45 protein-coding genes and 3 pseudogenes (2 of these 48 running past the window's edge) are annotated in these 57,671 nt (G+C 64.6%); 26 read left to right on the forward strand and 22 right to left on the reverse strand.

Features of this window, described 5'->3' with window-relative positions:
• A pseudogene (gene tssM, locus HU763_RS10575) lies at nucleotides 1–678 on the forward strand (type VI secretion system membrane subunit TssM) (its annotated part extends 1,611 nt beyond the left edge of the window); the annotation flags it as partial.
• Here the strand turns inward: tssM and HU763_RS24900 are convergent.
• Nucleotides 679–912: pseudogene (locus HU763_RS24900) on the reverse strand (FAD-binding protein); the annotation flags it as partial.
• Nucleotides 913–1,045: 133 nt separating this feature from the next.
• Between HU763_RS24900 and HU763_RS10590 the strand changes: the two are divergent.
• Nucleotides 1,046–1,123 (forward strand): annotated as a pseudogene (locus HU763_RS10590) (IclR family transcriptional regulator); the annotation flags it as partial.
• A gap of 111 nt (nucleotides 1,124–1,234) precedes the next feature.
• Here HU763_RS10590 and HU763_RS10595 read toward each other — a convergent pair.
• Entirely contained in the window at nucleotides 1,235–3,088 is a 1,854-nt protein-coding gene (locus HU763_RS10595) for an ABC transporter ATP-binding protein (protein ID WP_186684715.1), read from the reverse strand.
• A gap of 377 nt (nucleotides 3,089–3,465) precedes the next feature.
• Between HU763_RS10595 and katG the strand changes: the two genes are divergently transcribed.
• The 12 genes from katG (at nucleotide 3,466) to HU763_RS10655 (ending at nucleotide 27,537) form a co-directional block, all read left to right on the forward strand.
• Nucleotides 3,466–5,724 carry a catalase/peroxidase HPI gene (gene katG / locus HU763_RS10600; RefSeq protein ID WP_186684716.1) on the forward strand — a complete coding sequence of 753 codons (2,259 nt, stop codon included), beginning with the start codon at nucleotides 3,466–3,468 and terminating at the stop codon, nucleotides 5,722–5,724.
• Between the two features lie 113 nt (nucleotides 5,725–5,837).
• Nucleotides 5,838–7,166, forward strand: a complete 1,329-nt coding sequence (pssA, locus tag HU763_RS10605) for a CDP-diacylglycerol--serine O-phosphatidyltransferase (protein WP_186684717.1) — start codon at nucleotides 5,838–5,840, stop codon at nucleotides 7,164–7,166.
• 114 nt (nucleotides 7,167–7,280) lie between these two features.
• A complete protein-coding gene (locus HU763_RS10610; RefSeq protein WP_186684718.1) occupies nucleotides 7,281–9,830 on the forward strand; it encodes a bifunctional diguanylate cyclase/phosphodiesterase in 2,550 nt (849 codons plus the stop codon).
• A gap of 111 nt (nucleotides 9,831–9,941) precedes the next feature.
• The gene (locus tag HU763_RS10615; protein ID WP_186684719.1) at nucleotides 9,942–10,724 is read left to right on the forward strand and encodes an efflux RND transporter periplasmic adaptor subunit; all 783 of its coding nucleotides are present in this window, start codon (nucleotides 9,942–9,944) and stop codon (nucleotides 10,722–10,724) included.
• Nucleotides 10,721–12,040 (forward strand): efflux RND transporter periplasmic adaptor subunit, encoded by a 1,320-nt coding sequence (locus HU763_RS10620; protein WP_186684720.1) that lies wholly within the window; start codon nucleotides 10,721–10,723, stop codon nucleotides 12,038–12,040. The genes HU763_RS10615 and HU763_RS10620 overlap by 4 nt, the downstream gene beginning before the upstream one ends.
• Entirely contained in the window at nucleotides 12,037–14,133 is a 2,097-nt protein-coding gene (locus tag HU763_RS10625) for a site-2 protease family protein (RefSeq protein ID WP_186684721.1), read from the forward strand. Before HU763_RS10620 ends, HU763_RS10625 begins: the two co-directional genes overlap by 4 nt.
• A gap of 23 nt (nucleotides 14,134–14,156) precedes the next feature.
• Nucleotides 14,157–14,957, forward strand: coding sequence for an aspartyl/asparaginyl beta-hydroxylase domain-containing protein (locus HU763_RS10630; protein ID WP_186684722.1), 801 nt, complete (start codon nucleotides 14,157–14,159; stop codon nucleotides 14,955–14,957).
• The gene (locus tag HU763_RS10635; RefSeq protein WP_186684723.1) at nucleotides 14,945–15,943 is read left to right on the forward strand and encodes a sulfotransferase family protein; all 999 of its coding nucleotides are present in this window, start codon (nucleotides 14,945–14,947) and stop codon (nucleotides 15,941–15,943) included. Before HU763_RS10630 ends, HU763_RS10635 begins: the two co-directional genes overlap by 13 nt.
• Nucleotides 15,944–16,097: 154 nt before the next feature.
• Nucleotides 16,098–16,601, forward strand: a complete 504-nt coding sequence (locus HU763_RS10640; RefSeq protein ID WP_186684724.1) for a GNAT family N-acetyltransferase — start codon at nucleotides 16,098–16,100, stop codon at nucleotides 16,599–16,601.
• A gap of 66 nt (nucleotides 16,602–16,667) precedes the next feature.
• A complete protein-coding gene (locus tag HU763_RS10645; RefSeq protein ID WP_186684725.1) occupies nucleotides 16,668–17,258 on the forward strand; it encodes a phage tail protein in 591 nt (196 codons plus the stop codon).
• Nucleotides 17,259–17,470: 212 nt separating this feature from the next.
• Nucleotides 17,471–25,972: an Ig-like domain-containing protein gene (locus HU763_RS10650; protein ID WP_217884033.1), complete on the forward strand. Its 8,502-nt coding sequence runs from the start codon at nucleotides 17,471–17,473 to the stop codon at nucleotides 25,970–25,972.
• A 68-nt stretch (nucleotides 25,973–26,040) separates the two neighbouring features.
• Nucleotides 26,041–27,537 (forward strand): TolC family protein, encoded by a 1,497-nt coding sequence (locus HU763_RS10655; RefSeq protein ID WP_186684728.1) that lies wholly within the window; start codon nucleotides 26,041–26,043, stop codon nucleotides 27,535–27,537.
• Between the two features lie 6 nt (nucleotides 27,538–27,543).
• Here HU763_RS10655 and cysC read toward each other — a convergent pair whose 3' ends face one another.
• The 3 genes from cysC to HU763_RS10670 all read right to left on the reverse strand — a co-directional run bounded on the left by cysC (nucleotide 27,544) and on the right by HU763_RS10670 (nucleotide 31,201).
• Complete coding sequence (cysC, locus tag HU763_RS10660) at nucleotides 27,544–28,155, reverse strand: adenylyl-sulfate kinase (RefSeq protein ID WP_170030304.1); 612 nt, start codon at nucleotides 28,153–28,155, stop codon at nucleotides 27,544–27,546.
• 418 nt (nucleotides 28,156–28,573) lie between these two features.
• Nucleotides 28,574–29,947 (reverse strand): nucleotide 5'-monophosphate nucleosidase PpnN, encoded by a 1,374-nt coding sequence (gene ppnN, locus HU763_RS10665; RefSeq protein ID WP_186684730.1) that lies wholly within the window; start codon nucleotides 29,945–29,947, stop codon nucleotides 28,574–28,576.
• Nucleotides 29,948–30,139: 192 nt separating this feature from the next.
• A complete protein-coding gene (locus HU763_RS10670) occupies nucleotides 30,140–31,201 on the reverse strand; it encodes a YeiH family protein (protein ID WP_186684732.1) in 1,062 nt (353 codons plus the stop codon).
• Nucleotides 31,202–31,312: 111 nt separating this feature from the next.
• Between HU763_RS10670 and HU763_RS10675 the strand changes: the two genes are divergently transcribed.
• Nucleotides 31,313–32,200 (forward strand): LysR family transcriptional regulator, encoded by an 888-nt coding sequence (locus tag HU763_RS10675; RefSeq protein WP_186684734.1) that lies wholly within the window; start codon nucleotides 31,313–31,315, stop codon nucleotides 32,198–32,200.
• Nucleotides 32,201–32,211: 11 nt separating this feature from the next.
• Here HU763_RS10675 and pncB read toward each other — a convergent pair whose 3' ends face one another.
• Nucleotides 32,212–33,411, reverse strand: a complete 1,200-nt coding sequence (pncB, locus tag HU763_RS10680; RefSeq protein WP_186684736.1) for a nicotinate phosphoribosyltransferase — start codon at nucleotides 33,409–33,411, stop codon at nucleotides 32,212–32,214.
• Nucleotides 33,408–34,058 carry an isochorismatase family protein gene (locus tag HU763_RS10685; protein ID WP_186684738.1) on the reverse strand — a complete coding sequence of 217 codons (651 nt, stop codon included), beginning with the start codon at nucleotides 34,056–34,058 and terminating at the stop codon, nucleotides 33,408–33,410. The genes pncB and HU763_RS10685 overlap by 4 nt, the downstream gene beginning before the upstream one ends.
• A 139-nt stretch (nucleotides 34,059–34,197) precedes the next feature.
• Between HU763_RS10685 and HU763_RS10690 the strand changes: the two genes are divergently transcribed.
• On the forward strand, nucleotides 34,198–34,902 hold the full coding sequence (locus HU763_RS10690) for an NUDIX hydrolase (RefSeq protein WP_186684741.1): 705 nt from the start codon (nucleotides 34,198–34,200) through the stop codon (nucleotides 34,900–34,902).
• A gap of 46 nt (nucleotides 34,903–34,948) precedes the next feature.
• On the opposite strand, the gene HU763_RS10695 is transcribed toward HU763_RS10690, so the two are convergent.
• Together HU763_RS10695 and HU763_RS10700 are read right to left on the reverse strand one after the other, a co-directional pair.
• A complete protein-coding gene (locus HU763_RS10695; protein ID WP_186684743.1) occupies nucleotides 34,949–36,361 on the reverse strand; it encodes a purine-cytosine permease family protein in 1,413 nt (470 codons plus the stop codon).
• 388 nt (nucleotides 36,362–36,749) lie between these two features.
• Complete coding sequence (locus tag HU763_RS10700) at nucleotides 36,750–37,202, reverse strand: Lrp/AsnC family transcriptional regulator (protein WP_170030296.1); 453 nt, start codon at nucleotides 37,200–37,202, stop codon at nucleotides 36,750–36,752.
• Nucleotides 37,203–37,315: 113 nt separating this feature from the next.
• On the opposite strand from HU763_RS10700, the gene HU763_RS10705 reads away from it, so the two are divergent.
• Both HU763_RS10705 and HU763_RS10710 read left to right on the forward strand, forming a co-directional pair.
• Complete coding sequence (locus tag HU763_RS10705) at nucleotides 37,316–37,930, forward strand: LysE family translocator (RefSeq protein WP_186684745.1); 615 nt, start codon at nucleotides 37,316–37,318, stop codon at nucleotides 37,928–37,930.
• 70 nt (nucleotides 37,931–38,000) lie between these two features.
• Nucleotides 38,001–38,633 (forward strand): LysE family translocator, encoded by a 633-nt coding sequence (locus HU763_RS10710; RefSeq protein ID WP_170030294.1) that lies wholly within the window; start codon nucleotides 38,001–38,003, stop codon nucleotides 38,631–38,633.
• 42 nt (nucleotides 38,634–38,675) lie between these two features.
• On the opposite strand, the gene HU763_RS10715 is transcribed toward HU763_RS10710, so the two are convergent.
• From HU763_RS10715 to HU763_RS10755, 9 genes are all read right to left on the reverse strand, one after another.
• Entirely contained in the window at nucleotides 38,676–39,239 is a 564-nt protein-coding gene (locus HU763_RS10715) for an NUDIX hydrolase (RefSeq protein WP_186684747.1), read from the reverse strand.
• Nucleotides 39,240–39,241: 2 nt separating this feature from the next.
• A complete protein-coding gene (locus HU763_RS10720; protein WP_186684749.1) occupies nucleotides 39,242–39,994 on the reverse strand; it encodes a GntR family transcriptional regulator in 753 nt (250 codons plus the stop codon).
• A gap of 90 nt (nucleotides 39,995–40,084) precedes the next feature.
• Entirely contained in the window at nucleotides 40,085–40,474 is a 390-nt protein-coding gene (locus HU763_RS10725; protein WP_186684751.1) for a carboxymuconolactone decarboxylase family protein, read from the reverse strand.
• 140 nt (nucleotides 40,475–40,614) lie between these two features.
• Nucleotides 40,615–41,100 (reverse strand): flavin reductase family protein, encoded by a 486-nt coding sequence (locus HU763_RS10730; protein ID WP_186684753.1) that lies wholly within the window; start codon nucleotides 41,098–41,100, stop codon nucleotides 40,615–40,617.
• Between the two features lie 13 nt (nucleotides 41,101–41,113).
• Nucleotides 41,114–42,595 carry an aldehyde dehydrogenase gene (locus HU763_RS10735; RefSeq protein WP_186684755.1) on the reverse strand — a complete coding sequence of 494 codons (1,482 nt, stop codon included), beginning with the start codon at nucleotides 42,593–42,595 and terminating at the stop codon, nucleotides 41,114–41,116.
• Nucleotides 42,592–43,425, reverse strand: a complete 834-nt coding sequence (locus tag HU763_RS10740; protein WP_186684757.1) for an alpha/beta fold hydrolase — start codon at nucleotides 43,423–43,425, stop codon at nucleotides 42,592–42,594. The genes HU763_RS10735 and HU763_RS10740 overlap by 4 nt, the downstream gene beginning before the upstream one ends.
• Nucleotides 43,426–43,488: 63 nt before the next feature.
• Nucleotides 43,489–44,085, reverse strand: a complete 597-nt coding sequence (locus HU763_RS10745) for an amino acid synthesis family protein (RefSeq protein WP_186684759.1) — start codon at nucleotides 44,083–44,085, stop codon at nucleotides 43,489–43,491.
• Between the two features lie 280 nt (nucleotides 44,086–44,365).
• A complete protein-coding gene (locus HU763_RS10750) occupies nucleotides 44,366–45,406 on the reverse strand; it encodes an LLM class flavin-dependent oxidoreductase (protein ID WP_186684761.1) in 1,041 nt (346 codons plus the stop codon).
• An 84-nt stretch (nucleotides 45,407–45,490) separates the two neighbouring features.
• On the reverse strand, nucleotides 45,491–45,976 hold the full coding sequence (locus HU763_RS10755) for a flavin reductase family protein (RefSeq protein WP_186684763.1): 486 nt from the start codon (nucleotides 45,974–45,976) through the stop codon (nucleotides 45,491–45,493).
• Between the two features lie 319 nt (nucleotides 45,977–46,295).
• On the opposite strand from HU763_RS10755, the gene HU763_RS10760 reads away from it, so the two are divergent.
• Nucleotides 46,296–47,702, forward strand: coding sequence for a purine-cytosine permease family protein (locus tag HU763_RS10760; protein WP_186684765.1), 1,407 nt, complete (start codon nucleotides 46,296–46,298; stop codon nucleotides 47,700–47,702).
• A gap of 55 nt (nucleotides 47,703–47,757) precedes the next feature.
• On the opposite strand, the gene HU763_RS10765 is transcribed toward HU763_RS10760, so the two are convergent.
• Nucleotides 47,758–48,705 (reverse strand): AraC family transcriptional regulator, encoded by a 948-nt coding sequence (locus tag HU763_RS10765; protein ID WP_186684767.1) that lies wholly within the window; start codon nucleotides 48,703–48,705, stop codon nucleotides 47,758–47,760.
• A 102-nt stretch (nucleotides 48,706–48,807) separates the two neighbouring features.
• On the opposite strand from HU763_RS10765, the gene HU763_RS10770 reads away from it, so the two are divergent.
• The 5 genes from HU763_RS10770 to HU763_RS10790 are packed head-to-tail and all read left to right on the forward strand — an operon-like array spanning nucleotide 48,808 to nucleotide 53,247.
• Nucleotides 48,808–49,368 carry a carboxymuconolactone decarboxylase family protein gene (locus tag HU763_RS10770; protein WP_186684768.1) on the forward strand — a complete coding sequence of 187 codons (561 nt, stop codon included), beginning with the start codon at nucleotides 48,808–48,810 and terminating at the stop codon, nucleotides 49,366–49,368.
• Between the two features lie 49 nt (nucleotides 49,369–49,417).
• A complete protein-coding gene (locus HU763_RS10775) occupies nucleotides 49,418–50,482 on the forward strand; it encodes an acyl-CoA dehydrogenase family protein (protein WP_186684769.1) in 1,065 nt (354 codons plus the stop codon).
• The gene (locus HU763_RS10780; RefSeq protein WP_186684770.1) at nucleotides 50,479–51,300 is read left to right on the forward strand and encodes an ABC transporter ATP-binding protein; all 822 of its coding nucleotides are present in this window, start codon (nucleotides 50,479–50,481) and stop codon (nucleotides 51,298–51,300) included. The genes HU763_RS10775 and HU763_RS10780 overlap by 4 nt, the downstream gene beginning before the upstream one ends.
• Nucleotides 51,287–52,492, forward strand: coding sequence for an ABC transporter substrate-binding protein (locus tag HU763_RS10785; RefSeq protein WP_186684771.1), 1,206 nt, complete (start codon nucleotides 51,287–51,289; stop codon nucleotides 52,490–52,492). The genes HU763_RS10780 and HU763_RS10785 overlap by 14 nt, the downstream gene beginning before the upstream one ends.
• Nucleotides 52,492–53,247: an ABC transporter permease gene (locus HU763_RS10790; RefSeq protein ID WP_186684772.1), complete on the forward strand. Its 756-nt coding sequence runs from the start codon at nucleotides 52,492–52,494 to the stop codon at nucleotides 53,245–53,247. The genes HU763_RS10785 and HU763_RS10790 overlap by 1 nt, the downstream gene beginning before the upstream one ends.
• A 48-nt stretch (nucleotides 53,248–53,295) precedes the next feature.
• Here HU763_RS10790 and HU763_RS10795 read toward each other — a convergent pair whose 3' ends face one another.
• Together HU763_RS10795 and argC are read right to left on the reverse strand one after the other, a co-directional pair.
• Nucleotides 53,296–53,982: a GNAT family N-acetyltransferase gene (locus tag HU763_RS10795; RefSeq protein ID WP_186684773.1), complete on the reverse strand. Its 687-nt coding sequence runs from the start codon at nucleotides 53,980–53,982 to the stop codon at nucleotides 53,296–53,298.
• Nucleotides 53,983–54,061: 79 nt separating this feature from the next.
• Complete coding sequence (gene argC / locus HU763_RS10800; RefSeq protein ID WP_186684774.1) at nucleotides 54,062–55,003, reverse strand: N-acetyl-gamma-glutamyl-phosphate reductase; 942 nt, start codon at nucleotides 55,001–55,003, stop codon at nucleotides 54,062–54,064.
• Nucleotides 55,004–55,115: 112 nt separating this feature from the next.
• Between argC and HU763_RS10805 the strand changes: the two genes are divergently transcribed.
• Nucleotides 55,116–55,997, forward strand: coding sequence for a LysR family transcriptional regulator (locus tag HU763_RS10805; RefSeq protein WP_186684775.1), 882 nt, complete (start codon nucleotides 55,116–55,118; stop codon nucleotides 55,995–55,997).
• Nucleotides 55,998–56,295: 298 nt separating this feature from the next.
• Entirely contained in the window at nucleotides 56,296–56,514 is a 219-nt protein-coding gene (locus HU763_RS10810) for a hypothetical protein (RefSeq protein WP_186684776.1), read from the forward strand.
• A gap of 33 nt (nucleotides 56,515–56,547) precedes the next feature.
• Here the strand turns inward: HU763_RS10810 and HU763_RS10815 are convergent, their stop codons facing one another.
• Nucleotides 56,548–57,671 carry the 3' portion of a mechanosensitive ion channel family protein gene (locus HU763_RS10815; protein ID WP_186684777.1) on the reverse strand. Its footprint extends 1 nt past the window's final position, so 1,124 of the gene's 1,125 nt are visible here — the last part of the coding sequence; its start codon straddles the right edge of the window (only 2 of its three bases are visible, at nucleotides 57,670–57,671); it ends in the stop codon at nucleotides 56,548–56,550.

Here is a 57,671-nt window from a genome sequence, read left to right on the forward strand (position 1 = left end):
CGATACCCCTTCGTGGTGAGGGCACCTGACGCTTCCCTGGAGGATTTCGAAGCGTTCTTCGGGCCAAAGGGGCGGCTGCAGCAATTCCATGACCAGTACCTGAAGCTGTTCCTCGATGACAACCTCGAAGCCCTGCGAGCCGGGCAGCAGCAGTCGCTGATCCGCAGCGATGTGCTCGAACAGCTGGCGCTGGCGAATCGCATCCGCGAAACGTTCTTCGATCAACGCGGAAACCTGAGCGTGCAGTTCAGCATCGAGCCATTGGGGCTGAGCGCCAACCAGCGTACGAGCCTGCTGGACCTGGACGGTCAGTTGATCGCCTACACCCACGGTCCGAGTCAAATCACCGGTATCGTCTGGCCCAATACCCTGGGGCAGCAGGTGCGCAGCAACCTGACCTTGCTCAGGCAAAACGGCAACAGCAGTAGCCTGGGTTACCACGGCCCGTGGTCGCTGTTCCGCCTGCTCAGCCGCGGCTCGCTCAATGGGCGCACTGCCACCAGCGTGGATCTCAGCTTCCGGACCGGTGATGGGGTGATGCGCTATCGGCTGAACGCGGAAAAAGCCTTCAATCCCATTACCCAGCAACCATTCAAAGGCTTCCAGTTACCACGAGGTCTGCTACAGCAGCCAGTGAACGTAGCGCAGGCGGGAGGGCCGGATGGGCAGGCTTTATGATCAGGAGCCGACCCGTTCGTCTTGCGCCTGCAAGCCGCTCAAGGCTCTACCAGCCAGGTAGCCAAAGGTCATGCCCGGCCCGAGCGTGATGCCGCCACTCGGGTAGTACCCGCCCGTCACGCTGCCCATGTCATTACCCACCGCATACAGCCCGAGTACCGGCTGGGCCGCGTGGTCCAACGCGCGGGCCGAGGCGTCTGTACGCAGCCCGGCAAAGGTGCCCAGGCTGCCCGGGACCAGCTTGGTCGGCGTGTTGGGGTTGGACGGGATCTGGTCATCCAGCTCCAGGGCCGGCGCCTGCGCTTGGGGCTGAGCAGGAATTCTGCAAGCTTCTGCGCCAGCTCCGGCTGGTCGTTGCTGGCCGTGCGCATTCTGCCTGGACCGCAGTGAAGGGCCATACCCGATTCGTACCTTCACCGGGGATATCGGCGGCCGTGTGGCGTTAGAGGCGAGCGGATCAACCCGTTCGTCCCGGTGCTGCGCCGGCCTTCGCAGGTGTTTGGTTAGGCTGCGGATCCAGCATAGGGTGCCATCCACCGCGCCACCTGCCTTGCGCCTATTCCACCGCCTCGGCCACGCCTTGGTCCTCACCCAGGAAGCCGCCGCTCTGGTGCTGCCACAAGCGTGCATACGTCCCGTTTTTCGCCAGCAACTGCGCATGGGTACCTTGCTCGATGATGCGCCCTTCATCCATGACGATCAGCCGGTCCATGGCGGCAATGGTCGACAACCGGTGGGCGATGGCGATGACGGTCTTGCCCTGCATCATTTCATCCAGGCTTTCCTGGATGGCCACTTCGACTTCCGAATCCAGCGCGCTGGTGGCTTCGTCCAGCAACAGGATCGGCGCGTTCTTCAGCATCACCCGGGCAATGGCGATGCGCTGGCGCTGGCCGCCGGACAGCTTGATGCCGCGCTCGCCCACCAGGGTGTCGTAACCGCTGTGGCCCTGGCGGTCGCTGAGCTGGCTGATGAAACCATCGGCCTGTGCGTTGACTGCGGCGGCGCGGATCTGCGCCTCGCTCGCATCGGGGCGGCCATAGGCGATGTTGTCGCGAATCGAGCGGTGCAGCAGCGAGGTGTCCTGGGTGACCATGCCGATGGCGCTGCGCAGGCTGTCCTGGGTGACCCGGGCGATGTTCTGCCCGTCGATGCGGATTTCGCCACTGTCCACGTCGTAGAAGCGCAGCAGCAGGTTGATCAGCGTGGATTTGCCGGCACCCGAGCGGCCGACCAGCCCGACCTTCTCGCCAGGCTGGATGTGCAGGCTCAGGTCGTTCAGTACCTGGCGCTCGCCGTTGTAGTTGAAGCTGACCTTGTCGAAGGTCACCGCGCCGCCGCGGGTCACCAGTTCGCCGGCATCCGGCGCGTCCTGCACCTTGGGGCCGCGGGTCAGGGTGGCCATGCCGTCCTGCACGGTGCCGATGTTCTCGAACAGCGAGGTCATCTGCCACATGATCCAGTGCGACATGCCGTTGATGCGCAAGGCCATGGCGGTGATCGCCGCCACCGCGCCGGTGCCGACCTGGCCCTGGTGCCACAGCCACAGGGCATAGCCGCCTGCGCCGAGGATCAGCCCCACCACCAGTGCCTGGTTGACGATCTCGAACTGGCTGACCAGGCGCATCTGGCGAAAGCCGGTGTGCTTGAAATCCTCCATGGCGGCGCGCGCGAAGTGCGATTCCCGTTTCGAATGCGAGAACAGCTTGACCGTGGTGATGTTGGTGTAGGCGTCCGACACCCGCCCGGTCATCGACGATCGCGCATGGGCCTGTTCCTCCCCGACCTTACCCAGGCGCGGTACGAAATACAGCATGGCCAGCCCGAACAGCAGCACCCAGGCAATGAACGGCAACATCAGCTTCAGGGCAAAGCCACCGGCCAGGGCGATGATCGCGATGAAATACACGCCGATGCCGGGCAGGATCTCGATGACGGTAAACAGCACTTCACGCACCGCCAGCGCCGTCTGCATCACCTTGGTGGTGACCCGGCCGGAGAACTCGTCGGAAAAGAACGACAGGCTCTGGCGCAGCATCAGCCGGTGGAAATCCCAGCGCAGGCGCAACGGCAAATTGATCGCCAGGACCTGGTGCTGGACCATCGTGCGCAGTGCCACCAGCCCGACGCTGGTCACCAGGACGATGCCGATCCCCCACAGTACGTGGCTTTCCTGGGGGCTTGCGGCATCACCGGCCTGCCAGGCCGCAAGCAGGTCGACCACCTGGCCGAGGAAGGCGAACAGCCAGGCTTCGTAGACTGACACCGCGGCGCTGAGCAAGGCCAGTGCCAGAATGTAGCCGCGCGCGCCGCGGGTGCAGGCCCACATGAAGCGCAGCAGGCCCACCGGTGGCGGTGGTACCTCGTCGGGGGGGAAGGGGTCGAGCCATCGTTCAAAAATACGCAGCATGCTTGTCTCCGGAAATCAGCTTTGCCCTGGCCGCTAACCATACAGAACACGCAGCGCTCCGTGGGTTCGAGTTGCCAGGGCGGCTCCTTGTGGCCCGGAGCCGGCGAACCTGCAAGCTGACAGAGCCAGCCTATCAGCCCCTAACAGTCACTCTATTAGATCTCTGCCCAGGCTCGGCTAGTCTTTTCTCTGGCTTCGCCAATTGCGCGAGCGGGCGCTGTGTCAGCACTTGCGTGCAAGACCGCCGGCGCTTGCCGTGGCAGTTTCGCAGGCCCTCGTACAGACCTGATGAGGGGTAGCACGGGCGCACGCGCCCGGCTGAAAGAACACCTGGCACAGACCGGAAATCTGGATAAACGACCCGAAGGTACACGCAGATGTCGAACGCATCGAAATGCCCGTTCCATCAAACCGCAGGTGGCGGCACCAGCAACCGTGACTGGTGGCCTGACCAGCTCAACCTGAGAATTCTCCACCAGCATTCCTCCAAGTCCGACCCGATGGACCCGGGTTTCGATTACGCCAAGGCGTTCAAGAGCCTCGACTTCCAGGCCCTGAAAAAAGACCTGACCGCCTTGATGACCGACTCCCAGGACTGGTGGCCCGCCGACTTCGGCCATTATGGGCCGCTGTTCATCCGCATGGCCTGGCACAGTGCGGGCACCTACCGCATCGGCGATGGCCGGGGTGGTGCAGGTTCGGGCCAGCAGCGCTTCGCCCCACTCAACAGCTGGCCGGACAACGTCAGCCTGGACAAGGCCCGGCGCCTGCTGTGGCCGATCAAGCAGAAATACGGCAACAAGATCTCCTGGGCCGACCTGATCGTGCTCACCGGCAACGTCGCCCTCGAGTCCATGGGCTTCAAGACCTTCGGCTTTTCCGGCGGCCGCGCCGATGTGTGGGAGCCGGATGAAGATGTGTACTGGGGGGCGGAAAAGGTCTGGCTGGGGGGCGACCTTCGTTATGGCAAGGAACAGGTCAAGGCCCAACCGCCGGGCCAGGGTGACCTGGTCGCCGAACCAGCGAAGCACCCAGAGGAGCAAAGCCGCGCGCTGAGTGGCGAACGCAACCTGGAAAACCCGTTGGCCGCGGTGCAGATGGGCCTGATCTATGTGAACCCGGAAGGCCCGGACGGTAACCCCGACCCGGTGGCTTCGGGCCGCGATATCCGCGAAACCTTCGGTCGCATGGCCATGAACGATGAAGAAACTGTGGCCCTGATTGCCGGCGGCCACGCCTTCGGCAAGACCCACGGTGCCGGCCCTGCCGACAACGTCGGCCCCGAGCCGGAGGCAGCAGGCCTGGAACTGCAGGGGTTGGGCTGGGCCAACAAGTTCGGCAGCGGCAAGGGTGGCGATACCATCACCAGCGGCCTGGAAGTCACCTGGACTTCGACCCCCACCCAGTGGAGCAACGAATACCTCAACAACCTGTTCAACTTCGACTGGGAGCTGACCAAGAGCCCGGCAGGCGCGCACCAGTGGCGGCCAAAAGACGGCAAAGGGGCAGGCACCGTGCCCGATGCCCACGACCCGGCCAAGCGCCACGCGCCGTCCATGCTCACCTCCGACCTGGCGCTGCGCTTCGACCCGATCTACGAGCCGATCGCCCGTCGCTTCAAGGACAACCCCGACCAGCTGGCGGACGCGTTCGCCCGCGCCTGGTACAAGCTGATCCACCGTGACATGGGGCCGCTGGCACGCTACCTGGGCCCGGAAATGCCCAACGAAGAGCTGCTGTGGCAAGACCCGATTCCCAAAGTCGACCACCCGCTGGTGGGCGAGCAGGACATTGCTGCGCTGAAGGCCAAGGTGCTGGCGGCGGGCCTGAGCGTTGGCGAGCTGGTGGCCACCGCGTGGGCGGCGGCATCGACCTTCCGCGGTTCGGACAAGCGTGGCGGGGCCAACGGTGGTCGCCTGCGCCTGGCACCGCAGAAGGACTGGCCGGCGAACCAGGGCACCGGCAAGGTGCTGGCGGCGCTGGAGAAAATCCAGGCCGAGTTCAATGCCGGTGGCAAGAAAATCTCCCTGGCCGACCTGATCGTCCTCGCCGGCGCTGCCGCAGTGGAAAAGGCTGCCAGGGATGCCGGGCACGACGTCAGTGTGGCCTTCCGCCCGGGGCGTGCCGATGCCTCGCAGGCGCAGACCGACGTCGAGTCGTTCGCGGTGCTGGAGCCGCTGGCCGATGGCTTCCGTAACTTCACCAAGGCCCGCTACAGCGTCAAGGCCGAAAAACTGTTGCTGGACAAGGCCCAACTGCTGACCCTCACGGCCCCTGAACTGACCGTGCTGATCGGCGGCCTGCGCGTGCTCGGTGCCAACCATGGCGGCAACCAGCAGGGCGTATTCACCGACAAGGTTGGCACCCTGAGCAACGATTTCTTCCGCAACCTGCTCGACATGAGCGTGGAATGGAAGCCGACCTCGGCCGACAACGAGGCGTTCGAAGGCCGTGACCGCAAGACCGGGCAAGTGAAATGGAGCGCCAGCCGGGTCGATCTGGTGTTTGGCTCGCATGCCCAGTTGCGGGCGTTGAGCGAGGTGTATGGCAGCAGTGATGGCGCCGACAAGTTCGTCAGGGACTTCGTGGCCGCCTGGGAGAAGGTCATGGAACTGGACCGCTTCGACTTGCAGTAACGGCGTTGCGGTGGGGGGCGCCTGGCGCCCTCTACCGCGTCGGGGCTGGACCATTCTGATGTTCCTGTGCAAGCTGATACGCGACAGTGATTGCACAGAGAAGGTGATCGTCAGTGACCCCCGAAACCCTGCTGGCAGGCTTGCCAGGCTACGCCATGACGCCCGAGTCGATCCAGGTACTGCCCGATGCCAAGGCTTACCGCGCCTGCCTGCTCGAGCAGATCCGCACCGCGACCCGACGCATCGTCATCGTCGCGCTGTACCTGCAGCAGGACGAGGCTGGCCAGGAAGTGCTGGATGCGTTGTACCAGGCCAAGGCTGCACGGCCGGGCCTGGAGATCATCATCGTGGTCGACTGGTTCCGCGCCCGGCGCGGCCTGCTGGGGGCCGGCCGCCAGCCGGGTAACGCCGCCTGGTATCAGGCCCAGCGCCAGCAGCACGGGCTGGATATCGTGATCCATGGCGTGCCGGTGCAGACCCGCGAGCTGTTCGGGGTGCTGCACCTGAAGGGCAGCATCATCGACGACTGCGTGATCTACACCGGCGCCAGCCTGAACAACGTCTACCTGCACCGCTTCGACCGCTACCGCCTGGACCGTTACCACCTGTTCCACGCGCCAGCGCTGGCCGATGCCATGGTCGACCTGGTCCGGCGCCTGCTGCACCACACCGCCACGCCACGCCTGGACCTGCCGGCGCCGCCTGCCACCCGCAGCCTGCGCGGTGATATCCGGCGCTTGCGTGCGCGCCTGCGGCGCATGAAGTACGAGGCGCCGGCCGACGGGGCGGGGCAAGGCCTGCGGGTCATTCCGCTGCTCGGCGTAGGCCGTGGCAACCCGCTGAACCGGGCGTTGTGCGCCTTGCTGGCGGCGGCGCGTACCCAGGTCATCATCAGCACGCCGTATTTCAACCCGCCACGGGTATTGATGCGTGAGCTCGATGCTGCGCTGGAGCGGGGCGTGCGGGTGGAACTGATTGTCGGCGACCGTACGGCCAACGACTTCTATATCGCACCTGGCGAACCGTTCAGTGCCAGTGGTGCCTTGCCGTACCTGTATGAAGACAACCTGCGGACATTTGCCCGGCGCCGGCAGGCCGCGATTGCCAGTGGCCAGTTGCAGGTGCGCATCTGGAATGATCCCGGGCATACCTTCCATGCCAAGGGGGTGTGGGTCGACCAACGCTATTCGATGCTGACCGGTAATAACCTGAACCCACGCGGTTTCAACCTGGACCTGGAGAACGGTCTGCTGATCGATGACCCGCAAGGCCAATGGCAGGCGCCTCGGGAGGCCGAGTTGGGCGAACTGCGTCGGCATGCGCCGCGGATCGACCCGGCGCAGGCGCTGGGCGTCAAGGCCGAGCACCCGAAGGAAGTACGCAAGTTGCTGCGTCGGCTACGCTTTAGCCGGTTGGAGCCGTTGATCAAACGGGTACTTTGAGGTTCGTTCGAGTCTGCAGGGCTGCAGGGGTTGGTCGCCCGGTCGTCGGCCGGATCGATCGGTGCCAATCGCTGGCAGTCCATTCTCTGGAGTCCGGCAAAAGGCGCCCACTGAATGGATGCAACCTTCGGCAGTAATTCGTCACGCAGTCAGGTGGTTCGGCAGTTGACGCTGGTCTTTTCCAGCCTGCTGTTGCTGATATTGCTACTGGGCCTGGTTTCCTTGTACCGCATCGCCGAGTCCCTTGACGCGCGCGAGCGAACACAGAGCCGTTTTCACGCCGAGTCGGCACTCACTCAATTGCACAAGAGCGAACGCAACTACCTGGTTTCGTATGCCGTGTGGCAGGCCGCCTACGAGCACCTGGCGGGCCGTGTGGACCGGCACTGGGCCTACGACGAGGATAACCTGGGCGAGACGCTCTACAGCACCGACGGCTATGAAGGCGTGTTCGTCCTGGATGATGACGGCACCCCCTACGCGATGCTTGAAGGGCGCCTCAGCGAACAGGGCTTCGAAGACTACAGCGGCAGCCGCGCCCAGGTTCTGCAACGGGCTCGGCAGGCGATGACGCAGGAGGACCAGGCTGCCTCCGGCTACCTGGTGTTCAACGGCCAACCGGCGCTGTTCACCGCAGCAGTCATCCGCCCGCCGTCGGCGCGGCCCTCCCTGCCGAATGCTGGCGCAGTACTGGTCTTCGTGCGGTTACTCAAGCCGAAGGTGCTCGGGCAACTGGGCCGCTCTGCGGGGCTGTCAGGCTTTGCCGTCGTGGCCGCGCCTCAGCTGCAGGCAGACCAGGGGCGTTTGCCGCTGGAGGACAGCGGCTACGCGCTGACCTGGCAGATCGAACAGCCCGGGACCGACCTGCTCGAGACGGTATTGTTGCCCCTGGCCCTGGCATTACTGATCATCGCCCTGGTCATGGCCCTGTGCGCTCGCTACGCCATGCGCGCCAGTACCAGCATGGACCGCAGCCACTACGCGCTGGCCACCTCGAAAGCCGCCCTGCAAGCCAGTGAAGCGCGCTTCAAGGCGGTGGCCGAAGCCGCCTCGGACTGGATCTGGGAAACCGATGCGCAGCAGAACCTGACCTATCTCTCACCGCGTTTCACCGAACTGACCGGGCACCCCCTGGAGCGCTGGCTGCAACGCCCCATCAGCGATCTGTTCGACTGCGCTACCGGGCAGGTCGAGACCTGGCTGCACGGCCTGGCGGGCAGCGAGTCGACGGGCAGCCTGCGTTGCCAGTACCGCGATCTTCACGAGCAACGGCGAGAGTGCCGGGTTGCCGCCAAGGCCATTATCGAACACAAGGTTTGCCAGGGTTTCCGCGGTACCTGCACGGACATCACCGACGAAGTAGCTGCCCATGCGCAGGTCCAGCACCTGTCGTTACACGATGCGCTCACCGGCCTGCCCAATCGCAACAAACTGTTCCGCTTTCTCGAGGATGCCGGGGTAGGTGAGCTGGCCTTGCTGATGCTCGACCTGGACAATTTCAAGCCGATCAATGACAGCCTCGGCCACCCGGCCGGGGACGCCGTGCTGATTGAAGTGGCGCGTCGGCTAGGGCAGGTGACCCGCGACACCGACCTGGTGGCACGCCTGGGCGGTGACGAGTTCGTCATCGTCCTGGCCCGGCCAGGCAAACATGATGAAATGGACCGCTTCTGCGCGCGGGTCATCGAAAACCTCAAGCGCCCGATCACCCTCGAACAACACAAGGTACAGGTTGGGGTCAGCCTCGGGGTGGTGTTGTCCGCAGAGTACTCTGGTTCGCCCAGCGACCTGATCCGTTATGCCGATGTCGCCTTGTACAGCGCAAAACAGGCCGGCAAGCATACCTGGCGCTACTTCTCGGCACAGTTGAACTCAGCATTGCTGGAAAAGCGCGAGCTGGAGCGTGAACTGCGCGAGGGCATCGCCCGAGGTGAACTGCGCTTGCATTTCCAGCCGCGCTACAAGGTGGACGGGGTGACGGTGGCGTCAGCCGAGGCGCTGGTGCGCTGGCAACACCCACGGCTCGGCTTGCTGCGGCCAGACCGCTTCATTGCCCTGGCCGAGGAGTCCGACCTGATCGTGCAACTGGGCAACTGGGTGCTCCAGGAGGCTTGCACGCTGGCGCGTGGCTGGCCGCTGGACATCCTGGTCTCGGTCAACATGTCGCCAGCGCAGTTCAGCCGCAGCGACGTGGTGCGGGACGTGGCTGAAGCGCTCCGGCACACGGGCCTGCCTGCCCATCGCCTGGAGCTGGAGATTACCGAGAACGTCATGCTCAATGACGTGGAAGGTGCTCTGCAGACCATGAATGCATTGAAGGAGCTGGGGGTACGTCTGAACATGGATGACTTCGGCACGGGCTACTCTTCCCTGGGCTATTTGCGCACCTACCCGTTCGACAGCATCAAGATCGACAAGCGCTTCGTCCAGTCGTTGGGCACCAGCAGCAGTGATCGCAGCGTGGTGCAAGCTATCATCAACTTGGGCAACGCGATGGGCATGACCGTCACCGCCGAGGGCGTTGAGACCGCAGAACAGCTGGCCTTGCTTTGTGACGACCAGTGCCATGAGGTGCAGGGTTACCTGCTTAGTCGGCCGGTGGAAAACCGGGCGCTGATGCAGCTGATGACTGCTGGCGAGGGGGTAGACCCTGATGGAGCCTGATGGCTGCGCTCGCTTGACTTGGGCTGCAGGTCGGCGCCGGATACGGTGATATATCCGTGCCATCATCTTTGTCGTACACTCCGGCCACCGAGTTCACAAGGAGTGTGCACCATGCGTCCTGCCATCCGCCTGGCCCTGGCCTTGGCTGTGTTGCAGTTGCCATTGGCGGTTGCCAGTGAAGCACCAGGCGACCCATTGCTGGACACGCCAGCGCGCAGCGATGCAGGCACTGGGCAAAACGCCCGTGGCGTGCTGCGCGCCCGCGATCACGCAGTGCTGGCCAGTGAACTGGCCGGGCGCATCGTCGAGATGCCCTTTGCAGAGGGCGAAGATTTCACCAAGGGCAGTACCCTGGCGCGCTTCGATTGTGCTGCTTACCAGGCCCAGCTCAACGCTGCCCAGGCGGCGGTACGCGCCTCACGTGAGGAACTCGAGCACAATCGGCAACTGGCCGCCCTCAAGTCGGTCGGCCGGTACGAGGTCTCCCTGGCTGAAGCCAGGCAGGCCCAAGCCCAGGCCGAAGCGCAGGTGTACCAGGTTCAGGTCAGGCGCTGCGTGGTCAGCGCTCCGTTCGATGGGCGTGTGGTGCAACGCCGTGCCCAGCCACACGAAAGCGTACCCAGCGGCGCGCCGCTGCTGGAAGTGGTGGACAACCGCTCGCTGGAGATCCAGCTGCTGGTGCCATCGAACTGGCTCGCACGCCTCAAGCCCGGCCAACCCTTCCAGTTCACCCCGGATGAAACCGGTCGACCGCTGCAGGCACAGGTCAAGCGCGTGGGGGCGCGGATCGATGAAGGCAGCCAGACCCTGCTGCTGATTGGCGAATTGCCGCGAGACGCCCAAGGGCTGTTGGCGGGCATGAGTGGTACGGCCATTTTTTCGGAACAACCATGACGGCCGCGGCCAACGGCATGGCTGAGCATGCCTTCGCCCGGTTTCTGGGGTTGGAACGGCAGGCCCGCCAGGCTGCCAGCAGCGAGCAGTTGGCCTATGCCATGGTCAACGATGGCCAGGCACTGTTCGGTTTTCGCCACGCCGCGCTGTTGATCGAAGGCAAGGTCCAGGCACTGACCGGTATCAGCGTGGTGGAAAGCAATGCCCCGTTCGTGGCCTTTGTCGAGCGCGCCGCAAGGCAGCTGCAGGCTGCCGGTGCTGCTGATGCCGCCGCAGCGGTCAACCCGGCGATACTCGATGCGCATGTGCGCGACGACTGGCAGGCTTTGTCTGCTGCGCAGGCTTTCTGGCTGCCGTTGCACAGCCGTGAGGGACAAACCTTCGGTGGCTTGTGGCTGGCACGCGATAACCCTTTCAACGCTGCCGAGCAGGCCCTGCTGGTGCACCTGGCAGAAACCTACGGCCATGCCTGGCAGGCTTTGCGCCCAGCGCGCCCCTGGCGCCTGCGCTGGCCACGACGGCGCCTGCTGGCGCTTCTGGCGGTGGCCGTGGTGGTGCTGTGCATACCGGTACGTCAGTCGGTGCTGGCGCCCGCCGAGGTGGTGCCGCGCGGTGGCCAGGTGGTGGCCGCGCCGCTGGACGGGGTGATTGCCGAGTTCCGGGTCAAACCCAACCAGACGGTGACCGCCGGTGAGCTGCTGGTGCGTTTCGACGATACCTCGCTCAAGGCGCAGGCGGATGTCGCCGAGCGTACCTTGGGGGTTGCCGAGGCCGAGCTCAAAGCCAGCACTCAGCGCGCATTCTCCGATGCTGACTCCAGTGCGCGCCTCGACCTGCTGGCTGCACGGGTGGAGCAGAAGCGCGCCGAGCTCGACTACGCACGCCAGTTGCTGGCGCGCAGCGAAGTGCGCGCCGAGCGGGATGGCATTGCCGTGTTCGCCGATGCCCAGCGCTGGACCGGCAAGCCGGTGCAGACCGGCGAGCGCCTGCTGCAACTGGCCGATCCCGTCAAGGCCGAGCTGCGCATGGAGTTGCCGGTGGGCGACGCCATTGCCCTGCAACCGGGGGCCGAGGTGGCGCTGTTCCTGGACAGCGATCCATTGCACCGGCACCCCGCGCAGCTCGAGCGTGCCGCCTACGAAGCCCAGGCTACCGCTGCCGGGCAGTTGGCCTACCGGTTGGATGCGGCGTTCGTCGAGGCGCCGCCACGCATCGGCCTGCGCGGCACCGCCAAGCTGTATGGCGAGCGTGCGCCGCTGGCCTATTACCTGCTGCGCCGTCCGCTGGCGGCCGTGCGCCAAGGGTTGGGCTGGTGATGCTGCCCGCCCTGCGAGCCGACCTGCAACTGTCGCCGGCGGCCCCGGCGCTGGACGGTTCAGCGCAATGGACCTTGGCCGACCCGCTGCGCGGTCGTTATTTCAAGCTCGGCGCAGCCGCGGTGCGCTTGTTGCACCACTGGGGCCTGGGCGATCCGCAGCAGGTACTGGCGGCGGCCAATGCCGAACCAGGCGCGCGACTGCAAGCCGACGAGCTGGACACCCTGCGAGGGTTCCTTGCTCAACATGACCTGCTGAGCGCGCAGGATGCCGACCAGCGTCAAAGCTACGCCAGCAAAGCCGCGGCCACCCGGCAGAGCGTCTGGAAGAAGGCGCTGCACCAGTACTTGTTCTTCCGTATCCCGTTGTGGCGTCCGGACGCTTTCCTCAATCGCACTTGGCCAGTGCTCGAACGCCATGCCGGCTGGCTGTTGCGCTTTGGTCTGCCCGCGTTGCTGGTACTCGGCCTATTCCTGATGGCCCGCGACTGGTCGCGTTTCATCGCCACCTTCCCGCACCTGTTCAGCCTGGGCGGCATGCTTGTCTTCGGCCTGGCCCTGGCCTTTGCCAAGCTTTGCCACGAGTTCGGCCATGCCTATATGGCCAAGCGGGCCGGCTGTCGGGTGCAGAGCATGGGGTTGGCCTTCATGGTGATGCTGCCGATGTTCTATACCGACGTCAGTGATGCCTGGCGGGTAAATGATCGGCGCTCGCGGCTGCTGATCGATGCCGGGGGCATCTTCGCCGAACTGGTCCTGGCGGTGCTGGCCCTGCTGGCCTGGTCGCTGCTGCCTGATGGACCGCTGCGCACGGCAGCGTTCATGCTCGCCAGCGCCACCTGGATCACTACCTTGCTGGTCAACCTCAACCCGTTCATGCGGTTCGACGGTTATTTCCTGGTCAGTGACCTGTGGGGCGTCGAGAACCTGCAGCAACGCGCCTTCGCCCTGTGCCGCTGGCGCCTGCGCGAGGCGCTGTTCGGCTACGGCGACGCAAAACCCGAGCCTTGGCCCGAAGGCATGCAAAAGCGCCTGCTGGTGTGGGGTTATGGTGCCTGGTTGTGGCGTGCAGTGCTGTTCTTCGGTATCGCCCTGGCGGTGTACCACCTGTTTTTCAAGCTGCTGGGCATTTTCCTGATGCTGGTCGAACTGGCGTGGTTCATCGGCCTGCCAGTGTGCAAGGAGCTGCAGCAGTGGTGGCAGCGGCGCGGCCAGGCCCAGCCGCACAAGGCCTTGCGCAGTGGCCTTGGGTTGTTGCTGCTGCTGGCGCTGCTGGTAGTGCCGTGGCGCGGAGCGGTGGAAGTGCCGGCAATGCTTGAAGCGTCCCGCGTGAGTGCCTTGCACGCCCCGCTGGCGGCGCGCGTGAAGCGTTTGCTGGTGCAGGATGGCCAACAGGTCAGCCAGGGCCAATTGCTGCTGGAGCTGGAATCGCCCGACCTGGATTCGCGCCAGGCGATCGTTCGCCGTGAAATCCAGATTCTCCAGTTGTTGCTGCGCCGGCAGTCCGGGCGCAGTGCCACCGCCGGCGACGCGGGTGTGCTCGAGCAGCAACTGGCCGAGGCGGTGGCGGAGTTCCGTGGCCTGGCTGCACAGCGTCAACGACTGCTGCTGCGCGCCCCTTACGACGGGGTGGTGCGCGACCTGGCGGCCGGGCTGGCGGCCGGGCAATGGCTGGATACCGCCCAAGCCCTGGGGCGTATCGTCGAGCCCGGGGTGCGTTTGCGTGGTTACCTGGCCGAGGCCGAGTTGTGGCGAGTGGCGGCGGGCATCGAAGGCCGTTTCATTGCCGATGACCCATTGCGTACAGCAGTGCCAGTGCGCCTGGAACAGGTAGATGCCACCGGGGCGACTTACCTGGAACTGGAAGCCTTGGCCTCTGATCGCCACGGACCGATTGCCGTGCGCCGCGACAACCAACAGCGTGCGGAACCGCTGCACGCGCAATACGGTGTATGGCTGAGCCCAATGACAGCAACCGCCGACGTTGTCCAGCCGCTGCGTGGAGTGGTGGTGCTCGATGGCGCCCGCGAGTCGTTGCTGGGGGCAGCCTGGCGCCGGTTGGCAGCGCTGGGCGTGCGTGAGAGTGGTTTCTAGACTGTTCAGCTGAAGGAGCGCCCATGCCCGAACTGCTTTTGCCGCTTTGTGCTCGCCTCGACCTGGCCGTCGACCTGCCGGCAGTGCTGGCGGCATTGCAACGGGTAGCCAGCGATGCCTGGCAGCCGCACTTCAACAGCGGCTACCATCAGGGCGACTGGAGCGGCGTGGCCCTGGTGGCCGCTGAAGATGCCGTTGTGCCGCTCGCTCCCGGGCAGGGCGCAGCCCTGCGGTTGCCCTGGTGGCAGGCAGAAGCGGCCTGGCAGGCCTTGCTCGCGCCGTTTGCCAGTTCGCTGCGCGCTGCTCGTCTGCTGCGCCTGGGAGCGGGCGCGCGAATCCATGAGCACCGTGACCCGGACCTGGGCCGGCCAGGCGGCTGCCTGCGCTTGCATATCCCGTTGCTGAGCCCTGCTGGCGTGGAATTTCTGGTCGATGGCCTGCAGATACCCATGCGCCCAGGCGAGTGCTGGTTCATCGACCTGTCACGACCACACCGGGTAGACAATCCGGGGCCTGGTGAGCGTATTCACCTGGTGCTCGATTGCCTGCCTGACCCGTGGCTGGCAAGCCTGATCGAAAACGGCCGTGCACAGACCCCAAGCTTGTGCCTGGGCAGGGCAGGGCAGGCCTTCGAGCATTTTCGCCAACACGTGGCGCAAGACCCGGCACTGGCCGCTCGCCTGCAGGCTCATGAACAGCCCCAGGCCTTCGTGGCTGAGGCCATCAGCCTGGGCGCAGCCCTGGGGCTGGCGTTTTCCGAGGCAGAAGTGCTCAGCGCCATGCGCTTGGGCCGGCAAGCATGGAGCGAGCAATGGCGAGCCTGAATTCCACAGCTGATTTCCATGGTTGGCTGCCCATCCGCCTGTGGCGCAGGGACGGCGACTGGCGGGTAGACTGGTGCTGGTTCGGTGCGCGTCACCTGAGCAAGCCGTTTTTCCGGGATGAGGTCGACCTGGCCCTGCGCCTGCCGTTCAACCAGGCGCTACGCCGCGACAGCGATATTCAGGCGCTGCTTGACTGGCACGCACGCAGCCCGGGCCTGGCACCATCGGCCTTGCTGTTCCACGCTTCGCGTTGTGGCTCGACCCTGGTGGCGCAGTTGTTGGCCAGCCAGACGCACAACATCGTGCTGTCCGAGCCACCCCCACTGGACGGTCTGTTACGCGCACCGTTGCAGGATGCCGCTGCCGCAGCCTGGCAGGACGCGGCGCTACAAGCGTTGTTGTCCGCCTACGGCCAGCGCCGACGGGGCGATGAGCGCCAGTTGCTGGTCAAGCTCGATGCCTGGAACGTGTTCGAGGCTCCCGTGCTGGCGGTGTTGTACCCGCAGGTGCCACGGCTGTTCCTGTACCGCGACCCGCTGGAGATTGTCGCCTCGCAGTTGCGCCAGGCAGGCATGCAACGGGTCCCGGGCCTGCTTGGGCCGTCGGCTTTCGATGTGCTGTTGCCGCAGGCCGGAGCCATGGGCGTGGTGGAATACACCTGCAGGATGGTCGGCGAAATCCTCAGTGCCGGGCTGGCGTTGTGCCGACAGCATGGCGGTATTGCGGTCAACTACAACGAATTACCCGATGCGACCTGGGGCCGGCTTGGTCCGCTGCTAGGGCTGGCACCCGGCGTTGAGCAAACCTTGCGCGAGGTGGCAGCCTTCGATGCCAAGCAACCGGCGATGAACTTCAGCGCCGACAGCCAGCGCAAACGCCAGGAGGCCAGCGAAGAGGTGCGCGAGGGGGTGCGCCGATGGGCCATGGAGCCGTACAACGCCCTGGAAGACCTGCGCTTGAGCCAGGCGCAGGCGCAGGCCTGGTGAACCCTCGAACAACTGTTTGATAAAAATGCATGGCGGCCCTGCCGTAATGGTGGCGATTTGCCGCGGTATTCGGCTACGCTACTTCCGATGTGCAGGGTAATCCACAGGATGTGCGCGCCTCCCCGGGGGCTGACTATTGCAAGGAAGCGACACCATGGCCAGTTCCGAAGTACACCTGCGCCCCATCACCGACGCCGACCAGGCGTTCCTGCGTACCCTCTATGGCACCACCCGGGCTGGCGAAATGGCCATGCTGCCATGGGATCAGGCCGCCATCGATACGTTTCTCGACCAACAGTTCCAGGCCCAGCACGCCCATTACCAGACTCACTTTGCCGACGCCGGTTTCTCGATCATCGAAACCGCGGGTGAAGCGATCGGCCGCGCCTACCTGCTGTGGACCGACAGCCATCTGCAAATCATCGACACTGCCTTGATGCCCGCCTGGCGAGGCCGGGGCATCGGCACCGGGTTGATCCGACAGTGGTTGGCACAGGCCGATCGACAGGGCCTCAGCGTCGGCCTGCACGTGACCTTGGACAATCCGGCGCTGCGCCTGTACCAGCGCAACGGTTTCGAAGTGGTTGGCGACAACGGCCTGTATCTGCAGATGCGCCGGACGGCGCTCGCAGTTTTTCACGTCGACAGGCCTGCCTGACGATGCGCGTCATATTCCGCGGGGCTGTGTGGCCCGCTCTATAGCGTAGTCATAGGAGATCGGAAAATGAGTGAGCCATTCCTCGGTGAGATCAGGATGTTTGCGGGCAATTTCGCGCCGCGTGGCTGGGCACAGTGCCAAGGGCAGCTGTTGAGCATCTCGCAGAACAGCGCACTGTTCGCCATCCTGGGCACCACCTACGGCGGTAACGGCCAGACCACGTTCGGCCTGCCTGACCTGCGCGGCCGCATGCCCGTTGGCGTGGGTACCGGGCCCGGCTTGCCGACCGTGGACCAGGGTGAAATGGCCGGGGCCAACCAGGTCAGCCTGCTGCCGCAGAACCTGCCGGCCATCGCGGTGGCGATTCCTGCCAGCAAAGCCAGTGTCGCCATCCCGGCGGTGGTCACCAATGCCAACCTCGCCGAGCCTACCACCGCCAGCGTGCTGGCCACACCTTACGACACCACTGGTTCGGGAGCGGCAGCGAGCATCTACTCCGATGCCGCCGCCAGCACCACCCTGAAACCGTTCGATGCCAACATTCCGCCAATGAACGTGGTGGCGGGCGGCAGTTCGATACCTGTTTCGGTACAAGCACCTTACCTGGGCATGAACTTCATCATCGCCCTGGAAGGCATCTTCCCGGCCCGTAACTGATCCAGGACGGAGCAGCATCGCGGGGCTGTCTGGTGCCCTGCGATGCTTCGGGGACGATTACAAGCAGCGCCGCTACACGGGCACAACGACAGGAACAACCAGCCGCAAGGCTGAATGAGGTCGACATGGCTTTCTGGAAACGCAACCGTTCGCACGCACAACCCACCGTTTCCGTAAACCGTCCGAGCCTCATCCAGGCGTTGGAACCGCGCATGATGTTTGACGCCTCGGTGGCCGTGGTCGCCGACCAGGGCGCCCAGGCCGTGGCAGCCGCAACGGCCAAGGACCCCAGCGTGGCCAGCGATGCCAGCAGCACGCAGGACACTGCAGCTGCGCACGACGCCGCGCCCGCCACTGCGCCGGCCACCACGGCTGCGGGCAGCCACGAAGTGGTGTTCGTCGACTCTGCCGTCAGTGACTACCAGAAACTGATTGCCGGCCTTCCTGCTGGCGTCGAGGTGGTGGTGCTGGAGAACGGCAAGGATGGTTTCAGGCAGATTGCCGATTACCTCGATGGCCGTAGCGACGTCACCAGCATCGATATCATCAGCCACGGTGACAGTGGCTATGTCTACCTGGCTGGCAATGCCGTGTGGACCAACCAGTTGGCCAGCCATGCCAGCGACCTGGCGCGTATCGGCGCCAGCCTGGCGGACGGCGGCGACATTCGTTTCTTCGCCTGTAACACAGGCGCGGGCAGCGATGGCCAGCTGTTCGTTGACGAAGTGGCGCGGTTCACCGGCGCCGACGTTGGCGCCTCAGCGAATTCAACCGGCAATCGCGCCGGCGAGGACTGGCAGCTGGAGACCGTCTCTGGGGTGCTGGCGACAGATACGGGCGTGCAGCGCGGGGACCTGTCGGCGTTCACCACTTCGCTGGCGACCATTACCGTTACCGACACCGATGCATCTTCCACGGCACTCAATGGCAAAGTGTCGCTGGCCGAGGCCATCCAGGCCGCCAACACGGATGCTTCGGTGGATGGCTCCAGCGCTGGCAGCGGCAGCGATATCATTGTCTTCCACCAATCGCTGAAAGGGCAGACCATCCGCTGGTCCACGGCTTCAGCGCTATTGGTCACCAGCAACGTCACCATCAACGGCGACGTCGATGGTGACGGCCAGGGCGATATCATCCTCAGCGGCGACGTCAACAACAATGGCTCGCGCGACTCACTGGAATCGTCGGGCCTGCAGAGCAACACCAACGGTGCACTGACCGTGCGCAATCTGGATTTCCGCTATTTCTCCGGCAACTTGACCGGCGGCGCAATCCGGGCCAACTCGGGCTCGATCACGGTCGAGGACTCGAACTTCCAGGACAATGCCGGTGCTGTGATCAACTCGGCGACCACGGTAGGCTCCACGGTGATCGTGCGCAACACGACCATTCACGACAACGATGGCAGTATCGTCAACGCTACGGGCATGTCGTCACTGGTCCGCCTGGGTGGGGCCAACAACCACGTGCTGGAAAACGTGGCGATCTACGACAACATCGGCGAATACGGTGCCACTGGCGTCGTCTCCGCCGGTGCAGTGATCGTGCTGAACAATACCGGCGGCTCGGTGAGCATCGTCAACAGCACCATCGCCAACAACACCTTCAGCACCAGTACCGGCACCATCAGCTCGGCTGGCCTTGGTTGGTCGCCGGGCAGCGCTGGCACGGTGACGGTGCAGAACAGCATCCTCACCGGCAACACCGTCAATGGCGTTGCGCTGGATGCGGCCACCAACAACGGCGCCGGTGGCGGCTATACCAGCACCACCAACCTGATCGGCGTTTCGGTCGACTTCGTCAATGCTGCAGGCGGCGACTACCGCCTGGCGTCCACCGCCAGCAACGCCATCGACCAGGGCACTGCTGCCGGTGCCACGCTCACCGACCTGCGCGGCTTTGTCCGGCCGCGTGGCGCCGGGGTGGACATCGGTGCCTACGAGGTGCTGTATGCCGCGCCCCCCGTGGTCGACCTGGACACCAGTAGCGGCGGTAACGACAGTACGGTGAACTTCACCGGCACACCGGTGGCGATCGTACCCAACCTCAGCCTCACCCAGACCGACGGCGACACCCAGGTGAGCGGCGCCACCCTGACCCTGAGCGGTGTGGTGGATGTCGGCAACGAAACCCTGTCGCTGAGTGCCGGGCAGATTGCCAGCGCAGCCAGCTTCGGCATCACGGTCAGCGGGTCGGGCAGCACGGTGCTGACGTTGAGCGGTGTCGCCACCCTGGCGCAATACCGCGCGGTGCTCGCCGCGGTGGCCTACGGCAACGCGGCCGTGGCCTACACCAGCGGTACCCGTAGCGTGGCGGTCAGCGTCAACGATGACATGGGCAGTACCAGCCGCACAGCCTCGGTAGTGGTGCAGCCACTCAACAGCGTGCCGGTGATCGGCAACCTCAATGGTGACGGCGTCACCTTCACCCAAGGCAGCGGCGCGGTGCTGATCGACAGCGGTGGCAATGCCACGGTCAGCGACAGCGATTCCGCCGATTTTGCCGGTGGCAACCTGACCGTTGCGATCAGCGCCAATGGCGTGGCCAGCGAAGATCTGCTGGGGCTACGCAACCAGGGCACTGGCGCCGGGCAGATCGGCGTCAGTGGCAGCACGGTGAGCTATGGCGGGGTCACCATCGGCAGCCTGTCTGGCGGTAGCGGTGGGGCCAACCTGGTGGTCACGTTCAACGCCAATGCCAACGCGGCGGCGGTGCAGGCGCTGGTGCGCAACCTCACCTACGAAAACAGCAATGCCGGCAACGCCATCGCCCAGGCCAGCCGTACCCTGAGCATCACCCTCAATGACGGTGACGGTGGCACGTCCGCTGCAGCTTCGGTACAGGTGGCGATCCAGGAAACCATTGCCCCGACCGCCACGATCAGCATCAGCGACACGGCCTTGAAAATTGGCGATACGGCCACGGTGACCATTACCTTCAGCGAGGCAGTGAGCGGCCTGACCCTCGCCGACCTGAGCGTGGCCAACGGTAGCCTGAGCGGTCTCGCCAGCTCAGATGGCGGTATCACCTGGACCGCGACCCTGACGCCGACCAGCAATGTCACTGATACCAGCAACCTGATCACCCTGGACAATACCGGGGTCAGCGACCTCGCCGGCAATGCCGGCAGCGGCACCACCGATTCGAACAACTATGCCATCGATACCGTGCGCCCGACCGCCACCATCGTGGTAGCCGACAGCGCCTTGCGGGCCGGCGAGACGTCGCTGGTCACCATCACCTTCAGCGAGGCGGTAAGCGGTTTCACCGTTGCCGACCTGAGCGTGGCCAACGGTAGCCTGAGCGGCCTCGCCAGCGCCGATGGTGGTATCACCTGGACCGCTACCCTGACCCCGGGCAGCAACGTCAGTGATACCAGCAACCTGATTACCCTGGATAACACCGGGGTGACCGACATGGCGGGCAATAGCGGCAGCGGCACTACCAGCTCCAACAACTACGCCATCGACACCCAGCGCCCGACCGCGACCATCGTGGTGGCTGACAGCGCCCTGCGCATCGGCGAGACCACCACGGTGACCATCACCTTCAGCGAGGCGGTAAGCGGTTTTACCCTTGCCGACCTCAGCGTGGCCAACGGCGCGTTGAGCGGGCTCGCCAGCGCGGACGGCGGCATCACCTGGACCGCCACCCTGACGCCGGACAGCAGCGTCAGTGATACCAGCAACCTGATCACCCTGGATAACACCGGGGTGACCGACGCGGCTGGCAACAGCGGCAGCGGCACCACCAGTTCCAACAACTACGCCATCGACACTCAGCGCCCGACCGCGACCATCGTGGTGGCTGACAGCACCCTGCGCATCGGCGAGACCACCACGGTGACCATCACCTTCAACGAGGCGGTAAGCGCGTTTACCCTTGCCGACCTGAGCGTGGCCAACGCTAGCCTGAGCGGTCTCGCCAGCGCCGACGGTGGTATCACCTGGACCGCGACCCTGACCCCGAGCAGCAATGTCAGTGATGCCAGCAACCTAATCACGCTCGACAATACCGGGGTAATCGACCTGGCGGGCAATGTCGGCAGCGGCACGACAGACTCGAACAACTACGCCATCGACACCCAGCGCCCGACTGCTGTGATTACGGTCGCCGACACCACCCTCACGGTCGGCGAGACCACCACGGTCACCATCACCTTCAATGAAGCAGTGACCGGCTTGAGCACCGCCGACCTGACGGTGGCCAATGGCTCCCTCGGCGGGCTCAGCAGCGTCGATGGCGGCATCACCTGGACTGCCACCCTGACGCCTGCCAGCGGTATCAGCGACACCAGCAACCTCATCACCCTGGACAATACCGGTGTCGCCGACCTGGCCGGCAACGCGGGGGTGGGCAGCACTCAGTCAACCAACTACATCGTCAACACCGTGGCCCCGACCGCCACTGTCGTGGTAGCCGACAACGCGCTACGCGTGGGCGAGACCACGGTGGTCACCATCACCTTCAGCGAGGCAGTGAGTGGTTTCGACAACAGCGACCTGAGCGTGAGTAACGGCAGCTTGAGTGCCGTGAGCAGCAGCGACGGCGGCATCACCTGGACGGCGACCTTCACCCCGGCCGCCAACGTCGAGGACGCCAGCAACCTCATCACCCTGGACAACAGCGGTGTGGTTGGTGCTGTCTCCGGCAACGCCGGGGTCGGCACCACCGACTCCAACAACTATGCCATCGACACCCAGCGCCCGACGGCCAGCATCGTGGTTGCCGATAGCCAACTGGGCATCGGCCAGACCAGCCTGGTGACCATCACCTTCAGCGAAGCGGTGAGCGGCTTCACGACAGCCGACCTGACGGTGGCCAATGGCACCCTCAGCGGGCTGAGCAGCGCCGATGGTGGCGTCACCTGGACCGCGACGCTGACGCCGGCCAGCGGTGTCACCGACACCAGCAACCTCATCACGCTCGACAATACCGGGGTAATCGACGCGGCGGGCAATGTCGGCAGCGGCACGACAGACTCGAACAACTACGCCATCGACAGCCAGCGCCCGACTGCGACCATCGTGCTGGCCGACAGCGCGCTGCGTGCTGGCGAGACGACCCAGGTCACCATCACCTTCAGCGAAGCGGTGAACGGCCTCGACCTGGCCGACCTCACCGCCCAGAACGGCACCCTGGCCAACCTGGCCAGCAGCGACGGTGGCATCACCTGGACGGCGACCTTTACCCCGGCGGTGGCGGTGCAGGATGCCAGCAACGTCATCAGCCTGAACAACAGCGGCATCGCCGACCTGGCCGGCAACGTCGGCACTGGCACCACCCAGTCGGCCAACTACACGGTCAACACCGTGCTGCCCACTGCCACCATCGTGGTGGCCGATAGCGCCCTGCGTGCCGGCGAGACGAGCCTGGTGACCATCACCTTCAGCGAGGCGGTCAGCGGCTTCGACAACAGCGACCTGAGCGTGAGCAACGGCAGCTTGAGTGCCGTGAGCAGCAGCGATGGCGGCGTGACCTGGACGGCGACCTTCACCCCGGCGGTCAACGTCGAGGACGCCAGCAACCTGATCACCCTGGACAACAGCGGAGTGGTCGGCGCCTCCGGCAACGCCGGGGTCGGTACCACCGACTCCAACAACTATGCCATTGACACCCAGCGCCCGACCGCCAGCATCGTGGTTGCCGATAGCCAGCTGGGCATCGGCCAGACCAGCCTGGTGACGATCACCTTCAGCGAAGCGGTGAGCGGCTTCACGCTTGCCGATCTGACGGTGGCCAATGGCACCCTCGGCGGGCTGAGCAGCGTCGATGGCGGCGTTACCTGGACCGCGACCCTGACGCCAACCAGCGGGATCACCGACACCAGCAACCTGATCAGCCTGGACAACAGCGGCGTGGCCGACGCAGCAGGCAATGCTGGCAGCGGCAGTACCGCTTCGAACAACTACAGCATCGATAGCCAGCGCCCGACTGCGACTATCGTGCTGGCCGACAGCGCGCTGCGTGCTGGCGAGACGACCCAGGTCACCATCACCTTCAGCGAAGCGGTGAACGGCCTCGACCTGGCCGACCTCACCGCCCAGAACGGCACCCTGGCCAACCTGGCCAGCAGCGACGGTGGCATCACCTGGACGGCGACCTTTACCCCGGCGGTGGCGGTGCAGGATGCCAGCAACGTCATCAGCCTGAACAACAGCGGCATCGCCGACCTGGCCGGCAACGTCGGCACCGGCACCACCCAGTCGGCCAACTACACGGTCAACACCGTGCTGCCCAGCGCCACCATCGTGGTCGCCGACAGCGCCCTGCGTGCCGGCGAGACGAGCCTGGTGACCATCACCTTCAGCGAGGCGGTCAGCGGCTTCGACAACAGCGACCTGAGCGTGAGCAACGGCAGCTTGAGTGCCATGAGCAGCAGCGATGGCGGCGTGACCTGGACGGCGACCTTCACCCCGGCGGCCAACGTCGAAGACGCCAGCAACCTGATCACCCTGGACAACAGCGGAGTGGTCGGCGCCTCCGGCAACGCCGGGGTCGGCACCACCGACTCCAACAACTACGCCATCGATACCCAGCGCCCGACGGCCAGCATCGTGGTTGCCGATAGCCAGCTGGGCGCCGGCCAGACCAGCCTGGTGACCATCACTTTCAACGAGGCGGTAAGCGGCCTGTCCCTGGCCCAGCTCCAGGCCGATAACGGCGTGCTGAGCGGCCTGGCCAGCAGCGATGGCGGTATCACCTGGACGGCCATCTTGACGCCGACCACCGGCAGCCAGAGCAACGGCAACCGGGTGTACCTGGACACCGGCCTGGTCACCGACGCCCAAGGCAACCACGGCGACAGCACGGCGCAGTCCAACGCCTATCTCGTCGATACCCGTGCGCCGAGCGTGACCAGCGTTGGCGGGCCGGTTGCTGGCGTGACCTACAATGCCGGCGATGCGTTGGTGTTCGTGGTCAATGCCAGCGAGGCGGTCGAGGTCAATGGCTCTCCGCGGCTGCTGCTGGAGGTGGGCGGGCGCACGGTCTACGCCGAGCTGGTGGCCGGTGCGGGCACGGCGACCCTGGTGTTCCAGTACATCGTCCAGGCCGGCGACAACGACAGCGACGGCATCAGCGTGACGGGCCTGGCGGCCAACGGTGCGAGCTTGAACGATGCACTGGGCAATGCCATGAACCTCACCTTGAACAACATTGCCGATATGCGCCAGGTACTGGTCGACACCCAGGCACCGGCCGCGCTTGCCATCGTCACCCTCGACCCATCGCCAAGCAATGCGCAGAGCGTGCGCTTTACCGTGACCTTCAGCGAACGCGTCAATGGCGTGGACCTGAGCGACTTCAGCCTGGCCAGCAGCGGTTCCGCCAGCGGTACGTTGAGCGGGCTGCGCCAGCTCGGCGAAGGTGTCTACGAAATCACCGTCAGTGGCGTGAGCGGCACCGGCACCTTGGGCCTGAACCTCAAGGCCAGCGGTACCGGCATCAGCGACGTCGCCGGCAACCTGCTCAGTGGCGGCCTGGTGGGCGCCGCCTACAGCATCGATCGCGATGCGCCCACGGTAAGCAGTGTCGGCGTGCCGGCCGCGGTCGCCTACAACGCCGGTGATGTGCTGACCTTCGTGGTCAATACCAGCGAAGCGGTCATCGTCGATGGCGTTCCACAGCTGGCCCTGGATATCGGTGGGCGTACGGTGTTTGCCGACTTCGTCGCCGGATCGGCGACCACCACGCTGGTGTTCCAGTACCGCATCCAGGCCGGCGACAACGATGCCGATGGCGTGCAGGTACTGGGCCTTTCGGCCAATGGTGCGAGCCTGCATGATGCGCTCGGCAATGCGCTGAATCCGGGGCTCAATGCGGTGGGGGACAGCGCCGGGGTGACGGTCGACACACGTCTGCCAAGCGTCGAGTCGATCGTTCCGGTTCCGCTTTCCACGCCTGGCAGCCAAGCGTTCACGGTCACCTTCAGCGAGGAGGTCAGGGGTGTCGACCTGGCTGATTTCCAGCTGCTCGCGACCGGCAGTGCCACCGGCACCTTGCAATCGCTGGTGCGTATCGACGGCCACACCTGGCAAATCAATGTCGCTGCAGTGGCGGGTAGTGGCACGCTGGCACTGGCACTGAAAGCCGATGGCACCGGCATCAGCGACATTGCCGGGAATGCCTTGGTGGGCGGTTTCAGCGGCCAGGGCCAGCCATTGCCGTCCAGCGATGGCGACCCGGAGTACCGTGCCTATCCGCCTGCAAAACCGGGCCTTCCCGGCTCGACTGCAGCGGTGCACGCGCCGCTTGCAGTGCCGCTGCCGCCGTTCCAGTCGCCGCTGGTGCCGCAGCCATTGTTCGAGGTGCCGAGCCCGGGCGGTGGCTTGCCGACCGTTGGCGATATCTTCATTCGCAACGGTGCCTTGGCCCCGAGCTACCTGGCCCAGGTTTTCGTGGGGCAGCAGCATGCCCTCGGCGATGGTTCCGGCGCGGGCTTCCTCGGCTTCGGCGGCGGCGATGCCAATGTCTTCGGCGCCAGCAGCCTGGCCAATATCTTTGACAAGACGCTGCCGGATGATGGCGGCCAGTACGAGCTGAACGGGGGTAAACCGTGGCGCCAGGGCGCCGAGGCCGGGGCAGGCAAGGGCCTGTCCGGGGCACCGACCCTCAGCCAGCAATTGCAGGCATACAAGGACGCTGAGCAGCGCCAGGCCAGTAAGCTGGCCCAGGCGCTGGGACAGATTAAGGCAGCTACCCCTCAGGCGTGAGCGTCGGCCATGAGGGGCGACAAGACCAGAAAAACAAGCAATTTGCCGTGCCAAAGGGGGCGGAAGGGATGAGTAGAGCGTCAAGGATATTTGCGGTAAGCCTGTTGGCATTGGCGGTGACCGGCTGTGCCGTCAAGACCCAGCCGATCGAGCGCAGCGTCAGCGAGCAGCGGGCACGGCAGGATCTGGCCAGCATGTTCAAGGGCCAGGAGGCTTTGCAAGGCCCGCTGACACTGCACCAGGCGATGGCGCGGGCAGTCAAGTATAACCTGGAAGCTCGCCTGAAGGTCATGGAGGAAGCCCTGGCCCAGCGTCAGGTGGACCTGGCCACGTTCGACATGCTGCCCCGTATGGCGGCCTCCGCGGGCTATGCCGGGCGTAGCAACGTCAGCGCTTCCAGCAGCCGCAGCGTGCTGACCAATACCCAATCCCTGGAACCCTCGACTTCCCAGGACCGCGACCGGGACGTGGCCGACCTGACCATGGTCTGGAACGTGCTGGATTTCGGCGTCAGCTATGTCAGTGCCAAGCAGCAGGGCGACCAGCGCCTGATCGTGCAGGAGCGCCGCCGCAAGGTGGTACAGACCATCATTCAGGACGTGCGTTCGGCATACTGGCGGGCGGTGGCCGCCGAGCGCCTGCTCAAGCAGATCGACACCTTGATGGCGCGGGTCGAGCAGGCTCGCGACAACAGCCAGCGCATGGGCGACCAGCGTATCGGTGACCCGATCCAGGCGTTGACCTACCAGCGTTCGCTGATCGAGGCGACCCGCCAGCTGGAAGAGCAGCGCCGGGCCTTGTCGCTGGCCAAGACTGAACTGGGCGCGTTGATCAACCTGCCGCCGGGCAGTGAGCTGACCCTGGCGCAGAACACCGATTATGCCGTGCCCGAACTGAAGGTGGGCCTGGACAGCCTGGAACAGCAGGCCTTGGCATCGCGCCCGGAACTGCGCGAGCAGGACTACCAGGCGCGCATCAGCGCCGCCGAGGTGCGCAAATCGATGTTGCGCATGTTGCCGGGCCTGGAGTTCTCCGCAGGTGGCCATTACGACAGCAACAGCTTCCTGACCAACCAGCACTGGGCCGACTATGGTGTGAAGATCACCTGGAACCTGTTCAATGTGCTGTCTGGCCCTGCCTCGATCGATGTCGCCAAGGCCGGCGAGCAGGTGGTCGAGGCGCGCCGCCAGGCGATGTCGATGGCCATCCTGGCCCAGCTGTACGTGGCCAATGCCAACTTCAGCGAGGCCCGCCGGCAATTCGCCACGAGCCAGCAACTGGTCGCTCTCGACCAGCAGATCGTCGAGCAACTGCGCAACCGCCATCAGGCCGAAGGCATTGGCGAGCTGGAGCTGATCCAGGGCGAGCTGAACGCCTTGCAGGCAGATCTGCGCCGCGACCTGGCCTATGCCGAGCTGCGTAACAGCTATGGCCAACTGTTCGCCAGTGCCGGCCTTGATCCGCTACCGGCGACCTTGCCGTCCGGCGAGCTTGCCGACATCGCCCAGGCCCTGAGCAGCAGCGAGGCGCGCTGGCAGCAAGGGGACATCACGCCGGGCTCCTGAGCCTGGTCATCGAGCGGGCTGGGGTGACTGCTGCTCCAGCACCTGCTCGAGTGCCTGATGCAGTACATGCTCCTGCACATAGCGCAGCAACTGCTGCTGCGATACTGCTGCTGCGACACCGGCAGTATCTATTACCAACTCGGCGTGCAGCGGCGTCTCGTAAGGTGCATCGATGCCGGTGAACCCCCGCAGTTCGCCGGCCCGTGCCCGTCGATACAGCCCCTTGGGGTCACGTGCCTCGCAGGTTGCCAGGTCGGCGCTGACATGCACCTCATGGAACCCCGTTTTGCAAGCCTTGCGCGCGGCGGCACGATCGGCGCGATAGGGTGAAATGAGCGCGGCGATGCAGATCAGGCCGGCATCGGCGAACAGCGCGGCCACCTCGCCGGCACGGCGGATGTTTTCATGCCGGTCGGCGGGGGAGAAGCCAAGATCGGCGTTCAGGCCGGTGCGCAGGGCATCGCCATCGAGGACATAACTGGCATGTCCCTGGGCGTTCAGGCATTGGGCCAGGGCGACGGCCAGGGTCGACTTGCCGGCACCGGATAGCCCGGTCAACCAGATGACTGCACCACGTCGGCTCGGCTGTGGGTGTTGTTCGCTTCCTGCGCTGTGCACGTCGAACCCTCCGGGTAGAAAGACCGAGTGTACTGCGCTGTAGCGGGTGGTGTCAGTCTATGCTTGAGGGGTAGGGTGGTAGCCGGGCGCTGATCGGGCAGGGAAGTGGCGTTGTACCGGTCCAAGCGCGGTGGCGTGCCAGCGTGTGGGTTGTCGAGAGGCCGATGGCCGATGGCCGACCTCACCTAGTCCAGATGCTGCTGATGCTGCTGATGCTGCTGATGCTGCTGATGCTGCTGATGTCTCTGATGCTTCTGCATCTGCTTTTGATCTGGCTTCTAAGCGCGCGATAGTTCAGGCGCCGCCGAATGCGACTTCAGGAGGCCTTCGTTCGGCCTCCTGAAGTCGCGAAGATCAAGATCAAGATCAAGAGCTTCTGCTGGCGATGGTCGGTGGTTCTGCTATCCCTTTGACAGGATCAGGTCACCACCTGATAGCACGGTACATACGCGGCGCCGCCAGGCAGCTTCATCCGATGCTGGTCGACGAAGGCCTGCAACAGCCGGCCCAGAGGATCCAGCACGGCCTGGTCGCCACGGATCTGATACGGCCCGTGTTCCTCGATCAGGCGAATGCCCTTGTCCTTCACGTTGCCCGCAACAATCCCCGAGAAAGCCCGGCGCAGGTTGGCGGCCAGTTCATGCGCAGGCAGTTCGCGCCGCAGGTCCAGGTCCGCCATGGCCTGGTGGGTCGGGTCGAACGGGCGCTGGAAGCTTTCCTCGATCTTCAGTAGCCAGTTGAAATGGAACGCATCGTTGCGCTCACGGCGGAACTGCTTGACCTCCTTGAGCCCTTCAACCATGTGCCGGGCAACTTCCGCCGGATCGTCGATGATGATCTGGTACAGGCGATGCGCCGCTTCACCGAGAGTAGCGCCAACGAACGCGTGCAATTGCTGCAGGTACGGCTCTGCGCTGCGCGGTCCGGTGAGCACCACCGGGAACGGCAGGTCCTGGTTGTCCGGATGCATGAGGATGCCCAGCAGGTAGAGGAATTCCTCGGCCGTACCGGCACCGCCCGGGAAGATGATGATGCCGTGACCGACACGGACAAAGGCTTCCAGACGCTTCTCGATGTCCGGCAGGATTACCAGTTCGTTGACGATCGGATTGGGCGCCTCGGCGGCGATGATCCCGGGTTCGGTGAGGCCCAGGTAGCGGCTGCCGTGCATGCGCTGCTTGGCGTGGGCAATGGTTGCGCCCTTCATCGGGCCCTTCATCACGCCCGGGCCGCAGCCGGTGCACACGTCCAGTTTGCGCAGGCCCAGTTCATGGCCGACCTTCTTGGTGTATTGGTATTCCTCGCTGCTGATCGAATGGCCACCCCAGCACACCACCATCTTCGGCTCCACGCCCGGACGCAGGGTGCGGGCATTGCGCAGCAGGTGGAACACGTAGTCGGTGATGCCCTGGGAGCTTTCCAGGTCGATGCGCTGGCTGGCCAGCTCGCTTTCGGTGTATACGATGTCGCGCAGGGCGCTGAACAGCATTTCACGGGTGCTGGCGATCATCTCGCCATCGACGAAGGCGTCGGCTGGGGCATTCAGCAACTCCAGGCGCACGCCACGGTCCTGTTGGTGGATACGTACCTCGAAGTCCTGATAGGCCTCGAGGATGGTCTTGGCATTATCGACATGAGCGCCGGTGTTGAGGATGGCCAGGGCGCACTGGCGGAACAGGGTGTAAAGGCTACCGGTACCGACTTCACTGAGTTGCTGCACTTCACGTTGTGACAGCGTCTCCAGGCTGCCTTTGGGGCTGACGGATGCGTTGATGACATGGCGTTGAGGCATCTAAGTCTTTCCTGTGCGGGTAAAACATCCTTCTTTGACAACACCATACCGAGAAATGTGGGCGGCAACGAGGGGGAGGCTAAAAAAGCTTGAGACCCGTTTGCCTTCTTCGCAGGTAAACCCGCTTCCCCAAGGATCGCGCTGAACCTCTGGGCGCGGGTTTAGCCGCGAAGAAGCCAACCAGGTTTCACCTCATCCCAGCAGTTTCTGTACGCCGAGGGTTATCGCCAGCCCACCCCCGATCAGCCACAGGTTCAGGAGCGCCCCGGTGGCCAGCGCTCGCGGCCCGGCCTGGCGGATCTGGCTGAAGCGCGTTTCCATGCCCAGTGCGGTCATGGCCATGGTCAGGGCGAAGGTATCCAGGCTGTTGAGCGCCTGCGTCACGCTGCCCGGCAGCACCTGCAGCGAATTCACCAGTACCAGCGCCAGGAAGCCGAGGGCGAACCAGGGCATGGCGATGCGCCCGTTGCCTTGTGCCTGGCCTGGCTGGCGTGCACGGCTGATCCACCACCCGGCCAGCAACAGCACGGGCACCAGCAGCATGACCCGGGTCATCTTGACGATCGTGGCGATATGCGTGGCATCGGCGCTGATGTTGCTGGCCGCGCCAACCACTTGCGCCACTTCGTGAAGGGTGCCGCCGAGGAACAGGCCAGCGCCCAGGGTGTCCAGTTGCAGCCAGCCGGCGTTGATCGCCAACGGGTAGAGGAACATCGACAGGGTGCCGAACAGCACGACACTTCCGACCGCCATGGCGCTCTTGTGCGGGGCGCTGCGCAGAGCCGACTCGAATGCCAGTACCGCAGCGGCGCCGCAGATCGCGCTGCCGGCAGCGGTCAGCAAGGCCGTATCGCGGTCCAGCTTGAATACCTTCATGCCGCACCACAAGCCGAGCAGCAGGGTACTGCCTACCACCAGCACGGATACGATGAGCCCCGACCAGCCGACTTCGGCTATTTCCTGCAGGCTGATGCGCAGGCCGAAGAAGGCAACGGCAATGCGCAGCAGGCTGCGAGCGGAAAAGTTGATGCCTGCCGCCCAGCTCGCAGGCACCCCGTCACGCAGCGCGTTGGCATACAGCGCCCCAGCGACGATACCGACGATCAGCGGGCTGATACCCAGGTTGGCGATGGTCGGCAGGGCGGCCAGCTGAGTGACTGCCAGCGCGAACAGCGCGACGAACAGGATGCCATTGAGCCGCCCACGGGTGGAGAGGGTGGGTGCAATAGCAGGGTTGGACGGAACCGTGGCCATGTGAGTCCTCCGGAAAGGTGTTTCGACAGGGCCTACGTTAATCTGGTTATAAGCTTATAAAAAATCGTAATTTGGGATGGAAAATATCCGCAGACCTGATATTTTCAATTCATGACCCCGGAACAACTGATAACTTTCGCTACCGTCGCCGAGCATGGCAACATCAGCCATGCGGCTCAGGCTCTGCATCTGTCGCAACCGGCGGTGTCGGGCCAGCTCAAACTGCTCCAGGAGACCTTTGGCGAGCCCCTCTACCAACGCGCCGGCCGCGGCGTGCGGCTGACCGCGGCCGGTGAACAGTTGCTGGCCTATGCCGAGCGTCTGCGCGAAACCTTCCGCCAGGCCCAGGTGCTGCGTGAGGCCATGCGCGGGCTGGAGCGTGGGACCCTGCGCATCGGCGCGAGTACTACACCGGCCAGCTACCTGCTGCCGTATCTGATTGCCGATTTCCATGCCCGCTATCCGGAGGTGCAGGTAAGCACCTCTCATGGCAACACGGCGGAAATCGTCGCTGCGCTGGACAGCATGGATATCGCCCTGATCGAAGGGCCCCCGGGGCAGGAGCTGCCATTGGGCACGGCAGTGACGGCGTGGCGCCAAGACGAGATCGTTGCCATTGTGCCGCGCGGGCATCCGCTGGCGGGCAGCGAGCAGCAGACGCTGGCCGCGCTGGGGGCTTACCCGCTGGTGTTGCGCGAAAGCGGCTCGGGCGTGCGGCAGATCGTCGAGCGGGCCTTTGCCCGCAGTGGCGTGGCCATGCGCGTGGCGCTGGAGATTGCCGGGGTGGAAGGGGTCAAGGAGGCGGTGCGGGCCGGGATGGGCATCGGTTTCGTGTCGGCGATGTCGATCCGCCACGAAGACGGTGCGCTGTGCCGATTGCAGGTTGCGCCGCAGGCGCTGGTGCGGCGCTTTTCCATCCTGGTGCCGCATGCAGCGACGCCGTCGCGGGCGGCGGCGCGCTTTCTGGAGTTGTGTGTAGGGCAGTCAGAGGGGAGTTAGCAACTCTGGCCTCAGGCCACCCGAAAAACATGCTTCAGATAAGCCACGAAGTTCTCATCGCGGCACTGGGTCTTGCCCGGGCTGTCGGAAATCTTGGCTACCGGCGCACCGTTGCAGGCGGTCATCTTGATCACGATATTCATCGGTTCCACATCTGGAATGTCGCACGTCAGCCGAGTACCAATGCCAAAGCTCACGTTGATACGCTCATGCAGCGCCCGGTACAGCCCCAGCGCCTTGGCAAAATCCAGCCCGTCGGAAAAAATCAGCGTCTTGCTCTTCGGGTCGATCCCCAACCTTTCGTAGTGGGCAATGGCTTTTTCCGCCCAGGCCAGCGGATCGCCCGAATCGTGCCGCAGGCCATCGAACAGCTTGGCAAAGTACAGGTCGAAATCGCCGAGGAACGCGTCCATGGTGATGCAATCGGTCAGGGCGATGCCGAGTAACCCGCGGTATTCCCGCACCCAGCATTCCAGCGCGGCAGCCTGGCTGTCGACCAGCCGTGGGCCGAGCTGCTGGTGGGCCATGAACCACTCGTGCGCCATGGTGCCGATCGGCTTGAGCTGGAACTCCCGGGCCAGGTGCACGTTGCTGGTACCGACAAAGCGGCCCGGGAAGTCACGCTTGAGAATGTGCACCACCTCTTCCTGCACCCGATAGGAAAAGCGCCGCCGGGTACCGAAATCGGCCAGTTGGAAGCCGGCCAGTTCTTCGTTGCTGGCCTCGGCCTTGAGCCAGTCGAGTTTCTGGTACAGACGCTCGCGAACCTGCTCGATCACCACCTCGCGATAGCGGTAGCGGTTGCGCACCTCGCTGATGATCGCCAGCAGCGGGATTTCATAGAGAATCACGTGCAGCCATGGCCCACGCACACGGATCGCCAGTTGCCCCGCATCATCCAGGTACACCTGCACATAGCGCAGGTTGAAGCGGAACAGGCTGAGAAAGCGAATGAAATCCGGCTTGATGAAAGGGATTTTCTCCAGGTAGGCAAGCTGGTCATGGGTGACGCTGACATCGGCCAGTTGTTCGACCTGGTAGCGGATCTCTGCCAGGTAGGGGGCAAGGTTCTCGTCGTTGCGGCAGCGAAATTCCCATTCCACCTCGGCGTTGGGGTAGTTGTGCAGCACTGCCTGCATCATGGTGATCTTGTAGAAGTCGGTATCCAGCAGGTTCTGGATGATACGCGGGCCGAAAACGCTATCGCTCATGGGCGGTCTTCCTTGATTCGGGCAAGCTGGTGGTCGAGTGCAGCTTCATCACCGCAGAGGATCACGCCCTCGGCGGCCAGGGCACCACACGCCTCGATCGCCCCCGCCTGGGTGAGGGCGCGGCAGGCGGGCAAGTACAGCAATACCTGGAAGCCGGCCTGGCGCAGTTGCCGGGCGGTGGTCCTGACACAGTAGTCAAGGGCCAGGCCACCGACGATCACCGCGCCCACCTGGTTTACCTTGAGGTACTCGATCACCCCGGTGGAGCGGCGCTCGGCCAGGTCGTGGTAACAGGCGCCGTAGGGGTGCAGGTCGGGCTCGACGCCTTTCCAGACGAAGTAATCATAATCGATGGGCGCGGGCAGGCCGGGCAGCAGTTCGAAACCTGCGGTGCCGGGTACGCAGTGGCTGACCCAGGTCAGGTCGGCATCGGCCAGCTGTAGCGGCTGCAACATGTCGGCGTGGTCGGCGACCACCCAGGCGGCGTTGGCTGGATGAGCGTCCTTGCTGCCCAGGCGCAGGTCGGCGCGCAGCGCCATGGCATTGAGATCCACCACGATTTCATCACCTTCGGGAACGGGTAGCTCTTGCGGGGCGTTGGCAGTGAAGCCATTTTGCGCGTCGACATCGAAGCTGGCGATCTTCATGGCGGTTCTCCTTGCTGGGGTGGTCATATAATCCACCTGGTGTATTAAGTGTGTCAAGCGCTTTTTATTTTAGGGTTAATGCTTGTGTTACTTAACTTCTCTGGTGGAATATGGGCGAATTCCTGAGCGGAGCCATCCCGTGAGTAGCACCGAAGTCCTGGCCAGCGTCGATATTGTCGCCCTGCGCATGGCCCCTGAAGCGCAGCACCTGCAAGTGTTGCTGCACCGTCGTGAACGAGAACCGCATGCCGGCCAGTGGGCCTTGCCCGGGGTCATCGTCAATGGCCGTACCCCTGACACCAGCCTGGAAGGCGCTGCCGACCGGGCCCTGCGTGAAAAGGCGCAGGTATTGCCGCGTTACCTGGAACAGGTGGGTACCGAAGGCAATGCCTTCCGTGACCCCAGGGGTTGGTCGTTGAGTACCTTCTATCTGGCGCTGCTCGACCCGCAACAGCAGGTCGAGGGCCAGCAACTGGCGTTCTTCGATCTGGACAGCGTGCTGGAGCGCAAGGTGCTGCTGCCGTTCGACCATAACCTGCTGGTCGGCCGTGCCCGCGAGCGCCTTGCCGCGAAGACGGTGTACAGCAGCTTGCCGCTTTACCTGCTGGCCGAGAAGTTCACCGTGCTGGATGCACTGGGGGCCGTGCAGGCCTGCCTGGGGCAGGCGGTGAACAACACCTCGCTGCGCAAGCGGCTGGAGCGCTTGCGCGAGCTGGGGTGGGTGAGGGATACCGGGGAGAAGAACCAGCCGCGGCTGGGGCGGCCGCAGCAGTTGTATGCCTATACGCCGCAGGGTGAGCGGGCGTTCATGTTCGACCGTAGCCTGTTGCCCGAGGGCGCCTGACAGGCTTGCCGCTCACTCCTTGGTGCCTGATCGGGCGCAGCAGAGGTCAATGGCCCATGGCTACCTTGGCGCCGGCCTGGCGACGACGGTAGGCGCTGTCGCGGCTGGCCAGCCACCAGTAAAGCGGCGAAGTGACCGCCAGGCCCACCAGCCACGACAGGTCTGCACCGTTGATGTGCTCGGCAATCGGCCCGACATACAGCGGCGTATTCATGAACGGGATCTGCACCACGATGCCCACCGCGTAGGCAACCAGCGCCTGCGGGTTGTAGCGCCCGTAGATGCCTCCATCGACCTGGAAGATCGACTGGATGTCGTAGTCCCCCTTGTGAATGGCGTAGAAGTCGATCAGGTTGATCGCGGTCCACGGCACCAATACCACCAGCAGCACCAGCACCATGTCGACGAAATGGCCGATGAAGTCTGCCGAGGCGAACACCGCCACCACGCAGCAGGCGCTCAGCACCACCAGTGACAGCACCGCGCGGCTGTTGGCGGTGGGGATCCAGCGGTGGGCAAAGGTTTGCACCAGGGTGATGATCGACAGCACCGCACCATACAGGTTGAGGGCGTTGTGGCTGATCACGCTGAGCAGGAACAGCACCAGCATGATCGGCCCCAGGGTACCGGTGGCCAGCTTGACGGCGTCCATGGTGTCCATGCCGGCAGGGATCGCCAGCACCGCCACGGCGCCGAAGATGAACGACAGGCTGGAACCCAGCGCGGAGCCCAGGTAGGTGGTCCAGAACGTGGCGCTGACCTTGACGTCGGCCGGCAGGTAGCGCGAATAGTCCGACACATACGGGGCGAAGGCGATCTGCCACAGCGCCGCCAGCGACACGGTGGCCAGCCAGCCGGCCAGGTTGAAGCTGCCGCGGGTAAGGAAGTCGTCGCTTTGCACATGGCTGAAGATGTAGCCGAAACCGACCACGATGCCGATGCCCAGTACCCAGGTACCGATACGGTTGAGCACGTGGATGAAGCGGTAGCCGATGATGCCGATGATGCCCGAGCCCAGCGCACCGATGACGATGCCCACCGGCACGGGCACGGCATCGACCACACCGTGCAGCGACTTGCCGGCAAGGACGATATTGGAGGCGAAGAAGCCGATGTACATGACCCCGGCGATCACCACCACCAGCAATGCGCCAAGCGAGCCGAACTGGGCGCGGCTCTGGATCATCTGCGGGATGCCCATCTGCGGCCCCTGGGCCGAGTGCAGCGCCATCAGCACACCGCCAAGCAGATGGCCGACCAGGATGGCGACGACGCCCCACAGCAGGTTCAGGTGGAACAGCTGCACGCCCAATGCGCCGGTAACGATGGGCAGCGGCGCGATGTTGCCGCCGAACCACAGTGTGAACAGATCCCTTACCTTTCCATGGCGGTCTTGCGGGGGGACGTAGCCGATCGTGTGTTTTTCTATCAGGGGTGCCGAATTGGCTGCACTGGTCATGACTGACTCCAAGGCAAGGTGGGGCATTGGGAACTGCCCGGGGGCGTGCCGGCGAAGGGCGACGCGTTCTTGTTGGAGCGATGATGCGGGGCGCGGGGATAACGAGAAATTAGTAAATATGTGCCCATAAACCTTAAAAAACCTAAGGCTGACAAAAGCTTAAGCGGGTGACGGCAGCAAGAAGAATGCCAGTGGGCGGGAGGGCCTGGAGTAGACGGGGTGGGCTGCTGGCGGGCGATTTGCGCTGGGCTGTGGTGGTGCGCTGTGCGCTTTTGCGGGGCAGCTGGAATGCGCGCCTGGACTGGCCATCTCGCGGGTGGATCTGCTGCCCCAGGTGCAGCGCAGGGTCATGGGCTGGTGAAGGCAAGCAGGCAGCAGAAGCCAACCGCTACATCGGCAACAAGCGATCCTGAATCACCTCTTTCATCACCAGGGTCGAACTCAACCGCTTCACATTGGGAATGCTGGTCAGCTGCTCGTCGTACAGCTTCTGGAATGCCGGCAAGTCCCTGGCCACCACATGCAGCAGGTAATCCGGGTCGCCAAACAGCCGCTGTGCTTCGACGATCTGCGGGATCTCGGCCAAGGCTGCTTCAAAGTCCGCCACCGGCTGGCGGGTCACTTCGCGCAGGGTCACGAATACCAGCGCGGCAAAGTTCAGGCCCAGCGCACTGGGCGCCAACCGGGCGTGATAGCCAAGAATCGCGCCGTTTTCCTCCAATGCCTTCAAACGCCGATGGCATGGCGACAGGCTGAGCCCGACGCGGTCGGCCAGCTCAGTCACCGACAACCGACCGTCTTTTTGCAGCTCGGCAAGGATTTTTCGATCGATCCTGTCCATTGAGAAGAATCTTCCAGTAACTGAAGGCAGGGAGGGAATATACGAAAGAAAATGCCGCAGCGGAATACGTAATCTTTTGCTCATCCCAAAGCAGTGGAAGAAGGAAGATTCAAGTGGCTCTCAGTGTTCTGGCGGCGTTCTGGGCCGTGTCGATGCTGTTTGTGATAACCCCTGGCGCGGACTGGGCCTATGCCATTTCGGCGGGCATGCGCGGACGCTGGGTGATGCCTGCGGTAGCGGGGATGTTGTCGGGGCATTTCCTGGCGACCCTGGTAGTGGCGGCCGGCGTCGGCAGCCTGCTGGCGGGTCACCCGCTGGCGCTGACCCTGCTGACCCTGGCAGGGTGCAGCTACCTGCTGTGGCTGGGTGGCAACCTGCTGCTGAGCCCGGCATTGCCGGCGGCCGGGCAGGGCGGCGCGGGGGATTCGGGGTCGCGCTGGGCGTTCAAGGGGTTTTGTGTCAGTGGCCTGAACCCGAAAGTATTCCTGCTGTTCCTGGCCCTGCTGCCGCAATTCACCGACCCGCAGTCGAGTTGGCCGGTGCCGGTGCAGATACTGCTGCTGGGGTTGGTGCACCTGTGCAGTTCGCTGGTGATCTATTCGCTGGTCGGCTATGGCGCCAAAGCCGTGCTCAGCACCCGACCGCAGGCGGCGAAGCTGGTCGGGCGGGTTTCCGGCGTGGCGATGATCACGGTGGCGGTGGGCTTGGTCACCGCGCAGCTGGGGTGAGGCTGGAGCAGACGACAGGCGAGGCCTCGGATAAACTCGCAGCACTGCAACGCACAACCAGGACGTGCCCATGCCCGACACCGCGCAACTGCTCACCTTCGCCCTGATCTGCCTCGGCATGGTCCTGACCCCTGGGCCGAACATGATCTACCTGATCTCCCGCTCGATCTGCCAGGGCCGCAAGGCCGGGTTGATCTCGCTGGGCGGTGTGGCCCTGGGCTTCGTCATCTACATGGTCTGCGCCGCCCTGGGGATCACTGCCCTGGTGATGGCGGTGCCCTTGGCCTACGATGCGCTGCGCATCGGCGGCGCGCTGTACCTGTTGTACCTGGCCTGGCAGGCGCTGCGCCCTGGCGGCCGTTCACCCTTCCAGGTTCGTGACCTGCCTGCCGACAGCCCGCGGCGGCTGTTCACCATGGGTTTTGCCACCAGCCTGCTCAACCCCAAGATCGCCGTGATGTACCTGTCGCTGATGCCGCAGTTCATCGAGCCGGGCCATGGCAGCGTGCTGTTGCAGTCGCTGGTGCTGGGTTCGACGCAGATCACCATCAGCGTTACGGTGAATGCCCTGATCGCGATCATGGCCGGGTCGATCGCGGTGTTCCTGGCCGGGCGCCCATCGTGGCAGCAGCTACAACGCTGGCTGATGGGCACGGTGCTGGCGGGCCTGGCCGTGCGCATGCTGGCTGAGGGGCGGCGCTGAACGTGAGCCTGCGGATGGCTGCGGATGAGAGGCTGGCACAGGCTAGCGAATGAAGTGCACCTTGCCGGTGTCGTCATTGCCCATGTAGATGCCGTACACCCCGGCTTGCCGCTCGAGAATGTAGCGCTCCAGAATCTGCCGGATCGCTGGGTAGTAGATGTCGTCCCAGGGGATATCGTCGGGCTCGAAGAACTTGCAGGCCAGTGTTTCCGCCCCGTATTGCCCGGTTTCCTCGGTGGCGATGGCGCGGAAGATGATGTACACCTCGCTGATCTGCGGCACGCTGAAGATCGAGTACGGCGAGACGATCTCGGCGCGTACGCCGGTTTCTTCCCAGACTTCGCGCAAGGCTGCCTGTTCGGTGGTCTCCCCGGCCTCCATGAAGCCGGCGGGCAAGGTCCAGGTGCCCGGGCGCGGCGGGATGGCGCGCTGGCATAGCAGGTATTTGCCATCGCGCTCGATGATGCAACCGGCGATGATCTTCGGGTTGATGTAGTGGATGTAGCCGCAGCCGGTGCAGTGCAGGCGTTCGTGGGTGTCGCCTGTGGGAACGCCCCGGGCCAGTTCCATGGTGCAGTGTGGGCAGTAGCGCGGGGCGTTGGGCATGGTCAGCGGCCTATGCGGGGTTCCTTGAGGGCCAGGGGCTCGACGATATCGCGCACCTTGGTATTGTCATCCTGCTTATGGCGCAGGTAGTCCAGGGCGACCTTGGCCGCGGCGCGGACGTGATCGACCGAGGCCTGGTGGGCTGCCAGCGGGTCGCCGCTCTTGATCGCCTCGACGATCTTTTCCATTTCCCGGTTGCTGGCGCCGCGGCGGTTTTCCTGCGATACCGAGGTGGCGCGCAGGTAGCTGATGCGGGCCTGCAACTGGCGCAACTGCTGGGCTGCCACCTGGTTGCCGGAGCCCTCCAGCAGTACATCGTAGAAGCCTTGTACCGAATCCAGCACCTGTTGCAGCTCGCCTTCTTCGAGGGCCTCGCGGTTGACTTCCAGTGCGCGCTCCAGGGCACGGATGTCCTTGGCCTTGGCGTTGAGGGTGAACAGTTGCACGATCAGGCCTTCGAGCACGCAGCGCAGTTCATAGATGTCGCGGGCGTCTTCGAGGGTAATGATGGCCACGCGCGGGCCCTTGGCATCGGCGAACTCCACCAGGCCTTCCGACTCCAGGTGGCGCAGGGCCTCACGCACCGAGGTGCGGCTGACGCCGAGGCGGTCGCAGAGGTCGCGCTCGACCAGGCGGTCGCCCGGCAGCAGGTGGAAGTTCATGATCGCGGCGCGCAGCTTGTCGAGCACGATTTCGCGCAGGGTAACGGGGTTGCGGTTGACCTTGAAACTGTCGTCGAGTGGCAGGCGTTTCATCGAGTGCGCTCTGAAAGAGGCTGCCCGACCGCAACTGCAACAGCACCACGAACCTCGGGTGCTCCTTGCATGGGTTCGAACAGCCCGGTGTTAACGGGTTGACTCCGCATCGGCTTCGGCGAACGCTTCGCGGGCCAGGCGGAAGCTGTCCACCGCCGCGGGCACGCCGCAATAAATGCCGACCTGGAGCAGGATCTCGCGAATCTGTTCACGGCTCAGGCCATTACGCAATGCGCCGCGAATGTGCAGCTTGAGCTCGTGGGGCCGGTTGAGCGCGGAAATCATGGCCAAGTTTATCATGCTGCGCTCTTTCAGCGACAAGCCTTCACGACCCCAGACGTGGCCCCAGCAGTATTCGGTGACCAGCTCCTGCAACGGTTTGGTGAAGTCGTCGGCGTTCTGGATTGAGCGATTGACGTAGTCCTCGCCCAGCACCTGGGTGCGGATCTGCAGGCCTTTCTCGTACTTTTCAGTGCTCATGGGCAGTGCTCCGGAAAAATAGGGTCATCGGTATGGGCTTCTTCGCGGGCTTGCCCGCTCCCACAGGGATCGCATAGATACTGAAACCTGTGCAGGACCTGTGGGAGCGGGCGAGCCCGCGAAGAAGCCAACGCGGTCTATCAACCCAAGGGGGGCAGGGCGCCCAGCTTGCCCTTGTGGTAGACCATCGGCGTCACCGGCTCGGCCGGCAGCACCAGGTTCTTCACCGCACCAACGATGATCGCGTGGTCGCCGCCATCGTATTCGCGCCACAGTTCGCATTCGATGATCGCCGTGGCCCTGGTCAGCAGCGGGTTGCCCAGCTCGCTGAGGTGCCACTCGATGCCTTTGGCCTTGTCCTTGCCCTTGCCGGCGAACGCGTAGGCCTCGGCGGTCTGGTCGGCAGACAGCAGGTGGATGGCGAACTGCTTGCTGTCGCGCAGGATCGGGTAGGTGTCGGAGGCGTAGTTGGGGCAGAACAGCACCAGTGCCGGTTCGATCGACAACGCGCTGAACGCGCTGGCGGTGATGCCGACGATGCCGCCGTCGGCGTCCAGGGTGGTGACCACCGTGACGCCGGACGGGAAAGAGCCCATCACGTCTTTGTAGATGCCGGGTTCGATCATGGGCGCAGTTCTCCTAGCGCATGACAAAGGGGTCGGGCATGGGCGCGGTGGACAAGTTGATCCACACCGTCTTCAGCTCGGTATAGGCCAGCACCGAATCGATGCCGCTCTCACGGCCGTAGCCGCTGTTCTTGAAGCCGCCGATCGGCGCCATGGCCGAGACGGCGCGGTAGGTGTTGACCCAGATGATCCCCGAGCGCACGTCGCGGGCCAGGCGGTGGGCACGGCCCAGGTCGCGGGTCCAGATACCGGCGGCCAGGCCGAACTGCGAGTCGTTGGCGATGGCCAGGGCTTGTTCTTCGGTCTTGAAGCGGATCACCGCAGCAACCGGGCCGAACACTTCTTCCTGCATGATGGTCATCGAGTTGCTGTCGCATTCGAACAGGGTCGGCTCGTAGAACCAGCCGTCACCCTCGACCTCGGCCCGCTTGCCGCCCATGTGCAGCTTGGCGCCTTCGGCCTTGGCTGCTGCTACCAGGCCTTCGACCACGGCCAACTGTTGCGCGGTGGCCATCGGGCCCATTTCGCTGGCGTCGTCCTGCGGGTTGCCGATACGGATGCGCTTGGCGCGGGCGATCAGGCGCGCGACGAACTCGTCGAAGATCTCGTCCTGCACCAGCAGGCGCGAGCCGGCCACGCAGCTTTGCCCGGAGGCGGCATAGATGCCGGCCACGGCACCGTTGATGGCGCTGTCCAGGTCGGCGTCGGCGAAGATGATGTTTGGCGACTTGCCGCCCAGCTCCAGCGACAGCTTGGCGAAGTTCTCGGCACTGCTGCGCACCACGTGGCGGGCGGTGGCGGCACCGCCGGTGAAGGCGATCTTGCGCACCAGCGGGTGGCGGGTCAGCGCCGCGCCGGTGCTAGGGCCGTAGCCGGTGACCACGTTGACCACGCCGGGCGGGAAGCCGGCTTCCAGGGCCAGGCGGGCCAGCTCGAGGATGGTTGCCGAGGCGTGCTCGGACGGTTTGAGCACGATGGTGTTGCCGGCGGCCAGGGCCGGCGCCAGCTTGATCGCGGTGAGGTACAGCGGGCTGTTCCACGGGATGATCCCGGCCACCACGCCGATCGGCTCGTGCACGGTGTAGGCGAACAGGTCGGGCTTGTCCAGCGGCAGGGTGCCGCCTTCGAGCTTGTCGGCCAGGCCTGCGGTGTAGTGGAAAAACTCCGGCAGGTAGCCGACCTGGCCGCGGGTTTCGCGGATCAGCTTGCCGTTGTCACGGCTTTCCAGCTGCGCCAAGTGTTCCTTGTTTTCGGCAATCAGGTCGCCCAGGCGGCGCAGCAGCTTGCCACGCGCGGTGGCGCTGAGGCTGCGCCATTGCTGGCTGTCGAAGGCCCGCTGGGCGGCCTGCACGGCCAGCTCCACATCGGCTTCGTCGGCATCGGGCAACTGCGCCCAGGCCTGGGCGGTGGCCGGGTTGAGGCTGTCGAAGGTCTTGCCGCTGTGGGCATCGCGCCATTGGCCGTCGATGCACATCTGGAAACGAACGAGGGTCATGCAACAATCCCCTTGGCGGATTCGGTGAGGGTGCGGGCTTGCGCGAGGAAGTCCAGCAGCATCTTGTTGACTTCGCGCGGTGCTTCCACCGGCATCATATGCCGTTGCTCGGCAAGGACCACACAGTGCGCACCCGGAATGCTGGCGGCGAGCTGGCGGGCCATGGCCGGGGTGGAGCCCGAGTCGAGCTCGCCGGTGGCGATCAGCGTCGGCACCTGGATGCTGCCCAGGTCGCCAGCGCGGTACATGTCCTGGGTGGCGAACAGCGAATACGTGGTGTGGTAGCCCTGCGGGTCGTTGCTGGCCAGGACCTGGCGAATGGCAGCGACCTGCGCCGGGTTGGCAGCCTTGTATTCACGGCTGAACCAGCGGTCGAGCGCGGCGTCGACATTGGCGTCGGGGCCTTGCTCGGCTGCCTGGGCGGCGCGGGCGATAACCCCGGCACTCTGTTCGGGGGTGCGGTTGAACACACTGTTGAGTATCACCAGTGCCGCCAGACGCTGCGGGTAATGCAGGGCGAACGCGCGGGCAACCAGGCCACCCATGGAGAAGCCGATCACGGTGGCCTGCGCGACCTGCAGGTGGTCGAGCAGTTCGGCAAGCTGGGCGGCATAGCCTTCCAGGCCGATGTCGGCGGCCGGCAGGGCGCTGTGGCCGTGGCCTAGCATGTCGTAGGCGATGACGCGGTAGTCGTTGGCCAGGCCAACGAACTGACCGCCCCACATTTCCTTGTTCAGGCCCACGCCATGGATCAGTACCACGGGTTGGCCCTGGCCAACGGACAGGTAGCTGGTGCCGGCGGGGGTGCGTTCAGCAACAGGCTGAATCATGGAGGGCGCTCCTTCAGGGGCGGGCGCGGCGGGTAGGTACGTCACGCCCCGTCCTGGTTGTTGTTATTGAGCGTTGGCTTTTTCGGCAGCCAGTTCTTCCAGGTCGATGTAGCGGTTACCGATGCGTGGGTGCAGGCGGCCACCGTCGGCAGCGCCCAGGACCACGACGATTTCATCGGCGCGCGGGGCGTCTTCGATCTGCATTTCCAGGGTGATGTAGTGCGAACGCAGGCCTTCGTCGTCCTTGTGCATCATCGGGATCTGGATCGACGTGCCCGGGCCGCCGCGCTTGTTGGTAAAGCTCAGGTAGCTCTTGGCCTGCACCGCTTCGCGGTAGTGGTTGCCGAAGCGCAGGGTGTGGATCACCGCCGAGGCGTGCTCGATTTCGCCATCGGCGCCGACCACGGCCGCTTTGCCATAGGCTTCGATCTTGTCGGCACCACCGATGGCGGCGGTCAGGCGCTCGACCATCAGGGCCCCCAGGTCCGAGCAGTTGGCGCGGATTTCCGGCTTCAGATCATCAACGAAACCGCGACCGGCCCATGGGTTCTTGATCACCACGGCCAGGCCGACCATGGTCACCGGCTTGTCGGTGGCCTTGCCGCCTTCGATGCGGGTCTCTTCGGAGTAGGTGACGATCTTGCGGATTTCGAAACTCATGGATGGCTCCTGGTGAGGGTTATCAGCTCTTGTTGTCTGATGGTATACCATAATATTCGTTGTGCAAGAGGGGGCGCGAAATTTCTCTTGCGAGGGGGATGAAAGGCGAGGGGATGCCTTGGGTTTTGTGGTGTCGTCGAGATCGAGCGCCGCCCGCGCGGCGCTCGATCTCAACCTCCCCACAAAACCCAGGCCCTACACACCAAAAAAAACCCGCTCCCGCAGGCCACGATGACCCACGCAAGCGGGCGCATCCCGCAATAATTCAGGCAAAGGGAATTCAGGCGAACGCCGGCACCACTTCCTTGATGAACAGCTCGAGCGACTTCTTCTTCTCGGCATGCGGCAGGCTGTTGTCGCACCAGAAGCTGAACTCGTCGACGCCCAGCGCCTGGTAGTACCTGATGCGGGCGATGATCTCTTGTGGGGTGCCGATCATGGTGTTCTTGCGGATGTTCTCCAGCTCGAACGCCGGCACTTCGGCAAACTTCGACTCCGGGCTTGGCTCAAGGAACCCGTTGACCGGGGTGGTCTTGTTGCCGAACCAGGCATCGAAGGTGCGATAGAAGCGCGAGATGGCCTGGGCGCCGACCTTCCAGCCATCTGGCTCGGCCGGGCTGTGTACATGGGTGTGGCGCAGCACCATCAGTTGTGGCCGCGGCACGCCGGGGTTGTTGTCGAGGGCCGCCTGGAACTTGTTCTTCAGGTCCAGCACTTCCTCGTCGCCCTTCATCAATGGCGTCACCATCACGTTGCAGCCGTTGGCCACGGCAAAGTTGTGCGAGTCCGGGTCGCGGGCGGCGATCCACATCGGCGGGACGGCGTTATAGGGCTTCGGCACGCTGGTGGAGATGGGGAACTTGTACACCTCGCCGTCATGGGCGTAGTCGCCTTGCCACAGCTTGCGCACCGCCGGCACCATTTCGCGCAGGGCCTTGCCGCCGTCGGTGGCCGGCATGCCACCGGCCATGCGGTCGAACTCGAACTGGTAGGCGCCACGGGCCAGGCCCACTTCCATGCGGCCCTTGCTGATCACGTCGAGCAGGGCGCACTCGCCGGCGACCCGGATCGGGTTCCAGAACGGCGCGATGATGGTGCCGGCGCCCAGGCGGATCTTTTCGGTGCGTGCGGCCAGGTAGGCCAGCAATGGCATCGGGCTTGGCGAAATGGTGTATTCCATGGCGTGGTGTTCGCCGATCCACACGGTGCTGAAACCGCCGTTTTCGGCCATCAGGGTCAGTTCGGTCAGGTCTTCGAACAACTGGCGGTGGCTGACCTGTTCATCCCAACGTTCCATGTGCACGAACAACGAAAATTTCATGGGGCTTTCCTCAACGCTTGTTGTTTTCGCCCGCCAATGCAGCGGGCTTCAGTGTGGGAGCGGGCCTGCGTCTGGCTGCCAGGCTCAGGCAAGGGCGGGCAGGCTGGCCATCTTGCCGCGGCAGTACACCATTGGCCGTGGCGCCTCCGCCGGGACGATCAGGTTGTGCACCTTGCCGACCATGATGGCGTGGTCGCCACCTTCATATTCACGCCACAGTTCGCACTCGATGACCGCGGTGGCGCCGGCCAGGATCGGGTTGCCCAGTTCACTCAGGGTCCATTCGATGCCGCTGGCCTTGTCCTTGCCTTTCTTGGCGAACGCATAGGCTTCGGCTTGCTGTTCACCGGAGAGCAGGTGGATGGCGAAGCGCTTCTGCCGGATCAGTACCGGGTAGGAGTCGGAGCTGTAGTTGGGGCAGAACAGCACCAGCGGCGGGTCCATCGACAGCGAGGAGAAGGCGCTGGCGGTCAGGCCGACGACCGCGCCGTCGTCGTCCAGGGTGGTGATGACGGTAACGCCGGACGGGAAGGAGCCCAGGACGTGCTTGTAGACGGTTGCGTCGATCATCGGGGTGTACCTCTGAAGGGCTGCGGTGGTCCGCGGTTTTTATCGTTGATGTGTCTGATGGTATACCGTAATACCTATTTTGCAAGCGGAATTTTCACGCTCACGGTTATCGCGATGGGCGGCGCAAGGCCACGAATGCTGCGGGTTTGGCTGCCAAGCAGGTTCGCCGCCATGGCTTTGCAAACAGATCAGTGGGCAGTTTTTCCTGCGGATCAGTGTTGTCAAAAGTTTGGAATACCATAATATGGTCCGCAGCTGAGAGGCCGCCTTGATGCGGTTTCCTTACAAAGATAAAAACGACCTTTCGAGCTGAAATCCTATGTCCCAACCGTCGTCGCAACACCCGTTTGTCGAGAACCACACGGTCGATTACGTTCCACCTGCCGAGCGCCACGGGAAGGCGCGCGACCTGTTCACCCTCTGGTTCAGTACCAACATCGCGCCACTGCCCATCGTCACTGGCGCCATGGTGGTCCAGGTGTTCCACCTGAACCTGCTGTGGGGGCTGGTCGCCATCGTGCTGGGCCATCTTGCCGGGGGCGTGGTGATCGCCCTGGCCTCTGCGCAGGGACCGCAGCTGGGCATTCCGCAGATGGTGCAGAGCCGTGGCCAGTTCGGCCGCTACGGCGCACTGCTGATCGTGTTCTTCACGGCGCTGATCTACGTCGGCTTCTTCATTTCCAACATCGTCCTGGCAGGCAAGACCATCCATGGCATTGCCCCGGGCGTGCCGATGCCGGGCGCGATCGTGATCGGCGCCCTGAGCGCCACTGCCATCGGCGTGATCGGCTACCGCTTCATCCACGTGCTCAACCGCATCGGTACCTGGGTGATGGGCTCGGCGCTGCTGGCCGGCTTCATCATGATGTTCGCCCAGGCGCTGCCGGCCGATTTCTTCAGCCGTGGCGCATTCAACCTGTCGGGCTTCATCGCCACGGTGTCGCTGGGCACCATCTGGCAGATCAGCTTCTCGCCGTACACCTCCGACTACTCGCGCTACCTGCCGCGTGAAGTAGGCATTGCCAAACCGTTCTGGGCGACCTATTTCGGCGCCACCCTGGGCACCATCCTGTGCTTCAGCTTCGGTGCAGTGGCGGTGCTGTGCGTGCCCGAGGGCACCGATGCGATGGATGCAGTCAAGCAGGCCACCGGCTGGCTGGGCCCGATCCTGATGGTACTGTTCCTGCTCAACATCATCAGCCACAACGCCCTCAACCTGTATGGCGCGGTGCTGTCGATCGTCACCGCGATCCAGACCTTCGTCGCGGCGTGGACGCCGAGCATCAAGGTGCGGGTAATGCTGGCAGCGTTGATTCTGCTGGGTTGTGGCCTGGTGGCGCTGAATGCTTCGGCAGACTTCATCGGCCAGTTCATCGGCCTGATCCTGGCCCTGTTGCTGGTGCTGGTGCCGTGGGCGTCGATCAACCTGATCGACTTCTACCTGATCAAGAAAGGCCAGTACGACATCGCCTCGATCTTCCGTGCCGACGGCGGCATCTATGGCCGCTTCAACCACCACGCGATCATCGCCTACGCCTGCGGCATCCTGGTGCAGCTGCCGTTTGCCAATACCTCGCTGTATGTGGGGCCGTATTCGAACATCATCGAAGGGGCCGACCTGTCGTGGCTGTTCGGCTTGCTGGTGACGGTGCCGCTGTATTACTGCCTGGCCACTCGTGGCAACGCTGGCGAGAAGGCGGGGCGGGTAGTGAGTGTCAATGACTGATAGACAGTTGTAGCAACAGGGGCTGCGTTGCAGCCCATCGCCGGCGCAACAAGGCTCAGCGCCCTTCATGCTGGCGCCGATACGCCCCCGGCTGCATACCTACCGCCTTGGCGAACGCCCGGGTAAACGCCGCGACCGATTGATACCCCACCTGTGCGCCTACTTGCTCGACGGTGCGCCCCGCCTGCAGCAGCTGGCTGGCATGGCGCATGCGCAGCGCCAGCAGCACCTGCCCTGGGGACTGCCCAGACAGTTCATTGAAACGCTTGAAAAAAGCCGAGCGTGACAACCCGGTGCAGGCCGCCATGCTGGCCAGCGTCCAGGCTTGCCCCGGTTGCTCTATCAATTGCGCCAGCAGCCCGGCAAAGGCCGGCTGGCGGGCAAGCGCGACCAACCCGGCAAAGGCCGGCTGGCGGGCAAGCGCGACCAACCCGCCCAATGGGCGCCCGGTATGCACCTGTTGGCGCAGCACATAAAGGAACAGCAGGTGGGTCAACCGCTCCAGCAAGGTTTGCGACGGGCCGGCGGGACGCCGGCATTCCTCCAGGATCAACTCGAACAACGCCCGCGCTGCATGGCCAGCCGGTTCGTCGGCGCGCAGCAGTATCCAGTCGGCCAGGCCTTCGACGATCAGCGATGACAAACCCGGCTTGAAGTGAAAGAAGCCGCACACCAGCCCCACGCCATCGACTGCCTCGGCGTCCAGCGGCTGCATGGGCTGGCGTGGCTGGGCACAGGCAGCGGCCAGGTCTGGTTCACTGGCCAGGCGATAGCCAAGGTCGCGCAGCAGGAATACCGCATCGCCGGCTGCCAGGCGTATGGCATCGGGCTGGCCGTCGATGTGCAGCCAGCAATGCCCCTGGACCACCAAATGGAAGCTGGCGCGGCCCATGCCTTGCGTGCTGGCGTGCCAGCCGCCGCAGTAGCGGCCGACATGAAACAGGCTGGCATCCAGGTTCAGGCCCTCTAATAACCCATCGACAAGGTGGCTGGACGAAATCATCTAATGCAAAGACTCAAGAGCAAGGAAAGGCGACTGATGAATATGGAGCGTAATGCTTATAACCAACAGACTGTAGTGACACCCATCAGAGGAGATCACCGCATGTCGTCGCGAGTTACTTTACACACCCTGCAGAGCGCCCCGGAAGCGGCCCGCCCGTTCCTCGAGAACGCACAGAAGAACTCCGGCTTCATCCCCAACCTGCTGGGGGTGCTGGCCAACGCCCCCGCGGCACTGGAAACCTACATGACCGTTTCGGCACTCAACGGCAAGGCCGACCTGAGCCTGGCCGAGCGCGAAGTGGTGCAACTGATTGCCGCCACCCAGCATGGTTGCGACTTCTGTGTGGCCGGCCATACCGCTGTGGCGCTGAACAAGGCCAAGCTGCCGCCGGAGGTGGTCGATGCCCTGCGTGCCCGTGGCGAACTGCCGGATGCGCGTTACGAAACGCTGGCCGCTTTTGCCCGCGAGGTGATCGCCACCCGTGGCAATGTCAGCGAGGCCACTTACCAGGCCTTCCGCGCGGCCGGTTTCAGCGAAGGTAACGCGCTGGAAGTGATTCTGGGGGTGAGCCTCGCAACCCTGTGCAACTTTGCTAATGTGTTCGCCCAGACGCCGCTCAACGACGAGCTGAGCAAGTACCGCTGGCAGCCAACCGCGTAACTGTGCGCCTGGCGCTGGTGGCGCCTGCGAAATCAAAAGGAGTAGGGACATGCTTGATGCTGCATTTCGTCACTGGCTGGATGCCAATGCCGAGGCAATCGACCAGGGGCAGTGCGACCCGCAACTGGTGCTGGCGCACATCGCCGAATCGCAGCTGCTGCGCATTGGCGTCGACCCCGTACTGGGGGGCAACGGTGGCGCGGTCACCGATACGGTCGAGGCCATCGCCGCCATCGCCAGCCGCTCACTGGCCGCAGCCTTTGTCTGCTGGGGCCAGCGGGCGTTCATCGAATACCTGCTGCAAAGCCCTAACCAGGCCCTGCGTGAGCGCCTGCTGCCCGGCCTGCTGACCGGCGAGTTGGCGGGGGCCACCGGGTTGTCCAACGCCATGAAATTCCTCTCCGGGATCGAGGCGCTGCAAGTGCGTGGCCGCCCCGGGGCGACGGGCTGGACACTGGAAGGCCGGCTGCACTGGGTGACCAACCTGCGCAAGAGCGGGTTCGTGGTGGCCGCAGCCATCGAGGACGATGCTGGTGGTTCGCCCTTCGTGCTGGCCATCCCCTCCGACAGCCAGGGGCTGGAGCGTTCTGATGACCTGGAGCTGATGGGCCTGCAATCGAGCAATACCGCAGCGCTGGCGTTCCACCAGGTAGAGCTCGGCCGTGACTGGCTGCTGCACGACAATGCCCGCGAGTTCCTGCCCAAGGTGCGCCCGGCATTTCTTGCCTTGCAGTGCGGCATGGCCATCGGCCTGGCGCGGCGTTCGCTGCACGAGGTGCACGATCACCTCCATGGGCGGCTGTCGTTCCTCGAAGAGCATCGCCAGGTCCTCCACGAGCGGTTGGAAAACACCGTGGCCGAGCTCAAGCAGGGTCTGCTCGAAGGGCGCTTCCAGAGCCAGCCGGCGGCGTTGTTCAAGTTGCGCATCATCCTCGCTGAATGTGCTGCCGATGCCGTGCAGCTGGAGCTGCAAGCCAGCGGCGGCAAGGCGTATCTCGATGAGTTCGGTGCCGGTTTCGCGCGCCGCTGGCGCGAGTCGGCGTTCGTGCCCATCGTTACCCCGAGCCTGGTGCAGCTGCGTGCCGAGCTGCATCGCCAGGCTGCCAGCACATGAGCCGGGCGTTGCTCGAAGCCCGCGGGATCAGCCTGGGCTACCCGCGCGAGGGCGGCTGGCAGCAAGTGCTGGCGCACTTCGACCTGCAACTGGCGCCAGGGGAGGTGGTGACCATTCTCGGCCCCAGTGGGGTGGGCAAGTCCAGCCTGCTGCGGGTGCTGGCCGGCCTGCAGCCACCGCATGGCGGCAGCGTGACGCTGCACGGCGAGCCGCTGCAAGGCCCCCATCCGCGCCTGGCGGTGGCCTTCCAGGACCCGAGCCTGCTGCCCTGGCTGAGCCTGGAAAAGAACGTCGCCTTTGGCCTGGATTTCGCCCGCCAGCCCAGGCTGGCCGCAGCCGAGCGCCATGCCCGCATCGACCATGCCATCAGCGCGGTGGGCCTGGCCCATGCGCGCAGCCAGTACCCGGCGCAGTTGTCCGGCGGCATGGCCCAGCGCACCGCACTGGCACGCTGCCTGGCGCGCCAGCCTGAGGTGCTGTTGCTGGACGAGCCGTTCGGTGCGCTCGACGAAGTGACCCGTGCCGACATGCAGCAACTGCTGCTGCAGCTGATCGCCACCCACAACACCGCAGCCGTACTGATTACCCACGATATCGACGAAGCCTTGTCGTTGTCCGACCGGGTGCTGCTGCTGGGCGATCACCCGGCGCACATCCTCGGCCAATGGCACATCGACCTGCCACAACCGCGCGCGCAGCGGGTCGAGGAACTGGGCGCTCTGCGAATCGAGATCCTCAAGACCCTTCGGCGGGCCAGCCGCGCCGCTGCATCTTCCTCTACCTCGTTGCCTTCGGAGCCTGCACATGTGCATGGATGACTGCTGTTCCTCCACCTCGCGTCGTGATTTCCTCAAGCTCAGCGCCATGCTGACGGCTGCCGGGGCCGTGCCGCTGCTGTCCAGCCTGCAGGCCCGTGCCGCCGCCGAACCGGACGCGCCGGTGCGTATCGGCTACCTGCCGATCACCGATGCCACGCCGTTGCTGGTGGCGCACAACAACGGCCTGTTCGAGGCCGAAGGCATCAAGGCCGAGCGCCCGGTGCTGCTGCGCAGCTGGGCGCAAGTGATCGAGGCGTTCATCTCGGGCCAGGTCAACGTCATCCATCTGCTGTCGCCGATGACTGTGTGGGCACGTTATGCCAGCAAAGTGCCGGCCAAGGTGGTGGCCTGGAACCATGTGGGGGGCTCGGGCCTTACCGTGGCGCCGGATATCACCGACATCAAGCAACTGGGCGGCAAGACCGTAGCCATCCCGTTCTGGTATTCGATCCACAATGTGGTGCTGCAGCAGATGCTCGGCGACAACGGCCTGACGCCGGTGTCGAAGCCCGCCGACACCCAACTTGCGGCCAACGAGGTCAACCTGCTGGTGCTGCCGCCCTCGGACATGCCGCCGGCCCTGGCCAGCAAGCGCATCGCCGGCTATATCGTCGCCGAACCGTTCAACGCCCTGGCCGAGAATCTCAAGGTCGGCCGTGTGCAGCGCTTCACCGGCGATGTGTGGCGTAACCACGCCTGCTGCGTGGTGTTCATGCATGAACATGACCTGAACAACCGCCCGGAGTGGTCGCAGAAGGTGGTCAACGCCATCGTCAAGGCCCAGCAATGGACCCGCGACCACCGCGCCGAAGCGGCGGCGCTGTTGTCCAAGGCCGGCCCCAACAAGTACACGCCGCATGAACCGGCGGTGCTGACCAAGGTGCTGGCCCCGGCTGCCGACGACCGCGCCAGCTACATTGCCAGTGGGGCGATTCAGCATCGGCAGTGGGATGAAAAGCGCATCGACTTCCAGCCCTACCCGTACCCCAGCTATACCCAAGAGCTGGTCAAGCGCCTCAAGCACACCTTGATCGAGGGCGAGCACAGTTTCCTTGCCAGCCTGGACCCGGCGCACACCGCCCGCGACCTGGTTGACGATCGCTTCGTGCGCAACGCCATCGCCGCCGTCGGTGGCCCCTCGGTGTTCGGCATTGCCGAGAACTACCAGCGTAGCGAGGAGTTCGCGGTCTGATGCGCAAGCATGTCGTACATGCCGGTCTCGGCCTGGCCGGCCTGCTGGGGTTGCTGTTGTTGTGGTGGACGGGCGTGCAGGTATTCGGCGCGGCCGATGGCCTGTCGGCACGCTTCTCGCCCCAGGCGACCCTGGCCAGCCTGGTCGAGCTGCTGGGGCAGGGCGAGGTCTACGGGCATATCTGGGTGAGCCTCAAGCGTATCCTGATCGGCTTGCTGCTGGCGCTGTTGATCGGGGTGCCGCTGGGCTTGCTGGTGGGCAGCTATCGGCACCTGGAGGCCGCGACCACGCCGGCGTTCCAGTTCTTGCGCATGATCTCGCCGTTGTCGTGGATGCCGGTGGTGGTGATGCTGATGGGCGTGGGTGACCAGCCGATCTATTTCCTGCTGGCATTTGCCGCGTTATGGCCAATCCTGCTGAATACCGCCGCCGGGGTCCGGCAGCTGGACCCACGCTGGTTGCAATTGACCCGCAGCCTGAGTGCCACGCGCTGGGAAACCTTGTGCAAGGTGATCGTGCCGGGGGTGATCGGCCATGTACTCACCGGTGTGCGCCTGGCCATCGGCATTCTGTGGATCGTGCTGGTGCCGTGCGAAATGCTCGGGGTGAGCGCCGGGCTGGGGTATTTCATTCTCGATACCCGCGACCGCCTGGCGTATTCCGAGCTGATGGCCATGGTGCTGCTGATCGGGGTGCTGGGGTTCGTACTGGATGCCTTGGCGCGTGGGTTGCATCGGCGCTGGGTACATGGCTGAAGGGCCGATGGGCTTCTTCGCCGGTAAACCCGCGAAGAGGCCCGTGGTTCAGTGCACGGTATTGCGCTGGCGCACACATGCCTGTGCCTCAGCGGTCAACTCATCCAGCCGCTCATCACGTTTCTGTTCCGCTTCGACCATTGCCTCCTCGCCTTGCTGGTTGAGCAGGTAGGTATGAATCTGCATCACTTCGGCCGTCTGGTAGATCGGCGCGATGTCCAACCGCCCGATCAACGCACCGCTGGCGCGCCCGGTGCTGCTCATCAGCACTTGTGGGCCATTGGCGGCCACCACCTGCATGCCCATGGCCTCGAACCACGGCACCTGGCTGGCAAAGGCATTCAGTTCGACACAGGCGTGGCGTGCCTGCAGCTCGGCCAACAGGGCGCGGGCGATGCCCTGGCGGCGATGGCTGGGGCGCACGGCCAGAAAGGCCAGCGCACACACCTGCCTGTCATCCTCGGCTGGCAGTGACAGGGCAAAGCCCAGCAACTGGTCCGGCGCTTCGGCATCCAGCGCCAGGGTCAGCGCCACGGCCAGGCCGCGGCTGCCGTCCAGCGCCTGCAGGTACTGGTGCACCTCCATGCCGACGCCGTACTGGTACAGCGGATACAGCGGGTTGTCGGCGCTGATGGCAACACTGCTCAGTGCGCCGACATTGTGGATCACCAGCTCGCGGATCTGGTTCTGGAAGGATTCGGGCGGCACGCTGTCGAGGCGGCTCAGGATGAACATCGGGGGGCGGGCTCCGGCGGTTGGATAGATGGCTCGCGCCGTGCAGGCGCGGGCCCTGTAGTCTAACCGGTTTTACCCATCAGCCTTGTAGCTGCATCGCACCGAGCATCAGGTCGAGGTTTTGCACTGCCGCACCCGAGGCACCTTTGCCGAGGTTGTCGAACACGGCGGTCAACAATACCTGGCCATGTCCGGGGTTGGCGAACAGCGCAAGGCGCAGGTCGTTGCTGTCGTTCAAGGCCTCCGGGTCCAGCGTTGGCGCTGCACCGTGCTGATGCAGGGGCATGACCTGGACGTGGCGGGCACCTTGGTAATGCTGCTCCAGGCAAGCCTGCAGCTGCGCGGCGCTGACCTGGCCGGGCAGCAGGCGCAACTGCAGCGGGATGCTCAGCACGATGCCCTGGCGGTAGGCCGCGTAACCGGGCATGAACATCGGCGGTGCCGACAGCCCGGCGTGCTGCTGGATTTCCGGTACATGTTTGTGCGCCAGCTCCAGGCCATACAGCTGCAAGGTCGGGGCCTTGTCGGCGCCGGGCTGTTCATGCCGTTCGACTGCCGCGCGGCCACCACCGGAATAACCCGAGATGGCGTGGATGTTGAACGGGTAATCCGCTGGCAGCAGGCCAGCCTTGATCAGTGGCCGCAGCAGGGCGATGGCCCCGGTGGGGTAGCAGCCGGGGTTGCTGACGCGCTTGCTGTAGGCAATGCGTTCGGCTTGCTGCTCGTCGAGCTCCGGCAGCCCATAGACCCAGCCTGGGCTCGTGCGGTGCGCAGAGCTTGCATCGATCACCCGCACCTGCGGGTTTTCGATCGTTGCCACCGCTTCGCGTGCGGCATCATCGGGCAGGCACAGCAGGGCGATGTCGGCGCTGTTGATTGCCTCGCGGCGGCGTTGCGGGTCTTTGCGTTCGGTATCCGGCAAGGTCAGCAGGCTCAGGTCGCGGCGGCCTTGCAGGCGCGCGTGGATCTGCAGGCCGGTGGTGCCTTGGTCACCGTCGATGAAGACAACAGGGGTGTGCATGGTCAGCGTCCGCTCAGGGAAGGATGGCCTATGCTCGCCTGTGGCGTTGATAAAGGAAATTTGAATATCATGACGACAACCTTCAGTTTTACTGAACAAGACGGCCCTTGATATGCGCGAAATCAGCCTCGACCGCCTGCGCACGCTGGTGGTGATTGCCGATCTCGGCTCGTTTGCCGAGGCCGCCCGCCAGCTCAACCTGGCGCCGCCGACGATCAGCCTGCACGTGGCCGAGCTGGAGGCGCGCATCGGTGCGCCGTTGCTCACCCGTGCTCGCGGCCAGGTGCGCCCGACCGCCATCGGCGAAACCCTGCTGGCCCGCGCTCGGCGCCTGTTGGCCGATGCCGATCAGGCGCTGGATGAAGTGCGCCGGCAGGTCGAGGGGCTGACCGGCAGGGTGCGCCTGGGCGCCTCGACCGGTGCCATTGCCCACCTGCTGCCGCAAGCGCTGGAGCATTTGCGTGCCGTGCACCCGGGCATCGATGTGCAAGTACAGGTACTGACGTCCCAGGCCTCGCTGGCTCGCTTGCGCGAGGGCACCCTGGATATCGGCCTGGTCGCCTTGCCGCAGGTGGCTGGCAAAGGGCTTGAAGTCATCCCTTGGCGGCGCGACCCGATCCTGGCCTATGTGCCGGCCGACTGGCAGCCGCCGGCCAAAGTCACGCCGGCCTGGCTGGCGCAACGGGCATTGATCCTCAACGACAGCAGTACCCAGCTGTCGCGGGTGACTGGCGAATGGTTCGCGGCGGCAGGGTTGTACCCCGAAGCACGCATCGAGCTTAACTATAACGATGCGATCAAGAGCCTGGTCGGGGCCGGGTACGGGGCAACGTTGTTGCCGCAGGAAGGCGAGGCGGCAGAGTTGGACCGGCGTATCGTCCGCCGGCCGCTGCGCCCGGGGCTGTGGCGGCAACTCGGTATCGCCTGCCGCAAAGGGCAGGTGGAGCGGGCCACGGGGTATGTGCTGCAGGCATTGGAGCAGCTTCGGCAGTAGGGGCTGTGCAGCCCAGCCGCCGACAAGCCAGTTCCCACAGGCCCCCTCAAGTTTTGGGGCAGTGGTGATCCTGTGGGCTTCAGCCGCGCTCAACGGCACAGCCGGCAGCGCCTACCGCGTCGCCTGCTTCGCGAGATAAATCCGCTCTACAGGTGTGCACTGCGCCTGCTTCGAGTTGGCGCTGCACCGAGCTGGACGTATTGCGGCCAGCCGTCATCGGTTTTGAACGGAATCACCCGACCCTGGATCTACCCAGTGCGTCGTGCGTTCTACATCCAGCCAAGTGGGAGCTTATTCGATGGCCAAGTACCTGTACCTGATCAGCTACATTCTCGACAACCAACCGGGCACGTGCGAGTTGCGCAGTGACGAAGAGGACCTGAGCAGAGAAGTTGCACGCGATTACCTGCAGGGCCTGCACCGTAACGAGGCAACCTCTTTCACCGATGTGCAGGTCCAGCGCCTGGAGCACGATCATCAGCCCGGCACTTCGCCGGGGCATTATCAGCAGCCCTGAAGCTCAAAGGCATGAACGGGGCAAGACGCCCCCTCATGCTCCACGAATACCCAGGCTCCCGCGGCCCTGCCCTTGGACACGGGCCTCTTCTGGCAGGGCAGTGACCTTGATGGCGCGTACCGGCACGGCAAACTGGGCGCCGATCTTCGAGAAGCGCTCGAGCAGGTGGAAATTGATGGCCTGCTGGATGTCCATGTACAGGTTGTATCCCGGGTCCTTGACGATGTACACGCACTCGAACTCCAGCGCTTCCTTGCCGAAACCGCGCAGGTGAGCGCGATCGAAGCGGACCTGGTCCTGCGCCTTGATGGCTTCCTCGACGATCGCCGGTGCCTTCTTCACCGCCTCGGTGGGCGTGTCGTACGACAGGCCGAACTCGAACACGATGCGCCGCTCCTGCAGGCGTTTGTAGTTCTGGATGGTGCTGCTGATCATGCTGGCGTTGGCCATCACGATCTGCTCGCCACCCAGGCTGCGGATGCGCGTGGTCTTCAGCCCGACGTGTTCCACCGTACCGGCCAGCGGGCCGATGACGATGAAGTCGCCCACTTCGAAGGGCTTGTCCACGGCGATCGACAACGAGGCGAACAGGTCACCGAGGATGTTCTGCACTGCCAGCGCGACGGCGATGCCGCCCACACCCAGGCTGGCGACGAAGGCGGTAATATTGACGCCCAGGTTGGACAGCATCGCCAGCAGCACCACGGACCACAGCAATACCCGCGCGCCCCAGGCTGACAAGGTGGCCAGCGCGCTGCCCTGGTTGAGCCCACTGCTGCTGTGCCGCGCGAAGTAGCGGCTCAGGCCCAGGCCGATGGCCCGGTTGGCCCACAACCCAATCTGCAACGCCGCGACCACGAACCACAGGCTGCCGACCCGCGTCAGCCAGCGCTCGGGCAGGTCGAGCATGCTCAGGCCGACCAGCAACGAGGCGAGCAACAAGAGGAAATTGCTGGTGCCCGCGAGCACCTTGGCCAGCACCTGGCTGAGTACGCCGTCGTGTTCGGACCAGCGCCGGACCCGGCGCAGCACGAAGCTGATGGCCGCCCGCGCGACCAGGAAGGTGACGATGGAAACGGCCAATGCCAGCAACAGGTTGAGGATGGAAATGCCGAACAGCGTGGTCTCGGCGAACAGTGCGATGATGCGGTCACTCA

Source organism: Pseudomonas anuradhapurensis (assembly GCF_014269225.2).
GTDB lineage: Bacteria > Pseudomonadota > Gammaproteobacteria > Pseudomonadales > Pseudomonadaceae > Aquipseudomonas > Aquipseudomonas anuradhapurensis.

What these genes read in the sequence shown, in the direction of transcription:
- HU763_RS10595 (WP_186684715.1), bottom strand. Translation starts at nt 3,088, where the DNA reads ATGCTGCGTATTTTTGAACGATGGCTCGACCCCTTCCCCCCCGACGAG.
- katG (WP_186684716.1), top strand. Translation starts at nt 3,466, where the DNA reads ATGTCGAACGCATCGAAATGCCCGTTCCATCAAACCGCAGGTGGCGGC.
- HU763_RS10610 (WP_186684718.1), top strand. Translation starts at nt 7,281, where the DNA reads ATGGATGCAACCTTCGGCAGTAATTCGTCACGCAGTCAGGTGGTTCGG.
- HU763_RS10615 (WP_186684719.1), top strand. Translation starts at nt 9,942, where the DNA reads ATGCGTCCTGCCATCCGCCTGGCCCTGGCCTTGGCTGTGTTGCAGTTG.
- HU763_RS10620 (WP_186684720.1), top strand. Translation starts at nt 10,721, where the DNA reads ATGACGGCCGCGGCCAACGGCATGGCTGAGCATGCCTTCGCCCGGTTT.
- HU763_RS10630 (WP_186684722.1), top strand. Translation starts at nt 14,157, where the DNA reads ATGCCCGAACTGCTTTTGCCGCTTTGTGCTCGCCTCGACCTGGCCGTC.
- HU763_RS10635 (WP_186684723.1), top strand. Translation starts at nt 14,945, where the DNA reads ATGGCGAGCCTGAATTCCACAGCTGATTTCCATGGTTGGCTGCCCATC.
- HU763_RS10640 (WP_186684724.1), top strand. Translation starts at nt 16,098, where the DNA reads ATGGCCAGTTCCGAAGTACACCTGCGCCCCATCACCGACGCCGACCAG.
- HU763_RS10645 (WP_186684725.1), top strand. Translation starts at nt 16,668, where the DNA reads ATGAGTGAGCCATTCCTCGGTGAGATCAGGATGTTTGCGGGCAATTTC.
- HU763_RS10650 (WP_217884033.1), top strand. Translation starts at nt 17,471, where the DNA reads ATGATGTTTGACGCCTCGGTGGCCGTGGTCGCCGACCAGGGCGCCCAG.
- HU763_RS10655 (WP_186684728.1), top strand. Translation starts at nt 26,041, where the DNA reads ATGAGTAGAGCGTCAAGGATATTTGCGGTAAGCCTGTTGGCATTGGCG.
- ppnN (WP_186684730.1), bottom strand. Translation starts at nt 29,947, where the DNA reads ATGCCTCAACGCCATGTCATCAACGCATCCGTCAGCCCCAAAGGCAGC.
- HU763_RS10670 (WP_186684732.1), bottom strand. Translation starts at nt 31,201, where the DNA reads ATGGCCACGGTTCCGTCCAACCCTGCTATTGCACCCACCCTCTCCACC.
- HU763_RS10675 (WP_186684734.1), top strand. Translation starts at nt 31,313, where the DNA reads ATGACCCCGGAACAACTGATAACTTTCGCTACCGTCGCCGAGCATGGC.
- pncB (WP_186684736.1), bottom strand. Translation starts at nt 33,411, where the DNA reads ATGAGCGATAGCGTTTTCGGCCCGCGTATCATCCAGAACCTGCTGGAT.
- HU763_RS10685 (WP_186684738.1), bottom strand. Translation starts at nt 34,058, where the DNA reads ATGAAGATCGCCAGCTTCGATGTCGACGCGCAAAATGGCTTCACTGCC.
- HU763_RS10695 (WP_186684743.1), bottom strand. Translation starts at nt 36,361, where the DNA reads ATGACCAGTGCAGCCAATTCGGCACCCCTGATAGAAAAACACACGATC.
- HU763_RS10700 (WP_170030296.1), bottom strand. Translation starts at nt 37,202, where the DNA reads ATGGACAGGATCGATCGAAAAATCCTTGCCGAGCTGCAAAAAGACGGT.
- HU763_RS10710 (WP_170030294.1), top strand. Translation starts at nt 38,001, where the DNA reads ATGCCCGACACCGCGCAACTGCTCACCTTCGCCCTGATCTGCCTCGGC.
- HU763_RS10715 (WP_186684747.1), bottom strand. Translation starts at nt 39,239, where the DNA reads ATGCCCAACGCCCCGCGCTACTGCCCACACTGCACCATGGAACTGGCC.
- HU763_RS10720 (WP_186684749.1), bottom strand. Translation starts at nt 39,994, where the DNA reads ATGAAACGCCTGCCACTCGACGACAGTTTCAAGGTCAACCGCAACCCC.
- HU763_RS10725 (WP_186684751.1), bottom strand. Translation starts at nt 40,474, where the DNA reads ATGAGCACTGAAAAGTACGAGAAAGGCCTGCAGATCCGCACCCAGGTG.
- HU763_RS10730 (WP_186684753.1), bottom strand. Translation starts at nt 41,100, where the DNA reads ATGATCGAACCCGGCATCTACAAAGACGTGATGGGCTCTTTCCCGTCC.
- HU763_RS10735 (WP_186684755.1), bottom strand. Translation starts at nt 42,595, where the DNA reads ATGACCCTCGTTCGTTTCCAGATGTGCATCGACGGCCAATGGCGCGAT.
- HU763_RS10740 (WP_186684757.1), bottom strand. Translation starts at nt 43,425, where the DNA reads ATGATTCAGCCTGTTGCTGAACGCACCCCCGCCGGCACCAGCTACCTG.
- HU763_RS10745 (WP_186684759.1), bottom strand. Translation starts at nt 44,085, where the DNA reads ATGAGTTTCGAAATCCGCAAGATCGTCACCTACTCCGAAGAGACCCGC.
- HU763_RS10750 (WP_186684761.1), bottom strand. Translation starts at nt 45,406, where the DNA reads ATGAAATTTTCGTTGTTCGTGCACATGGAACGTTGGGATGAACAGGTC.
- HU763_RS10755 (WP_186684763.1), bottom strand. Translation starts at nt 45,976, where the DNA reads ATGATCGACGCAACCGTCTACAAGCACGTCCTGGGCTCCTTCCCGTCC.
- HU763_RS10760 (WP_186684765.1), top strand. Translation starts at nt 46,296, where the DNA reads ATGTCCCAACCGTCGTCGCAACACCCGTTTGTCGAGAACCACACGGTC.
- HU763_RS10765 (WP_186684767.1), bottom strand. Translation starts at nt 48,705, where the DNA reads ATGATTTCGTCCAGCCACCTTGTCGATGGGTTATTAGAGGGCCTGAAC.
- HU763_RS10770 (WP_186684768.1), top strand. Translation starts at nt 48,808, where the DNA reads ATGTCGTCGCGAGTTACTTTACACACCCTGCAGAGCGCCCCGGAAGCG.
- HU763_RS10775 (WP_186684769.1), top strand. Translation starts at nt 49,418, where the DNA reads ATGCTTGATGCTGCATTTCGTCACTGGCTGGATGCCAATGCCGAGGCA.
- HU763_RS10780 (WP_186684770.1), top strand. Translation starts at nt 50,479, where the DNA reads ATGAGCCGGGCGTTGCTCGAAGCCCGCGGGATCAGCCTGGGCTACCCG.
- HU763_RS10785 (WP_186684771.1), top strand. Translation starts at nt 51,287, where the DNA reads ATGTGCATGGATGACTGCTGTTCCTCCACCTCGCGTCGTGATTTCCTC.
- HU763_RS10790 (WP_186684772.1), top strand. Translation starts at nt 52,492, where the DNA reads ATGCGCAAGCATGTCGTACATGCCGGTCTCGGCCTGGCCGGCCTGCTG.
- HU763_RS10795 (WP_186684773.1), bottom strand. Translation starts at nt 53,982, where the DNA reads ATGTTCATCCTGAGCCGCCTCGACAGCGTGCCGCCCGAATCCTTCCAG.
- argC (WP_186684774.1), bottom strand. Translation starts at nt 55,003, where the DNA reads ATGCACACCCCTGTTGTCTTCATCGACGGTGACCAAGGCACCACCGGC.
- HU763_RS10805 (WP_186684775.1), top strand. Translation starts at nt 55,116, where the DNA reads ATGCGCGAAATCAGCCTCGACCGCCTGCGCACGCTGGTGGTGATTGCC.
- HU763_RS10810 (WP_186684776.1), top strand. Translation starts at nt 56,296, where the DNA reads ATGGCCAAGTACCTGTACCTGATCAGCTACATTCTCGACAACCAACCG.